Annotated in this window: 53 protein-coding genes, 1 tRNA gene and 1 other RNA gene (1 of these 55 running past the window's edge); 18 read left to right on the top strand and 37 right to left on the bottom strand. The window is 58.9% G+C overall.

Features of this window, described 5'->3' with window-relative positions; translation table 11 throughout:
- Positions 1–62: 62 nt before the first annotated feature.
- From ftsL to RCJ00_RS14350, 10 genes are all read right to left on the bottom strand, one after another.
- Positions 63–512, bottom strand: a complete 450-nt coding sequence (ftsL, locus tag RCJ00_RS14395; protein WP_316222779.1) for a cell division protein FtsL — start codon at positions 510–512, stop codon at positions 63–65.
- Positions 509–1,489, bottom strand: coding sequence for a 16S rRNA (cytosine(1402)-N(4))-methyltransferase RsmH (gene rsmH / locus RCJ00_RS14390; protein ID WP_316222777.1), 981 nt, complete (start codon positions 1,487–1,489; stop codon positions 509–511). Before rsmH ends, ftsL begins: the two co-directional genes overlap by 4 nt.
- On the bottom strand, positions 1,486–1,944 hold the full coding sequence (locus RCJ00_RS14385) for a division/cell wall cluster transcriptional repressor MraZ (protein WP_316222775.1): 459 nt from the start codon (positions 1,942–1,944) through the stop codon (positions 1,486–1,488). The genes rsmH and RCJ00_RS14385 overlap by 4 nt, the downstream gene beginning before the upstream one ends.
- 351 nt (positions 1,945–2,295) lie before the next feature.
- The gene (locus tag RCJ00_RS14380; protein ID WP_316222773.1) at positions 2,296–2,907 is read right to left on the bottom strand and encodes a M15 family metallopeptidase; all 612 of its coding nucleotides are present in this window, start codon (positions 2,905–2,907) and stop codon (positions 2,296–2,298) included.
- A gap of 153 nt (positions 2,908–3,060) precedes the next feature.
- An RNA gene (gene rnpB / locus RCJ00_RS14375) (RNase P RNA component class A) lies at positions 3,061–3,458 on the bottom strand.
- Positions 3,459–3,476: 18 nt separating this feature from the next.
- Complete coding sequence (locus tag RCJ00_RS14370; protein WP_316222772.1) at positions 3,477–3,836, bottom strand: DUF423 domain-containing protein; 360 nt, start codon at positions 3,834–3,836, stop codon at positions 3,477–3,479.
- Between the two features lie 9 nt (positions 3,837–3,845).
- The gene (locus tag RCJ00_RS14365) at positions 3,846–4,331 is read right to left on the bottom strand and encodes a L,D-transpeptidase family protein (protein WP_316222771.1); all 486 of its coding nucleotides are present in this window, start codon (positions 4,329–4,331) and stop codon (positions 3,846–3,848) included.
- Positions 4,331–5,080: an N-acetylmuramoyl-L-alanine amidase gene (locus tag RCJ00_RS14360; RefSeq protein ID WP_316222769.1), complete on the bottom strand. Its 750-nt coding sequence runs from the start codon at positions 5,078–5,080 to the stop codon at positions 4,331–4,333. Before RCJ00_RS14360 ends, RCJ00_RS14365 begins: the two co-directional genes overlap by 1 nt.
- Positions 5,081–5,205: 125 nt before the next feature.
- Positions 5,206–5,520 (bottom strand): hypothetical protein, encoded by a 315-nt coding sequence (locus tag RCJ00_RS14355; protein WP_316222768.1) that lies wholly within the window; start codon positions 5,518–5,520, stop codon positions 5,206–5,208.
- Positions 5,521–5,705: 185 nt separating this feature from the next.
- Positions 5,706–6,386 (bottom strand): TerB family tellurite resistance protein, encoded by a 681-nt coding sequence (locus tag RCJ00_RS14350; protein WP_316222767.1) that lies wholly within the window; start codon positions 6,384–6,386, stop codon positions 5,706–5,708.
- A gap of 223 nt (positions 6,387–6,609) precedes the next feature.
- Here RCJ00_RS14350 and RCJ00_RS14345 point away from each other — a divergent pair, with 223 nt between their 5' ends.
- Both RCJ00_RS14345 and RCJ00_RS14340 read left to right on the top strand, forming a co-directional pair.
- Complete coding sequence (locus RCJ00_RS14345) at positions 6,610–7,497, top strand: hypothetical protein (RefSeq protein ID WP_316222766.1); 888 nt, start codon at positions 6,610–6,612, stop codon at positions 7,495–7,497.
- Between the two features lie 137 nt (positions 7,498–7,634).
- Positions 7,635–7,826, top strand: a complete 192-nt coding sequence (locus tag RCJ00_RS14340; protein WP_316222765.1) for a hypothetical protein — start codon at positions 7,635–7,637, stop codon at positions 7,824–7,826.
- Between the two features lie 14 nt (positions 7,827–7,840).
- Here the strand turns inward: RCJ00_RS14340 and metH are convergent, their stop codons facing one another.
- The 7 genes from metH to RCJ00_RS14305 all read right to left on the bottom strand — a co-directional run bounded on the left by metH (position 7,841) and on the right by RCJ00_RS14305 (position 15,855).
- Complete coding sequence (gene metH / locus RCJ00_RS14335; RefSeq protein WP_316222764.1) at positions 7,841–10,516, bottom strand: methionine synthase; 2,676 nt, start codon at positions 10,514–10,516, stop codon at positions 7,841–7,843.
- Positions 10,513–10,911, bottom strand: coding sequence for a DUF4259 domain-containing protein (locus RCJ00_RS14330; protein WP_316222763.1), 399 nt, complete (start codon positions 10,909–10,911; stop codon positions 10,513–10,515). The genes metH and RCJ00_RS14330 overlap by 4 nt, the downstream gene beginning before the upstream one ends.
- Positions 10,912–11,913, bottom strand: coding sequence for a D-alanine--D-alanine ligase family protein (locus RCJ00_RS14325; protein WP_316222762.1), 1,002 nt, complete (start codon positions 11,911–11,913; stop codon positions 10,912–10,914).
- 120 nt (positions 11,914–12,033) lie between these two features.
- Positions 12,034–12,711, bottom strand: a complete 678-nt coding sequence (locus RCJ00_RS14320; protein ID WP_316222761.1) for a type 1 glutamine amidotransferase domain-containing protein — start codon at positions 12,709–12,711, stop codon at positions 12,034–12,036.
- Positions 12,712–12,783: 72 nt separating this feature from the next.
- The gene (locus RCJ00_RS14315) at positions 12,784–13,848 is read right to left on the bottom strand and encodes a homocysteine S-methyltransferase family protein (RefSeq protein WP_316222760.1); all 1,065 of its coding nucleotides are present in this window, start codon (positions 13,846–13,848) and stop codon (positions 12,784–12,786) included.
- A gap of 110 nt (positions 13,849–13,958) precedes the next feature.
- Entirely contained in the window at positions 13,959–14,882 is a 924-nt protein-coding gene (gene metF, locus RCJ00_RS14310) for a methylenetetrahydrofolate reductase [NAD(P)H] (protein WP_316222759.1), read from the bottom strand.
- Positions 14,883–14,898: 16 nt separating this feature from the next.
- Positions 14,899–15,855 (bottom strand): ArsR/SmtB family transcription factor, encoded by a 957-nt coding sequence (locus RCJ00_RS14305; RefSeq protein WP_316222758.1) that lies wholly within the window; start codon positions 15,853–15,855, stop codon positions 14,899–14,901.
- A 147-nt stretch (positions 15,856–16,002) separates the two neighbouring features.
- Between RCJ00_RS14305 and RCJ00_RS14300 the strand changes: the two genes are divergently transcribed.
- Both RCJ00_RS14300 and RCJ00_RS14295 read left to right on the top strand, forming a co-directional pair.
- Complete coding sequence (locus tag RCJ00_RS14300) at positions 16,003–16,365, top strand: DUF983 domain-containing protein (protein WP_316222757.1); 363 nt, start codon at positions 16,003–16,005, stop codon at positions 16,363–16,365.
- Positions 16,366–16,485: 120 nt separating this feature from the next.
- Complete coding sequence (locus RCJ00_RS14295; RefSeq protein ID WP_316222756.1) at positions 16,486–16,665, top strand: YegP family protein; 180 nt, start codon at positions 16,486–16,488, stop codon at positions 16,663–16,665.
- A 72-nt stretch (positions 16,666–16,737) separates the two neighbouring features.
- Here the strand turns inward: RCJ00_RS14295 and RCJ00_RS14290 are convergent, their stop codons facing one another.
- Both RCJ00_RS14290 and ppa read right to left on the bottom strand, forming a co-directional pair.
- Entirely contained in the window at positions 16,738–17,013 is a 276-nt protein-coding gene (locus RCJ00_RS14290; protein WP_023456666.1) for a hypothetical protein, read from the bottom strand.
- Positions 17,014–17,519: 506 nt separating this feature from the next.
- A complete protein-coding gene (gene ppa, locus RCJ00_RS14285; protein WP_023456665.1) occupies positions 17,520–18,056 on the bottom strand; it encodes an inorganic diphosphatase in 537 nt (178 codons plus the stop codon).
- A 217-nt stretch (positions 18,057–18,273) separates the two neighbouring features.
- On the opposite strand from ppa, the gene RCJ00_RS14280 reads away from it, so the two are divergent.
- Entirely contained in the window at positions 18,274–19,095 is an 822-nt protein-coding gene (locus RCJ00_RS14280) for a DUF599 domain-containing protein (RefSeq protein WP_316222753.1), read from the top strand.
- A gap of 330 nt (positions 19,096–19,425) precedes the next feature.
- On the opposite strand, the gene RCJ00_RS14275 is transcribed toward RCJ00_RS14280, so the two are convergent.
- Positions 19,426–20,301, bottom strand: coding sequence for an N-formylglutamate amidohydrolase (locus RCJ00_RS14275; RefSeq protein WP_316222751.1), 876 nt, complete (start codon positions 20,299–20,301; stop codon positions 19,426–19,428).
- A 128-nt stretch (positions 20,302–20,429) separates the two neighbouring features.
- Here RCJ00_RS14275 and RCJ00_RS14270 point away from each other — a divergent pair, with 128 nt between their 5' ends.
- Both RCJ00_RS14270 and RCJ00_RS14265 read left to right on the top strand, forming a co-directional pair.
- Complete coding sequence (locus tag RCJ00_RS14270) at positions 20,430–20,786, top strand: response regulator (protein WP_316222750.1); 357 nt, start codon at positions 20,430–20,432, stop codon at positions 20,784–20,786.
- Between the two features lie 2 nt (positions 20,787–20,788).
- Positions 20,789–21,169 carry a hypothetical protein gene (locus RCJ00_RS14265; protein ID WP_316222749.1) on the top strand — a complete coding sequence of 127 codons (381 nt, stop codon included), beginning with the start codon at positions 20,789–20,791 and terminating at the stop codon, positions 21,167–21,169.
- A gap of 65 nt (positions 21,170–21,234) precedes the next feature.
- Here the strand turns inward: RCJ00_RS14265 and RCJ00_RS14260 are convergent.
- From RCJ00_RS14260 to RCJ00_RS14245, 4 genes are all read right to left on the bottom strand, one after another.
- Positions 21,235–21,309: transfer RNA gene (locus RCJ00_RS14260), tRNA-Val, on the bottom strand.
- Between the two features lie 82 nt (positions 21,310–21,391).
- Positions 21,392–22,333 carry a tetratricopeptide repeat protein gene (locus RCJ00_RS14255; RefSeq protein WP_316222748.1) on the bottom strand — a complete coding sequence of 314 codons (942 nt, stop codon included), beginning with the start codon at positions 22,331–22,333 and terminating at the stop codon, positions 21,392–21,394.
- 136 nt (positions 22,334–22,469) lie between these two features.
- On the bottom strand, positions 22,470–23,642 hold the full coding sequence (locus RCJ00_RS14250) for a patatin-like phospholipase family protein (RefSeq protein ID WP_316222746.1): 1,173 nt from the start codon (positions 23,640–23,642) through the stop codon (positions 22,470–22,472).
- Between the two features lie 62 nt (positions 23,643–23,704).
- On the bottom strand, positions 23,705–24,601 hold the full coding sequence (locus RCJ00_RS14245) for an SIMPL domain-containing protein (RefSeq protein WP_316222745.1): 897 nt from the start codon (positions 24,599–24,601) through the stop codon (positions 23,705–23,707).
- Between the two features lie 153 nt (positions 24,602–24,754).
- Here RCJ00_RS14245 and RCJ00_RS14240 point away from each other — a divergent pair, with 153 nt between their 5' ends.
- Positions 24,755–25,579, top strand: a complete 825-nt coding sequence (locus RCJ00_RS14240; RefSeq protein WP_316222744.1) for a tetratricopeptide repeat protein — start codon at positions 24,755–24,757, stop codon at positions 25,577–25,579.
- 10 nt (positions 25,580–25,589) lie between these two features.
- Here the strand turns inward: RCJ00_RS14240 and RCJ00_RS14235 are convergent, their stop codons facing one another.
- Entirely contained in the window at positions 25,590–26,483 is an 894-nt protein-coding gene (locus RCJ00_RS14235) for a tetratricopeptide repeat protein (RefSeq protein ID WP_316222743.1), read from the bottom strand.
- Positions 26,484–26,514: 31 nt separating this feature from the next.
- Entirely contained in the window at positions 26,515–29,796 is a 3,282-nt protein-coding gene (locus RCJ00_RS14230) for a transglutaminase family protein (protein WP_316222742.1), read from the bottom strand.
- Between the two features lie 172 nt (positions 29,797–29,968).
- Here RCJ00_RS14230 and RCJ00_RS14225 point away from each other — a divergent pair, with 172 nt between their 5' ends.
- The 4 genes from RCJ00_RS14225 (at position 29,969) to RCJ00_RS14210 (ending at position 35,916) form a co-directional block, all read left to right on the top strand.
- Positions 29,969–31,882, top strand: a complete 1,914-nt coding sequence (locus RCJ00_RS14225; protein WP_316222741.1) for a class II glutamine amidotransferase — start codon at positions 29,969–29,971, stop codon at positions 31,880–31,882.
- Between the two features lie 62 nt (positions 31,883–31,944).
- A complete protein-coding gene (locus tag RCJ00_RS14220) occupies positions 31,945–33,402 on the top strand; it encodes a circularly permuted type 2 ATP-grasp protein (protein WP_316222740.1) in 1,458 nt (485 codons plus the stop codon).
- 1 nt (position 33,403) lies between these two features.
- Positions 33,404–34,339: an alpha-E domain-containing protein gene (locus RCJ00_RS14215; RefSeq protein WP_316222739.1), complete on the top strand. Its 936-nt coding sequence runs from the start codon at positions 33,404–33,406 to the stop codon at positions 34,337–34,339.
- Positions 34,340–34,677: 338 nt separating this feature from the next.
- A complete protein-coding gene (locus RCJ00_RS14210; protein WP_316222738.1) occupies positions 34,678–35,916 on the top strand; it encodes an ROK family transcriptional regulator in 1,239 nt (412 codons plus the stop codon).
- A gap of 140 nt (positions 35,917–36,056) precedes the next feature.
- Here RCJ00_RS14210 and ruvB read toward each other — a convergent pair whose 3' ends face one another.
- Genes ruvB through ruvC form a run of 3 tightly spaced genes read right to left on the bottom strand, consistent with a single transcriptional unit; the run spans position 36,057 to position 38,222 of the window.
- A complete protein-coding gene (ruvB, locus tag RCJ00_RS14205; protein WP_316222737.1) occupies positions 36,057–37,091 on the bottom strand; it encodes a Holliday junction branch migration DNA helicase RuvB in 1,035 nt (344 codons plus the stop codon).
- 16 nt (positions 37,092–37,107) lie between these two features.
- A complete protein-coding gene (gene ruvA / locus RCJ00_RS14200) occupies positions 37,108–37,716 on the bottom strand; it encodes a Holliday junction branch migration protein RuvA (RefSeq protein ID WP_316222736.1) in 609 nt (202 codons plus the stop codon).
- The gene (ruvC, locus tag RCJ00_RS14195) at positions 37,713–38,222 is read right to left on the bottom strand and encodes a crossover junction endodeoxyribonuclease RuvC (RefSeq protein ID WP_316222735.1); all 510 of its coding nucleotides are present in this window, start codon (positions 38,220–38,222) and stop codon (positions 37,713–37,715) included. Before ruvC ends, ruvA begins: the two co-directional genes overlap by 4 nt.
- Before the next feature lie 197 nt (positions 38,223–38,419).
- Here ruvC and RCJ00_RS14190 point away from each other — a divergent pair, with 197 nt between their 5' ends.
- From RCJ00_RS14190 to RCJ00_RS14175, 4 genes are all read left to right on the top strand, one after another.
- Positions 38,420–40,231: a hypothetical protein gene (locus RCJ00_RS14190; protein WP_316222734.1), complete on the top strand. Its 1,812-nt coding sequence runs from the start codon at positions 38,420–38,422 to the stop codon at positions 40,229–40,231.
- Between the two features lie 269 nt (positions 40,232–40,500).
- Entirely contained in the window at positions 40,501–40,857 is a 357-nt protein-coding gene (locus RCJ00_RS14185) for a PadR family transcriptional regulator (RefSeq protein WP_316222733.1), read from the top strand.
- A 3-nt stretch (positions 40,858–40,860) separates the two neighbouring features.
- The gene (locus RCJ00_RS14180; protein WP_316222732.1) at positions 40,861–41,421 is read left to right on the top strand and encodes a DUF1700 domain-containing protein; all 561 of its coding nucleotides are present in this window, start codon (positions 40,861–40,863) and stop codon (positions 41,419–41,421) included.
- Between the two features lie 10 nt (positions 41,422–41,431).
- Positions 41,432–42,220 carry a GIN domain-containing protein gene (locus RCJ00_RS14175; protein WP_316222730.1) on the top strand — a complete coding sequence of 263 codons (789 nt, stop codon included), beginning with the start codon at positions 41,432–41,434 and terminating at the stop codon, positions 42,218–42,220.
- A 637-nt stretch (positions 42,221–42,857) separates the two neighbouring features.
- Here RCJ00_RS14175 and ettA read toward each other — a convergent pair.
- Together ettA and msrC are read right to left on the bottom strand one after the other, a co-directional pair.
- A complete protein-coding gene (ettA, locus tag RCJ00_RS14170) occupies positions 42,858–44,525 on the bottom strand; it encodes an energy-dependent translational throttle protein EttA (RefSeq protein ID WP_316222728.1) in 1,668 nt (555 codons plus the stop codon).
- Between the two features lie 155 nt (positions 44,526–44,680).
- On the bottom strand, positions 44,681–45,181 hold the full coding sequence (gene msrC, locus RCJ00_RS14165) for a free L-methionine (R)-S-oxide reductase MsrC (RefSeq protein WP_316222804.1): 501 nt from the start codon (positions 45,179–45,181) through the stop codon (positions 44,681–44,683).
- Positions 45,182–45,539: 358 nt separating this feature from the next.
- On the opposite strand from msrC, the gene RCJ00_RS14160 reads away from it, so the two are divergent.
- Together RCJ00_RS14160 and RCJ00_RS14155 are read left to right on the top strand one after the other, a co-directional pair.
- Positions 45,540–47,012, top strand: a complete 1,473-nt coding sequence (locus RCJ00_RS14160) for a tetratricopeptide repeat protein (RefSeq protein WP_316222727.1) — start codon at positions 45,540–45,542, stop codon at positions 47,010–47,012.
- A gap of 150 nt (positions 47,013–47,162) precedes the next feature.
- Positions 47,163–48,545 carry a right-handed parallel beta-helix repeat-containing protein gene (locus RCJ00_RS14155; RefSeq protein ID WP_316222726.1) on the top strand — a complete coding sequence of 461 codons (1,383 nt, stop codon included), beginning with the start codon at positions 47,163–47,165 and terminating at the stop codon, positions 48,543–48,545.
- 123 nt (positions 48,546–48,668) lie between these two features.
- Here RCJ00_RS14155 and RCJ00_RS14150 read toward each other — a convergent pair whose 3' ends face one another.
- The 6 genes from RCJ00_RS14150 to RCJ00_RS14125 form a co-directional block, all read right to left on the bottom strand.
- Positions 48,669–49,061 carry a hypothetical protein gene (locus RCJ00_RS14150; RefSeq protein ID WP_316222724.1) on the bottom strand — a complete coding sequence of 131 codons (393 nt, stop codon included), beginning with the start codon at positions 49,059–49,061 and terminating at the stop codon, positions 48,669–48,671.
- A gap of 148 nt (positions 49,062–49,209) precedes the next feature.
- Positions 49,210–49,614: a TM2 domain-containing protein gene (locus RCJ00_RS14145; RefSeq protein ID WP_316222723.1), complete on the bottom strand. Its 405-nt coding sequence runs from the start codon at positions 49,612–49,614 to the stop codon at positions 49,210–49,212.
- 74 nt (positions 49,615–49,688) lie between these two features.
- On the bottom strand, positions 49,689–50,444 hold the full coding sequence (locus RCJ00_RS14140; RefSeq protein WP_316222722.1) for a YebC/PmpR family DNA-binding transcriptional regulator: 756 nt from the start codon (positions 50,442–50,444) through the stop codon (positions 49,689–49,691).
- A gap of 115 nt (positions 50,445–50,559) precedes the next feature.
- Positions 50,560–51,408: a TIGR00282 family metallophosphoesterase gene (locus RCJ00_RS14135; RefSeq protein ID WP_316222721.1), complete on the bottom strand. Its 849-nt coding sequence runs from the start codon at positions 51,406–51,408 to the stop codon at positions 50,560–50,562.
- A gap of 36 nt (positions 51,409–51,444) precedes the next feature.
- On the bottom strand, positions 51,445–52,047 hold the full coding sequence (locus tag RCJ00_RS14130) for a 5-formyltetrahydrofolate cyclo-ligase (protein WP_316222720.1): 603 nt from the start codon (positions 52,045–52,047) through the stop codon (positions 51,445–51,447).
- A gap of 387 nt (positions 52,048–52,434) precedes the next feature.
- Positions 52,435–52,919: the 3' end of a hypothetical protein gene (locus RCJ00_RS14125; protein ID WP_316222719.1), read on the bottom strand. The gene runs 685 nt beyond the window's last position; the window shows 485 of its 1,170 coding nt (coding positions 686–1,170); its start codon lies off the right edge, out of view; its stop codon occupies positions 52,435–52,437.

Genomic DNA, 52,919 nt, shown 5'->3' with positions numbered 1-52,919 from the left:
CCAAACACGGTCGGCCACCCATTGGAAGCCGGATTGGGTCAAATCGAAGAACCGAATGCTCATCAATGCGCTCCCGCCTTGGTGGTTACGGCAATCAGGTCACTGTGCGGCTCACTGACGGGGGCGGGAACCGCAATCGGCGCTGCGGGCGCGGGTGTCGTCTGTGTCGGCGGGGCGACGGGCTTAGACGTAGCGCGGGAAATTTCGCCGAGCGATTCCAGGCGCGCTTCGTGATTGGGCTCAACCGCCTTCATGCCGAGGTACTGTTTGGCCAGGGCCTCCAGGCGGCCGGGGCGCTCCAGTTGCGCCACCTGGATTTTGAGATCGTTGACGGCTCCCTGCTCTGCCGCGATCTGACGATCGAGATCGTTCATGCGGCGAACGTCTTCGCCTTCCTTCGCCTTCGACAGACAGACCCAAAAAATCAGACCGAAAACCAGTACCAGGCCGATTAGCTCGATCAGCCGGATGCCGCGGACGCGTTGTTCGAAAAGTCGCATAAAGCCGTTCATGAGCGAACCTTTTGCTGACGGGGCGGAGTGGAGGATTGCGAAAGCGGTACGGAGGTCCGGCGCACAGCGCGCAGCTTGGCCGAACGGGCGCGCGGATTGGCCGCGATTTCCAAGTCGGACGCCTGCACGGCCTTGGCCGTAACCAAAGTATAGATGGTGGGCTTGGTTTCGATCTTTTGCGGGGCGTAGCGCGAACCGGCCGATACCTTGCCCGCCTTTTCATTGAAGACGGTCTTTACGATACGGTCTTCCAGCGAATGGAACGTCACCACCGCCAGCACGCCGCCCGGCCGAAGCAGGGTCTCGGCGACATCCAGCGCGCGCTCCAACTCACCCAGTTCGTCGTTGACAGCAATACGCAGAGCCTGGAAGGTCCGCGTGGCCGGGTGGACGGCGGCGCCGCGGCGACCGCCCAGGGCCCGCTCAACCACTTCAGCCAGATCCAGCGTACGCTCAAAGGGCCGCTCATCCCGACGTTTGACAATGGCGGCGGCAATACCGCGCGACTTGTGCTCCTCGCCGTACAGCCAAATAATGTGCGCGATGTCGTCCTTGGCATCGAAATTGACGATATCGGCGGCCGATTTGCCGGTCACGCTCATGCGCATATCCAGCGGGCCGTCGCGCATAAAGGAAAAGCCGCGATCGGCTTCATCAAGCTGCATGGACGAGACGCCGATATCGAGCACAATAGCGTCGCACGCATCGTGACCCAAGTCCGCCAAGCCTTCCCGCATTTCCGAAAAGCAGCGATTGACCCATTGGAAGCGACCCGGAAAATCAGCGACAAGGGCATCGACATAAGGCTTGACGCGGGCGTCGCGATCGAACGCGATGACAGTCGCGCCTTTTTCAAGGATGGCGCGCGAATAGCCGCCGGCGCCGAAGGTGCCATCCACCACCAGCTTGCCGTTCACGTCACCCAGCGCGTCCAGCACTTCGGGGAGCAGAACGGAAATGTGCGCCTGGTCGCTCATATCATTGCCTCGCGCTTGGCAAAGGCAGCGGCGACCATGGCATCCTGTTCGGCCAGGTATTTGGCGTAGGCGACCGGCTCCCAGATCTGGAAGCTTTCGCCCATACCCGCAATCACGACATCGCCGGTCAGGCCGAACGTCTGACACAGCTTTTCCGGCAAGGTGATGCGACCGGCTGTGTCGAAGCCGAGCTTATGCATCGAGGCATAAAAGCGAGTCTGCATGGCGGCGCGGGTTGCGGTCATTGGCGGGTATGAATTGATCACGTCACGTTGCATGGCGAAAAACGCCGCTCCACCGCATTCGATGCATCCGGCACTGATCGCGGGAAAACAGTACACCCCCTCGAACGGCTCGATGCCGGGAACCGCCGCCAAGGCTGTGGCGCGGAAATCCGACGGCACCAACAGGCGCCGCTTCGCATCCAGCTGTTTCTCGTGGGTCGAGAGAAACACGTCCCCGTTCAGGCCATTTTGGCCTGCTCCCTGATATCCCTCGAAGCGTCCAACCGGCCCTCCCGGCCAGATCATCTTCGGGACCAGATAGGGTTAACATGGGATTAAATGGGATGCAATGACTCTGGCTGACACCAAATAGGGATTCTGCGCATAAACCGGCCCAATAGTGGATAAGTATAGAACGAACGTGGAACATTTATACTTACGCCTGTACGCTAATCGAACCTGACTTAAACAAGGAAGATCGGCGCCATGGCCCGGATCCGGGGCGCCAGCCAATATTGGCCCGCCCGACGCTTTTGCGATACCAGGGGTTGTACGCGTAAGTATTTAATACAGACTTAATGGTTAACGGCCACGGGCGAGTCGCGCCGCTTCGAAATGCATGCCGTCCGGGCGCAGCCAGCCGCCGCCCCAGCGCCAGCCTTCCGTGCGGAAAGCATTTACGACATAGCGATTTTCAGCCAAGGCGAAATTGGGAGCCCCGTCCCCCAAGGCATTGCGGTTCGGGTCGAAATCGACGGCGCAGCCATAGGCGTGTGTCGACAGCCGGCCACCGTCTCGGACAGGACGGAAATTATAGCCACCACCAATCGCGGACAGGCCGACACGATCGATTTCCGCCTGGCTTTTGCCGGCCTGAAGCCAGAGTGTCGCCACAATACGTGTCAGCGAAGGCGCCGCCAAGCGATGGACCTGAAGGCCTGTAATTGCCAGTTTCGAATTCCATGCGGCGTGGGCGTGCCAAGGCAGCCGGACCGTGACCAGATTATCCGCCTCCCATTCCGCGCTGGCCTTGGACGCGCCCCCTACAGCGCCGGTCGGATCGCCATAGGCGGACCGGCAATCGTCGACATGCGGCCATGAACTCGGCATCATTGGCGGTACGGAAAGAACCAGATCCTGCGTGCGGTTCAACGAACAGGCAATCAGCGGCGTGACTATGGTCAGAGCGACCATATGACGTATTAAATTTGAAAAGCGGGATGCGGTCATGGGCTCCGGTGAAATACGCCACCGAACGGATATATGGCACGAAACAGAGGATATGCCGGGGCCGACCGCCGCTGCCCGACACCGCATATATAGGCCACGATTGTGGCAAAAACGGGAAGGGCCAGATGACCTGTAAGCCGGGTTCTGTCCAGCGGAGTTGCCTCCGCATGGGCGATCATTCCTCTTGGCCGGCCATTGCTGGACGGCTCACGCAACCTACCCGAACGGTCTGGGGCGGTAATGCCCTGTCGCCGGTTGTCCGGTACGACGCGCCGTTCCTATTTGGTCTTGCTCCTGACGGGGCTTGCCATGCCGTGTCCGTTACCGGAAACGCGGTGCGCTCTTACCGCACCCTTTCACCCTTGCCGAACCGGAGTTCGGCGGTCTGCTCTCTGTGGCGCTATCCCTGGGGTCACCCCCGGCGGGAGTTACCCGCCGCCATATTACCGTGGAGCCCGGACTTTCCTCTGCTTCGTGAGAGACCTCACATCCACAGCGACCGCCCAGTCATCTGGCCCAGAGGCGCTTGTAGTTCAGTTGCGCGGCTCGATCAAGGCACCGATCACGAGAAGCAGCCAGCCCAATATCGTCAAGCCACCACCGATGGGCGCCAGCATGGCCAACGCAGTTAAGCCGGTGGAGACATGAAGCAGAATTTCAAGCGCGAAGAGACCGCTACCCGTCAGCATGAGCGCGATGGGTAAGGCGCGGCGCCAGTTGCTGACAAGCTGCGTATTGACCAGGGCTAGGCAGGCGGCCGCATGGAACAACAGGAACTGGCCCCCGACAGCCAGCAGGCCGACCTGCGGGGGATGGGACCCGGACGCCAGCATGACAACGCCGGCAAGACCCCACAGAGCGGCAATGGCGAGGATAATACGTTGTCCGGTCATGCGTTGTCCTCAAGGCTTGATGTCTATGGGCGTACCGTCCGCGACGCTCGCCCACAGATCGTCTATGTCGTTATTACTGACTGCGATACAGCCCGCCGTCCAGTCATAAGGGATTTTAAGGCCACCCGACAAGGTGCCGTTCGGCTGGCCGTGGATAAAGATATCCCCGCCAGGCGAAACGCCGCGAGCCTTTGCCTGAGCCCGGTCGGTCGCATTGGGATAGGAGATTTTGAGGGACCGGTGATAGCCGCTGCCGCGATTGCGGCCTGAAATCGCGTAGGTGCCCTCCGGCGTGCGTCCATCGCCCTCTTCCATCTTATGACCGGCCGGGTGAGGCCCCAGCGCGATGTGATAGGTTTTCAGGACATTGCCTGCCGCGTCCAGGGTCGATAGACGACGTGACGCCTTCCACACTACAATGCGCGCGACCCGCGCGGCCGAAACACCGGCCAATGCCAGCGCCAGCGGAACACAGACCAGGTCACGGCGCCGCATCAGGCATCCGTCAGGCTGATATGGCGCAGCAATGCCATCAAGGTAACGCGTAGTTTCGCATCGGCGCGACCTTCCAGATCACCGCCGATCTGATCCGGCAGCCAGTGACGCTGGAACGCGGTGACAACTGTGGCCGTTTCCGTGTCATACGGCCCGCCCGCCAGGATATTGTACCCCAGCTTACCGAGCGCGGATTGCAGGGAAAATACACCAAGCCCTTCATCGCCCATGCCTAACGGCGGCCCCATCGCCCCTTCGGGCGGCATGTCGGGCTGGACCCAGAGCCCGTGACCGTGCGCCGCCAGTTCCTGCCAGGGGAAGCGTTCGCCCGGATCGGTCTTGCGCCCCGGCGCGACGTCGGAATGACCAAGTATGCGATGATCGGGAATATCCCAGCGCTCCCGGATGTGGTCGAGTAAGCCGATGACGGCGTCGATCTGCGCCGGCGAAAAGTCGGTGTAACCGAATTCGTGACCCGGATTGACGATTTCTATGCCGATAGATGCACCGTTGATGTCGGTTTCGCCCTTCCAGAAGCTCACACCGGAATGCCAGGCACGGCGTTCCTCAGCGACCAGGTGAAACACGCGCCCATCCTCTTCAACCAGATAGTGCGCAGACACCTGACTTGCGGGATCGCACAGGCGCTCCAACGCGGCCTGACCGGTCATCATGCCTGTGTAATGCAGCACCACCATGTCAGGCGGGCCTTTGCGTTCATTAAAATTTGGGGACGGCGTTTCGATCATGGCTGCTTTCTTACCGGCATCCTCGGTTCCCACCAAATAAAAATATGCCAATCAAGGACATCACCAAACAAAAACGCCGCCATCATACGACGGCGGCGTTCGAAATCTTATTGGAGAAAAGACTCCTAGTAGACGGTCCAGGTAGACCCCTGCTTGCGGGCCTCATAGACACCCTTGCCATCATCGGCACGCAGGTGAACCTTGGCCGGCTTGCGGGTGACAAACGCCATAAGCGCCATGCCGCCGACAACCACAGCGCCGACAACAGCGACCGAAGCCGCGAACACGACCAGCAAGGCCAGAGCGGCCATGACGGCCACGCCCGCGAGAACCATAGCCAAGCCAGTCACCACACGCGCAATCAGATTTTTGCGGCGGACCTGGCCCCACGGCTGATAGCTGCGGGTAAAACGGGCAAACGACGTTTCACGCTGGTTCATGAACTCAAGCCTCTTACAAAGAAAGACAATAGATGTCTCTTATATCAACAGATTGGCACGATTAAGACCTACGTCAACCTCTTGCAGTGCAAAAGGCATCAATTTTAGGCCTCTTCCGTGTCAAACGACCGGCTATTTCAGGCAAACTAACTGTAAATGCCTAAAAATCCTGTAAAAATTCGCGCCTATGCTGCGGCGCCACGTTCCTTCACAATTTGGTCATATGCCGAGTTGATCAGGGCCGTTTTCTGAGTATAGAGCGCCTCGAAGTCGTCAGGCAGACCGCGCGCCCGTATGCGATCAGGATGGAAATCGTTGAGGCGCGAACGCCGCGCCAAACGAATATCGTCGTCGCTGGCATCGGGCGTCAGGCCCAGAATATAATAAGGATCTTCCTCGCTCAGCGGCACGTAACCCGCACGCACGCGGCGGTACGCCGCCTTGCTGACGCCAAACAGCTCGGCCACGGTTTCCAGGTAATTTTCTTCCTGGTGGCTAAGGTGTCCGTCGGATACCGCGATATGAAAAAGGCCTTCCAGCACATCTTCGAGAATCTGCGGGCAGTTGCTGTAGCGTTTGGCCAGACGGCGGGCATAAGATTCGAACCCGAGCGAGGTCTGGCGCGCCAAGTCGTAGAGGCGCATGACGTCGCGCATCGCCTTCTGGTCTGGCTGAAACACATGCAGGAAAGCCGTCTGTTCAACGTCATGGGCCAGACCGTCGGCCATGGCCAGCTTGGCACCTAAAGCCGTCACCGCCGTCGCGAAGGCAGGATCGGCGCCCGGCGGCCCTTTCGGGCATTCCGTGCACTCGGCGGCATCGAACTTGCGTACCGCCAACTGGGCCAGGTTTTTCCAGAATGACATCTTCACTCGCAGACTTATGAACCCTGATCTTAGCCGAAATGCGGCGGGATGTGTGCTTAACTTTTCTTAATTGGATGAATTTCCCGGTAAAAAACTTTACTAATGGCGATTTTATGCCTTGTTTTCTGTATAAGGAAGCCATTCGGCCAAAACGCCTGTGCGCTTTTGCCGCAATCTTCTATAGGGTCGGTGGCGGCCCCAAATCGAACGTCCGGAGTGTCATTTGCGCCTGTTGAAGTCGTCCCTGCTGTGTTTGAGCGCTTGCGCCCTCGCCCTGTCCGCCATATCGGCGGAGGCAAAACCCAAGGCGCAGCCCGCAACGGCAAAAAAGGCCGCCTCCGCTCAGGTCGTACCGGCGGCGAACAGTCCCGCCGTTACCGGACGGAATACCGACGGCTCGTTACGCACGCCCATTCTCGACGACGCGCCGTCGGACGATTTCCTGAAAGTTGCCTGGTGCCATGGCATCCTGTCCGGCAACATGGAAATCGCCGAAATGATCGACTCGGTCGCGCCCGTCGACGATCAGATCCAGAAGATCGGCATGTCCTACCTGCGCTCCTACGAAGCCGCCCTGACGCTTTCGGGACGCGGCAAGGACGAAGCCCAGCACAAGAAGGCCGAGCAGGTGCGCGACTATGGCTACAACCAATGGAGTGCCACCCGCGCCGCGCCGCCTAAGGAGGCCGCTTTCGCCTATGCCAACTGGCAGTTGCCGGGAGAATGCGAACACGCCGCCGTACGCCTGTCCGGCCACCCCAACCTGTTCGCTGAAATGGCGACGGACGAGGAAGCTAGCGCCATCGCCGCAGCCCTAAGTTCAGGCGGGCCGCACAATTACGAAGAACTGCCAAAGCCGATTCTGACGGCGCAATCCGCGCCTGTCGACGGCGACGCGCCTGTGTCCAGCAACACCCTGGCCCGCCGCGTCACGGCCTCCAGCACCCTGCCCTCCGTATCCGACGTGAAATCGCAGGGCGATGGCACGGCGGAGACCACCCTGCCGACCCAGACGGTCAACGACCCTAACCACGTTGAAAAACGTAAGTGGTCGGATGGCCTGGGTTACCGCCTGGGGTGGAGCAATACGCCAAAGAAGAAGATCAATTAACGGTATTTTTGACCGCAATCGGCGATTGCTGCAACGCGAACACCGTTAACCGCGCCTTAACCTGCTGTGGATAGTCTGTATCCTGTACGTGTAAAAGTTCAGGAGTATAACAGTCCACGGTAGAAAGCCGGTCCCAAATGAGCTCGATTGAATCGTTAAGCGCCTGTGTCTCGCCCCTCCAGACCGCGAAGGTCTTCAATCCAATGCGGCCGGAATATTACCGCGCCGATGAGATGAAGGCGACAAAGCCGAAAGACACGTCGACACGCGACGGTCCGGCCGTGAAAATCACTCTTTCGGACGAAGCCAAGGCCGCCATAAAAGGCTGAAGCCTTGGACCGGACTAAGGCACGTAGTTGAGAATCGGCGACAGCCAGCGCTCGGCTTCGTCGACCGTCCAGCCCTTTCGGCGGGCATAGTCTTCCACCTGATCCTTCTCGATCTTACCGACGCCGAAATAGTGCGCCTTCGGATGGGCAAAATACATGCCCGACACCGAGGCCGGCGGCGTCATGGCCAGCGATTCCGTCAGTTCCATTCCCGTCCGGTCGCGCGCATCGAGCAGGTCGAACAGCGTCCATTTCTCCGTATGGTCCGGCTGGGCCGGATAGCCCGGCGCAGGACGAATACCGCTATATTTTTCGGAGATCAGCTCTTCAATCGACAAGGCTTCATCGGACGCATAGCCCCAAAGCTCACGGCGGACGCGGGCATGTAAGGCCTCGGCAAACGCTTCGGCCAGACGATCGGCCAGAGCGGTCGCCAAAATGGCGTTATAGTCATCGCCCTTGGCCTTGAACGCCTTGGCGATTTCCATCTCGCCATGGCCCGCGGTGACGGCGAAGCCGCCGATCCAGTCCGGCATGCCCCCAGGACGCGAAGGATGGGGCGCTATGAAGTCCGACAAGGCCGTGTTGCTTTGACCTTCCCGCGTCTTTTTCATCTGCTGGCGCAGAGTCTGGAAGCGCGCAATCACCGTCTCACGGCTTTCGTCGCCATAGACTTCGATATCGTCGTCCGGCGTGGCGTTGGCCGGCCAGAAGCCGACGACGCCGCGCGCTTCAAACCACTTTTCGTCCAGAATCTGTTTCAACATGGCCCGTGCATCGGCATAGAGGCTGCGGGCCGCTTCGCCGACAATGTCGTCTTCCAGAATGGCCGGGAACTTGCCCGCCAGTTCCCAGGTCGAGAAGAACGGCGTCCAGTCGATATGGTCGGCCAGGTCATGCAGATCATAGGGCGAGAACGTCTTCAAACCGAGGAAAGACGGCGCAACCGGCGGCTCCGCGGCGAAGTCGATCTTGAACCTGTTGGCCCGCGCCTCAACCAAGGACGACCGTGGCTGGGAATTGCCCTTGCCATAGGCCAGACGAACCTTTTCGTAATCGGCCTTGGTGTCGGCGACAAAACCGTCGCGTTCCGTTTCCGACAACAGGTTGGACACGACGCCGACCGCGCGTGAGGCGTCGAGCACATAGACTACCTGATTATTGACATAGCCTGGCTCGATCTTGACCGCTGTGTGCGTCTTCGACGTCGTCGCCCCGCCGATCAGCAGCGGGATATCGAAGCCCTGACGCTGCATTTCGCGCGCCACGAAAACCATTTCGTCTAGGCTGGGCGTAATCAGGCCGGACAGGCCGATCATATCCACCTTCTGCGCCTTTGCCTCGGCCAGAATACGATCGGCCGGCACCATGACCCCCAGATCGATGACCTCGTAATTATTGCATTGCAGGACCACGCCGACAATGTTCTTGCCGATGTCGTGGACGTCGCCCTTGACCGTCGCCATCAGGACCTTGCCCGCCGCCTGATAGGTGCCGCCAGCGGCGACGTGCGCCTCTTTTTCCGCTTCCATGAATGGCATCAGATAGGCCACCGACTGCTTCATGACGCGGGCGGACTTGACCACCTGGGGCAGAAACATCTTGCCGGCGCCGAACAGGTCACCAACCACGTTCATCCCGGCCATCAACGGACCTTCGATGACGTGTAGCGGACGGTCGGCCTGCTGGCGCGCCTCTTCCGTGTCCGCCTCGATAAATTCAGTAATGCCGTGGACCAGGGCGTGTTTCAGGCGCTCAGCCACGGAACCCTCACGCCAGACCAGATTGGCCACCTGCACCTGACCTTTTTCGCCCTTGTACTTTGGCGCCAACTCGACCAGATATTCGGTATTGGAGATGTTGTGACGCTGCGGCCGGTTGAGAATGACATCCTCGACCGCCTGACGCAGTTCGGCATCGATATCGTCGTAAACGGGCAGATCGCCCGCATTGACGATGCCCATGTCCATACCGGCCTGGATAGCGTGGTAAAGGAAGACGCTGTGGATCGCACGGCGCACCGGTTCGTTGCCGCGGAAAGAGAAGGAAACGTTCGACACGCCTCCGGACACCCGCGCATAGGGCAGTGTTCTTTTGATGGCGCGAGTGCCTTCGATGAAGTCCACGGCATAGTTGTTGTGCTCGTCGATACCGGTGGCGACCGCGAAGATATTCGGATCGAAGATGATGTCTTCCGGCGGGAACCCGACTTCGTCCACCAGCACACGATAGGCCTTGGTGCAGATCTCGATCTTGCGTTCGGCCGTATCGGCCTGTCCCACCTCATCGAAGGCCATGACCACCACGGCGGCGCCATATTTCAGGCAGGCGCGCGCCTGTTCCTTGAACTTTTCGATCCCTTCCTTCATCGAGATCGAGTTGACGATGGCCTTGCCCTGAACGCACTTAAGGCCCGCTTCGATAACCTCCCATTTGGAGCTGTCGATCATCACCGGCACGCGGGCGATATCAGGCTCGGCTGCCATCAGGTTCAGGAAGGTGCGCATGGCCACTTCCGAATCCAGGAGGCCTTCGTCCATATTGACGTCGATAATCTGAGCCCCGGCCTCGACCTGCTGACGCGCCACGGCCAGGGCTTCGGTATAGTTGCCCTCGACGATCAGCTTCTTGAACTTGGCAGAGCCGGTGACGTTGGTGCGTTCGCCGATATTGATAAATGTAGGGGTCATTCTGTCTTCAGTGCTTGATCGACGGATGCGACAATGCCGATCCATTCATTGTAATTACCGCTGTCGAGATACAGCTCACGCAGTTCGGAATCGCCCGTCGTCAGGCGCTTGAGGACTGCCCGGGCCATCGGGATCAGATCATCCGGCGGTGAGCCCATGGCCTCCAGTGTCATATAGTAGTCCTGGGCCGAAATGTCGCTCTTTCCGGTCGCTACCGTAATCAGGGCAGCGCCCGCATAGGCCCGCGCCCCTTCGGCCAACTCGACATATTCGCTGTTGGCACGCACGTCGTCGAACGCCAGCCGCACCATGTCCCAGGACGGCGTCGCCTCCAGCTCCATCATGAAGTCTGCGGCATCGTCATTGTCGAAGGGTCCGTTGGACCAGGCACCCATCTATTTTCCCGCCCGCTTTACAGCCAGGTCAATCTGGCCATTGAGGAAGTCAACAAAATCGATCCCTTGCGCCTTGAGCGACTTCGGATAGAGCGACGCCTTGGTCAGTCCGGGCAAGGTGTTGGTTTCGAGATAGACCGGCCCACCATTTGTTTTAGCGTCCGAAATAATGAAGTCGGACCGCGAATACCCCCGACAACTCATCGCCTTGTGCGCCTTGATGGCCAGCCGTTGCAACTCGGCATTGACCTCCGGCGCGAAGCGGGCGGGACAGATTTCCTGGGTCGTCGATTTCAGATATTTGCCTGCATAGTCGAACGCGCCGTCGCCGGGGACGATTTCGACCGGCGGCAGGGCGATGACCGATCCATCGGCCTGTTCCAGAACGCCGCACGTCGCCTCCGGACCAGTGATGAAGGGTTCGATCAGGTAAGCCATGCTGGCTGATTCGCGCCGAACGGCGGCGATATCCTGCGAGGCATTGACGTAGATCAGGCCATAGGACGACCCTTCCTGGGCCGGCTTTGCGATCAGGCGGCCGTAATGGGATAGGGCTTCGTCGGCTTCGTCCAGTGATATGGTCGAAGGCGAATAGACCCCCGCCAGACCGGCGAACAGCTTGGCCGCCGTCTTGTCGAACGCCAGGTGCGATGCGGCCGAGCCGGAGCCAGTAAAGGGCACATTGCGCGCTTCGGCCAGCACTTGAAACTGACCGTTTTCCGCCGTACCGCCATGCAAGCCAAGCACCAGAACCCGATCTTCGGCCGCCGCCTTGTCGAGCGCTTCGGCCATTTGACCCAGCTTCGCGCCGTCGGCCTTGAAAGCAACCTCGAACGGCTTCTCATGACCGAGCAGACGACCTTGCGATGTTTCAAATACCGTGCCGTCGAGGTCCCAGAACCACAGGTCGGCCTCAGGCAGCGCCTGGGTCAAGGCCTGCGCCGACGCTACAGAGACAAGGCGTTCGCGGCTTGTGCCGCCAAAGAGTATGGTTGTTCGCATCCGTCAGGTCTCAAAAAAAAACAGTTTCAATCTTCGCCGCTTACACGCTCAATGCCGCTAAAGGCCGCCGCACGCAACACCCTTTCGGTGCGGCAGGCCCGCCCACCGCACCGAAAATCTTTACGCCTTAAGAAGCCCCAGCAAAGCCTTGGCCCCGCCTTCGGACGAAGCCGGATTTTGGCCAGTGACCAAATGCCCGTCCGTTATGACATAGGCGCCCCAATCCGCGCCCTTTTCATAAAGTCCGCCCTTACCTTTAAGCTCATCCTCAACGAGGAACGGCACCACGTCGGTCAGGCCGACAGCCGCTTCTTCCGAATTGGTAAACCCGGTAACGCGCTTGCCCTTGACCAGGTATTCGCCGCCAATTTTGACGTGGCGCAAGACCCCCGGCGCGTGACACACGGCACCAACCGGCTTACCGGCCGTATAAAAGGCTTCGATCAGGGCGATGGAGGTCTTGTCTTCGGCCAGGTCCCACAGGGGACCATGCCCGCCGGGATAGAAAACGGCGTCGAAGTCTTCCGCCTTAACCTCTGACAGTTTCGCCGTCTGAGCCAGTACGGCCTGCGCGGCATCGTCGGCTTTGAACCGCAATGTGGCTTCCGTTTGCCCCGACGGCTCGTCGCTCTTCGGATCGAGCGGCGGCTGTCCGCCGTTCGGCGAGGCGACCGTAACCTGCGCGCCCGCATCCAGGAACACATAGTAGGGTGCGGCGAATTCTTCGAGCCAGAAACCGGTCTTTTTGCCAGTGTCGCCCAATTGATCGTGCGAGGTCAGAACCATAAGAATTTTCATGAAGGTCTTCCTTTGAAAGCCCCGCCCGCCCCTAAGATGGGCATGTCGGCAGCCAGCGCAACCTGAATAGCTCTAGCTAAGTTCGAACGGTTCCAGTCCGGCTAAACGCAAAGCCTTTGGGCGCTCGGGAATCTGGCGCGGCGTAACACCGGCCACTTCGTCGGCCACGTGCTTGATGTGATCGGGCGTGGTACCGCAACAGCCGCCCAGGATATTGACGATGCCGTCCTTGGCCCATTCGTGCAATTCGTGCGCCGTCTCATGCGGCTGTTCGTCGTACTGCCCCATCGCATTCGGCAGGCCGGCATTGGGATAGGCGGCAACCAGACAGTCGGCGACGCGCGCCATTTCGGCGATGTGGGGCCGCATCAGATCGGCTCCCAGGGCACAGTTGAAGCCGACCGCGAACGGCTTGGCGTGCTTGACCGAATTCCAGAACGCTTCGGCGGTTTGGCCCGACAGGGTGCGCCCGGACCGATCGGTGATCGTGCCGGAAATCCAGATCGGCAGCGCCTCCTGCCCCTCGTCTTCCAGGTCCAGGATCGCCTTGATCGCCGCCTTGCAGTTTAGCGTGTCGGTGATGGTTTCGATCAGGTAGAGGTCGACACCGCCCTCGTACAGCGCCGCCACCTGCTGGCGATAGGCCTGATAGACCTGATCGAAGGTGACGAGGCGGGCGCCGGGGTCGTTGACGTCCGACGACATGCTCAACATCTTGTTCAGCGGCCCGATCGAGCCGGCGACAAAGCGCGGCTTGTGTGGTTCGCGGGCGGTCCATTCGTCCGCCTTGGCGCGGGCGATCTTGGCGCCTTCGCGATTGATGTCGATACAGGCTTGCAGGTCGAGGTGATAGTCGTCCTGAGCGATGGTCGTGGCCGAAAAGGTGTTGGTTTCGGAAATGTCCGCACCGGCGGCATAGTATTGGTCGTGCAGGTCCGAAATGATGTCCGGCCGGGTCAGGCACAGGATATCGTTATTGCCCTTCATCTGGCCGACGTGATCCCTGAAGCGTTCACCACGAAAATCGGCTTCGTCCAGTTCGCGCCGCTGGATCATGACGCCCCAAGATCCGTCGAGGATCAGGATGCGTTCCCGGGCGGCCTGTTTCAGGGCGGCGATACGGTCTGTACGGGTCATGGTCTTTTTTCCTGAGCATCCCGCCGAAACGGGAGGTGGCGCTGGTACGCCTGGGGTTTAGTCTTCAGTTCAGCCGCGAAAGCGGCTTCTGGGCATTTGGCGAAGGCGGATCATTGCGCAGCCACCGTAATACCGAGGATACGGCAGATCGCGAATACAAGATCGGCCCGATTGAGCGTATAGAAGTGGAAATTTTCCACTCCTTCGCGTTCGAGACCCAGACACAGCTCAACGGCCACCGCCGACGCCAGCAGCTTGCGCGTTTCGGCATCGTCGTCCAACCCGTCGAACAGGGCCGCCAGCCACGCTGGAATTTGGGCGTCGCAGGCCGCAGCCATGCGGCGCAAGCCCTTGAAATTCGTCACCGGCATGATGCCCGGCGTCAGGTCGATCTGGATGCCCGCGTCGGCCACGGCGTCACGGAAACGCAAAAAGGTGGCCGGCTCGAAAAAGAACTGGCTGATACCGCGCGTCGCCCCGCTATCGACCTTCTGGCGCAACACGTCGAGATCAAAGGCCAGTGATGGTGATTGCGGATGCTTTTCCGGATAGACGCCGACGCTGACCTCGAAATCGCCGATACGGCGGATGGCGGCCGTCAATTCCGTGGCATTCTGATACCCATCGGCACGGGGAACATAGTCACCGAAACCAGAGGGCGGATCGCCACGCAGAGCCACGATATGGCGCACACCTGCGTCCCAGTAACCGCGGATCACCTCATCGACCTCATCGCGGGATGCATCGACACAAGTCAGGTGCGCGGCAGGTTTCAGCTCGGTCTGGTCAAGCATGCGCTTGACCGTCCGGTGCGTCCGTTCGCGTGTAGACCCACCGGCGCCATAGGTGACGGATACGAAGTCCGGATTAAGCGGCGCCAGGCGACGAATGGACTCCCATAGGGTCGTTTCCATCTCCTCCGTCTTGGGCGGAAAGAATTCGAAGGAGACCTTCAGATTCTGGCCGCCGGCAGCCAGCGAACGGGCGATGGGGGCAAGCTCTGGCTTAAGCGCGGGATTTAAGGTGGGGCTCATAATACTCTCTTGCCGTTCAGGCTTTCTGGACTAGCCAGATTTTTACGGTCAGGCCGGCGTCGGCCTTGGGCGGCAGCTGGGTGACGTTGACCTGAGTCAGGCCGGCAGCGTCAAACCAGTGGCCCATGTCTTCGTCCAGCATGCCCAGCCGGCGATGCTGATATTGCTCGCGCATAATTTCCAGGGTGTGATGATCGAAATCGACGATAAGCAGACGACCGCCGGACCTAAGCAGGCGCGCAGCCTCAGCGATCGCGCGGCCCGGGTCGGCCAGGAAATGAAGCACCTGATGGATGATAACAAGATCGGCGGCACTCGCGGGCAGGCGGGTGTCATAGATATCGCCATGGCGGAAATCGGCGCCGTCAATTCCGGCGTCGAACGCCTTGGACCGTGCGATGTTGAGCATGTGCTGCGACAAATCTATACCAATCGCGGTTCTGGTATCGCGCGCCAGCAGTTCCAGCATCCGGCCCGATCCGGTGCCCAGATCGACAACCCGGTCATAGGCAAACCCCGACAGAGCCTTCAGGATCGCCTGCTCGACGTCGCTTTCCGACACATAGTGGCTGCGAATTTCATCCCATTTCGGCGCGATCGTTTCGAAGTAACCTTCCGCCGACTTGCGTCGTGACAGGCGCACGGCTTCCAATTGCCGTAAGTCTTCGGCATAGGACTCATCAAGCGCATTCAGAATGGCGTCGAGCAGCGGGCGAATGGCAGGCGCAGACGCCAGGCGATAAAAGACCCAGGCCCCGTCCGGAAAACGCTCAATCAAACCGGCTTCCGTCATCAGCTTGAGGTGACGCGAGACGCGCGGCTGGCTTTGATCGAGAATGGAGACAAGCTCCATCACCGACAACTCTTCCCGCGCTAGCAAACGCAGGAGGCGCAGGCGTGTCGGTTCGCCCGCTGCCTTTAAGGCCTCAAGGAGGGTATTGAAATCCGTTTTTATGGGCTGCGAGCTACTCATATAATCATATAAAGATATCTTTATATGGCTGGCAAGCAAAATCTGCACCTGATCTGCAGCCGCGTAGAATTCATGCGTCAGCATGGCACATGGTAATTTTAGACGATATACCCCATTCTATAGACTCAGAACAGTGAGGTTATGGCTATGAGAGACGGTGTCGACTTGGGAACGGCCTTGATGCGCGGCATTACGCGTAAATGCCCGTGCTGCGGCCAGGCTCCGGCATTCCGCGGCTATCTGAAGGTTGTCGATGCCTGTCGCAACTGCCAGACGCCCCTCAGCGTCTATCCGACCGATGACGGTCCGGCCTACATCACCATGATCCTGATCGGGCATCTGGTCATTGCGCCGGCGTTCATGTTCGGCATCTTCTATACCTATCCAATGCAAGTCCTTGTGCCTGTGATGGTCGGCGCGATCGGCTTACTGACCTTGGCGGCGCTACCTTTCGTCAAGGGCGCCTTTCTTAGCCTGATGTGGTATCTCGGCCTGAAACAGGCTCGATAGATAAAGGCGCGGCATATCGCGCAATCAGGTCGCACAATCGCGCCGCACAATCGGGCTTGACAGCGGTTCGCCTTCAGCGCGAAATGACCATCCGGTTTACGCTGGCAAGGAGACACGCCAATGGCTCACAAGTTTGAAATCCGCAAGAACAAGGCGGGCGAATTCGTCGCTTACTTCACCTACAATGGGGAAAGCATCTTCTGGACCGAAGGGTACAGTTCCAAGGCATCCGCCAAGCACGCGATTGAATCGATCAAAAAAAACGGCCCTCCGGCAGAAATCGACGACCAGACGGATTAAAATAGGTAAGGCGGCCTGCCAAGCAGACCGCCTTACCTTATTCTACCAGTGTTTAGCCTGTCCAAATACCGGTCAGGCCATTGTCAGAGCATCCTGAATAAGCGCGATAGATCCTTGCGCTTCTTCGGTGCACTCCATCGATAGGCGGTCTATTTCTTCCTGTGCAAAACTGCGCATCAACAAGGCTGCCTGAGGGGATAAGGCCATCAGTGTACGAGTCGATGCGCGCGCCAGCGCCAGGGCAGCGTCCACGTCAACCAAATTGGCCGTGTCGCGAGCGACAGCCAAGGCATAGAGACGTGAAGCCACATTCGGGGAGGAATTAGGCATCATTTTCTTTTTGGACATGGGGTGAATACAAACTCTTGGAACTGGGCCCGAAACCAGAGGATGCAAAACACACACGACACATCCGGGCCATAGGCAAGGCATACGCTTTATTGCCCTTTATAATAGTCATGAATGTGACAAAAACCAGACAATACGCCCATACCGCATTGCGCGCAAAAGTTGCCATCTAATTGTAATAATGAAAATATTTCAGGACGCCATCGGATAAAATTTCGAAATTATCCGATATAAGCAACATTATCCACTGAGAGCGGTCCCATTTAATAAATTATACGGTTCTGCGGGATTTTTTTTCTAGGCCCTAACACCGTTCGGGGAGATTATGGCCAAATTAGGGCAGCATTTGTCCAGAAAGGTGGCGTGCGGAGAGGATAGCGTGTCATACGCCCTTTCGCAGGGAAAAATCGCTCAGAAACCAAAACGCCGGCCGCAAATGCGGACCGGCGTTCGATGCAGAATGGCAAAAACCTGTTAACCCGTTTTCTGATTAACCAAGGTTCTGGCTAGCCAACTTTTTGTGCCAGGCGCTCCTGACCGTCTCGGATCAGTTGCGCAGCCGCTTCCGGCTCGACCCACCCCAGAACATTGGTCATCTTGTTCTTTTCCAGATCCTTGTAGTGCGCGAAGAAGTGCGTGATCTGGTCGATCAGGATCGACGGCATCTGACGATAGCTCTGGATATTGGTGTAATAGGGGTGCAGCTTGTCAACGGGCACGGCCAGGATCTTTTCGTCGCGGCCGGCCTCATCTTCCATAACCAAGGCGCCGATCGGACGGCACCGGATGACAACGCCCGGATAGACAGGCGTCGGACCGACCACCATAATATCGCAGGGGTCACCGTCATCGGCCAGGGTATGCGGAATGAAGCCGTAATTGCCCGGATAGAACATGGAGGTGTACAGGAAGCGGTCAACGAACAGGGCACCTGAGTCCTTGTCCATCTCGTACTTCACCGGCATACCGCCCTGGGGGATTTCAATGACGGCGTGGACATCCCACGGCGCGTTTGGACCAACGGAAATTTTGTCGATATTCATTGTTTGTCTTTGGGCTTATCTTTGGGTTTGTCTTTGGAAAGCTGTGGTTTAGGTCGTAAAGGTGCGCTTTCATAGGCTCTGCTCTTCTTTCGCACAAGCGAGGAAACTATAAAAAGGCGAGGTTTCGGACAAAATTCCATGACGAAGTCCATCGAAGCCTCCTATACAGGTCGCATAATACGCCACCCTTGCCCTGAAGAAGCCGTCGGGAAACCTCATGTCTTTCCTCTCCAACCTGATAGATGCCGCCAAAGACAGCCCGCTCGACATCGTCGGTCTCGCCATCTTCATGTTCTGCTGGCTCGGTTATGAGCCGTTTCTAAAACGTATTTCGAAGAGCCGGGGCCTGATCACCAAGGACCTCAGCGTCGTACGCCGCGCCTGGATGAAGGAAATGATCGTACGCGAGGTCAAGCTGTTCGATTCGAACCTCATGGCGCACGCGGTCAATTCCGCCACAAATTTTTCGTCAGCCAACCTGTTGCTGATCGCCGCGGTTGCCGGCGTCCTGTTCGGCGGCCATCTGCCGATAAAATCGATGTCGGCGCTTGGATTCGACGTCTCATCGGTCGTTTTGTTCCAGATTAAGCTGGCCCTGGTCGTCGTCTGCCTGTCACGGGGCTTGCTCGACTTCATCTGGTCCCTGCGCCAGATGAACTACTGCGCCGCCGCTATGGGCTCCCTGCCCGAAAATATGGACGAGGACACGGCGGCCAAATTCACCAATGCCTTGACCAATATACTGGAACCGGCCATGTCCAGCTTTTCGCAAGGGGTGCGCGCCTATTACTTTTCGCTCGCCGCGGCGGCCTGGTTGATGGGTCCGATTTACCTGGCGGTCGCCAGCATCGGCGCGGTTCTTCTATTGGGCTGGCGCCAGTCCCGGTCGCAATCTGCGCGGGGTCTGAAACAATTGCGTGAACTTCTGGAAGAGCATCCCTATCCGACGCCGCCCCGTCCTATCAATATCCCCACCTCCGCAGATGCGGAAAAAACAAGTGAAAATATTGCGCCGCACAATGCCAAAGGTGGCTATTAAAAGAGCCTACCTCTCAGGACGCAGTCCCCACCTGAGCCTGTAATGATACGTGATCATATTATGTTACATTTTGGCTTGATATTTTTTGCACCGCAAACTAAATTTACCTCGTTCGGCGCTTTTCAGCGCTGATGCCCTTCCTGGGCGTTTCCTCCCTGTAGACTTAGCCGCGCTCGAGCAGCGCGGCTTTTTTTTGCCCGCATGCCGGCTTAGAGCGCTTTCCGAAAAGTGTGCCGCACTTTTCGGATATAAAAGCGCGTAAAAGCAAGGAAGTACAGCGCCGATCCGATTCAGCCAGATCGGAATAAGCTCTAGCGCCAGGATTGCCCATCATGCGCGCGTAAGCTCTGCCGTCAGATCCTTAAAAACGCCCTTAAGCCGCAGCCCACCCCCCAGCGGTTCAACGCGCACCTCGTCCATGTAGATCGCGCGATTGATCTCAATCTGCAGCGCCTCCACGCCCCCTGCGGGGCGGCCATAGGTTTCAACAATATACCCCCCGGCGAACGGCTTGTTAAGCCCGACCCGCAGACCTGCGCCCTCCAGCACGCCCCTTACCCGCCGCACCAGGTCCGGCGAACAGGTTTCGCTATGCCGGTTGCCCAGCACAATATCGGGCCGCGGTTCGCCGGCTTTGAAATGACTTAGCGCCGCGCTGGGCATGGAATGCCAGTCGATCAGGATGGCAGGTGATCCTGCCCGTTTTGCCTCCGCCAGCAGCCGTTTAAGCGCAGTGTGATAGGGCCGGTGAATAAGATCGAGGCGGCGGTTGACCTCGACCATATCCAGGGGGTGACTATATATGTCCTGGTCAGCGTTCAGTCGTCGGGCAATCACCCCGAACCCGGCCTTGACGCGGGCGCTGAGCGACAAAGCCGCCTTGGGCAATTCCCCGCGGATCAGGCGAGCGTCGAGTTCAAGCGGACTGCGGTTGACGTCGCAAAAGGCGCGGGCATAGCGGCAGGCGATGCCGTGCACCCCCAATTCCGGTCGCAAGTCCACAAGCTCATCGACAAACGCGTCTTCGCTGGCGCGCAGGCCGAGCGGGCTCTGACGGGCTTCGGCGACGAAGCTGTCGGGATAATAGCGCCCACTGTGCGGCAGGCTGTAGACAACCCGACTGGCGCCACCGGCCGGAGCAACCATATGGCAGGCCAGATCGGCGGTGTGGACAAGGTGCCAGGGCGGAGGGGACAGGTCGGTCATATTAGCACTTTAGTAGGACATTCCTGTCACGTCTTCACCTCTAATTTACGCCGCCGCTGCAAAGATAGTGACATCTGCGAAGAGCGGGATATGATGAGTCAGCGTTTGGGGATTTTATGACTGAACCGATGAAAAAGATTCTGCTCGCCGAAGACGAAGATTCCGTACGCAGCTTTCTGTCGCGCGCCTTGCAACGCGCCGGCTATGAGGTGGTCAGTTGTCCCGACGGCGACACCGCCATCCTGGCGCTGGATCAAGGGCCATATGACCTGCTCCTTACCGATATCGTCATGCCCGGCGCGGACGGCATCGAGGTCGCAAAGCGTGCCGCGCAAATCCAGCCTGACCTGAAAATCATGTTCATCACCGGATTCGCCGCCGTCGCGCTCAATGCTCAAAAGGCGTCACCGAACGCCAAGGTGCTCGAAAAGCCGGTACACCTGCGCGAGATCGTCACCGAAGTCGAACGGCTGATCGCGGCCTGATCATGAAGCAGGCGGTCATCATATCTGCCGCCTTGCTGCTCCTATCCGCCAGCGGCGCCCAGGCAAACACAAAGGCGCAATTTTCCGCCGAACGAAAGTACAGCGCCGCCGAAGCGGTTGTCGTCGGCCGTGTTATCAAGCTCGTCCATAACGATTTCGATGGTAGCGAACACGCCGTCGTCAGCGTCAACGCCGCCCTGAAAGGCTTTGTCGGCCTGAAAATCAATGTTCTGGTCAAGGGGAGCCACGAATACAAAATTCCCGACCTGGCGGTGGGCGCCGACTATACCTTTTACCTGACTCAAACGCCCAATGGCGACTATCAGTCGGTCAACGGCCGGTATGGCGTGGTGCGGCAGGACCCTAAATATCCGGCCATGTAGGTCATAAGGAAAGCAGATAAACAAAAAGCGCCGGAGACGATCCGGCGCTTTTTCGTTAGTGAAGATGGTGGGCGCTACAGGGATTGAACCTGTGACCCCTACCATGTCAAGGTAGTGCTCTCCCGCTGAGCTAAGCGCCCATCTTCACTAGAGGAGCGGCTGTATAGCGACCGGTTTCGGGCTTGGCAAGCGCCTGAACAACTTTTTTCGGGGAAAAGAAAATTATTGCCGTAAAGCGTAGCTGTTGGCCAGTTCCGTCGCCTGGCGCACGCCCGCTTCGTCAAGCACGTGCTGGCTGTCCATGCTGGCCAGCATGTCAGCGGCGACGCGATCGCCGCCATTGGCCGCCAGAAGCGCCCAACTGTAGGCCTTCACCAAGTCGCGCGGCAGGATGTCGCCATCATAATAAAGTCCGGCCAGTCGGCTTTGCGCCAAGGCAAAGCCTGTATCTGCCGCTTCGCGGATCAGGGCCAGGCCCCGCGACCTGTCCGTCTTGACCCCGGTACCGGTCAGATAGAGGTTGCCGAGATTGTATTTGGACGGCGCATGGCCCTGCGCCGCGGCCTTTTCGTACCACATAACCGCCAAGTCGTAGTTCTGAGCAACGCCATCACCGGCTTCGTACAAGGTGGCGACATTGAATTGCGCGATATCGTAACCTTGCTCAGCGGCTTTCTTGTACCAGCCGAAGGCCTGGGTCAGATCCGCCTTGACCCCAAAACCGTTGTCATAGGCCAGGCCCATATAGTACTGCGCGCCAACATAACCCTGGTCCGCTGCCTTGCGCACCCAATAGATCGCCTTATCATAATCGACGGCGACACCGTAGCCTTTGTAATAGGCGACACCCAGCTCGGTCTGCGCCTCTGCACTCCCCTGCTCTGCCGCCTTCTGGTACCAATGCAAGGCCTGCGTATAGTCCTGGCCGATGCCATTGCCGACAAAATAGTCGTCGGCCAGCCGCAATTGCGAGGCGACGTCTCCGGCTTCGGCCTGACGCTTAAGGACATTCATATCCATGGTTTCAGCCACACGTTGCTGATCGGCCAAGGCCTCTGCAGACGACATGCCAGTCTGGGCGCCGGCAGGGGCGCCAAGGGCCATAAACACAAAGGCCATAAAGATGGCGGTCAGAGGCATACGAGCCGAACGATACGATTTCACGACATGCCTCCCGGCCATCATAATCAATCCACTACGGATGAATGTTGCCGAGTATATGGGCTTATGTGTCAATTTTCGCCAGTAGTCGGCGGACGACATTATTGCGATGCAGCACATTTGCACCAGATATGCGGCATCAGAGCCACAGTTTTTCCGACAGTTTGTGCGGACTTGGTCGGATATAGTCATAAACCGCAAGACCAGCATCCGGATCGCTGAAGGTCCGCCAACTGGTTTCGGCGACGGCCACGTGCGCATCGTTCCTGCCGTCGCGCCAATGCTCGTCGATAGAAACGCGCCAGAACTCGTAATCCTTGGACTGAATCTCGCGCCGGTTCTGACGGTTGATGATGTGGACAAGACTCACGCGGCCGTCGAATATATCCGCCGGCTCCTTACCGCCACAGATATCGGCAAGAACATTCGCTGGAACATGTTCCGCCAGCTTGCGAATGGCGTGACGCAGCCGATATTTTTCCAGGAAGGCATCTGTGTTCAGACGGGTACGGCTGGAATAGGTGATGTCCTTCATCCGTTCCTGCACTTCGTCCATTGTCGCGGGGTCCGGCCCTTCGGCGCTGAACAGGTCGATCTGAAAGATCAGCGTATCCTTGGCCACGCCCGTATCCAGGATGTAGGACAAGGGCGTGTTGGAAACGAGACCGCCGTCCCAATAGGGCTCACCGTCGACGTATACCGCCGGAAAACCAGGCGGCAGGGCGGCGCTGGCCATGACATGCTCAGGCCCTATCCGGCGATCCCGGCTGTCGAAATAGACGAAATTGCCGGATTTGACATGGACCGCACCGAGGCTGAGCCGCATACCGCCTGCGTTGATGCGGTCGAAATCGACGTGACGCAACAAGGTTTCGCGCAATGGCGCCGTGTCGTAGAAACTGGTGGCCTCAGGCGTGCCGGAACTATTGAACCAGGGCAGGAGGAACCACGGCCGGAAAAAACCCTTCACGCCGGCAACAATCGCCCACAGGCCGCTGAACTGGCGGAAGTTGAAATCGCTGACATCATGTCGGGCTGCAACCTGTCCCCCAGGCACATCGGTGCTGATTTCGTCCCAGAAGGCCCGCAAGTGCGCCACCCGGTCTTCCGGCGCATTTCCGGCGATAATGGCCGCGTTGATGGCGCCGATCGAAATGCCGGCGATCCAGTCGGGCTCGACCTTGTTTTCGTGCAGGACCTCATACGCGCCCGCCTGATAGGCCCCCAGTGCCCCGCCGCCCTGCAGCACCAGACAGGTCTGATCATAGGCGGCGGTAATGGAAGCAGCAGATGGCGAGGTTTCAAACGACATGGTCTATAATCCCGGTGACGAAACCGGGACTATATTGCACCGCAATATGGCTTTTTTCAAGCCTACTGCACGCCGTAAACGACGCAGGCCTTCGCTTCCAAACGCTGCAGGGGCGGCGTCTGAATGAACGGGTTCTGCAAGGCCTTGGCTTCAAGATATTCGGCAGAACCGACAGCCCCCGCGATTGCCACAACGGGCGCCGGAGGCGGTGGTGGCGCATAGGCCATTTCGGCATTGCGAAACTGGACTTCCTGAGGGGTGGTCGGATTTCCGTTGCCATCCGGGGCGCGCGCCAGAATATCGGTTTCGCAGGCGCGTCCCGTCGGATCAATCACCTTGATCCCGCCAAGCTTCCCCCCGGCGGATGTGGCGGCATTGCCCGCACGCACGCGCGCATCCTTTATGGCTTCGTTATAGAGCCAGGTATTGGTGGCGTTGTCGGCCTGCAGGCTGAAATTGACCGGCGTAGACGAGGTCGGCGCGGCCGCCAGAACCAAGGCATAGGCCCGTTCAAGCACGGCCACATCACGAACTTCGATATTGATGTTCAGGGACACCTGATAGTTTTCAATCTTGTCGCCGCGCTGGTCTTCGATGCGGTTGCCGTTCTTGTCCTTGTACTGCTCGTAAAGCGCCCGCATCGAAAAGCCAGTGGTCACACGCACCTTGTCATTGCCGAGCTTGGTCAGCGCCTGGTTGAGGCCGCGGGTTTGTTCGATTGCCTTGGCCTGAGCCTTTTCCGCTGTCGGGGCGACGGTTAGGAAGGTGGCGGAGAAGTAGGCACGGTTGGCGGGGACTTCCGTAAACACGAAGCCGGTCTGGGTGATGACGCTTTCCTTCATCCACCACGGCGCCCGGTCATAGGGTGACGGATTAACCGGAACAGCTTGGGCGAAGGCGGAGCCGGCGGTGGAAACCAGCAAGCCCGCAGCCAAAATGCCTGATAAAATGGTACGCATGTGTCCCTCCTCTGTTGTGTTGGGCAATATCACCATCGCCATAAGGCAAAACTTAGACCTTTCTTATTCTCTGGAACATCTGTCCCATCGTTTTTTGCAGACGCCAGTGCACATCTTGGCCCCATGGTCGGCTCGCTAGACATCCCCCCTTCCTTGATCGCACTCGCTATCGTTAGCGCGATATTTGTCGTCATGAGCGTGTTCTGTCTGCGCGATATCTGGCCGAAGCGGTATCAGCATTCGCACCCCCTGACCCCGTTTCAGTGGACGCGCCGGCTGGCCAGACGCGGCGACGCCAAGGCCTGGGCCGATTGTGCGACGATGCTGGAAAAGGGTATAGGCGGCGCGCCGCGCAACCCGCACCTCGCCAAAACCTATCGCGAACGGGCGCTGGACATATACCGCCCGAAGGCGCGCAATGGCGACGGGCTGGCGTGGCTGAAAATGGCGGAAATCTATAATAGCACGCATAAGGGACCGGGCTTCGACGACAAAGCCGACCGTTGCTATCACCGCGCCTGGAAAATCCACGTCCAGCAGGCGGAGGACGGCGATCCAAAAGGCATGGCCTATGCCGGTTATCAGTACCGTTTCGGCCTGGGCACTATCGCCGATCTGGAAAGGGCGGCGCACTATCTCGAAGGCGCGGCACGGGCGGGGCACGCCCCATCGATCAAAAGCCTGGCCGATCTATATGCGATGGGTTTCAAATCCAAGCCGGATCCGATCAAGGCCGCCCAGCTCTACCGTCTGGCCGCGATGAAGGGCGATGTCGAATCGCTGGAACGCGTAGGCGACAACTACTTCGGCAATCTCGGCGAAAACACCAGCCGGGAACTGGCTTATTTCTGGTATTCCCACGCCCTGCGCAAGGGGCGCGAAGCGGCGCGCGACAAATTGCGCTGGCTGGAGGAACAGTGGACGCCCAAACAATTGCGCGATGTTCAAGATCGGCTGCGCGACTGGGCGCCAAGTTAGACGGCTGAGCTTAGCGCGCCGCAGGGTGCGATGCGCGCCAAGCGGCGGCACGTTTGTCGCCCTCCGCCACGGCATCGGCCGAAATCTTGTCTTTCAAAAATTCCCGCGCGATCTTCACCTTGTCCTGATCGCCATCGGCTATGGCCAGCCATTTCCAGGCCTCAGCATCGTCCTTTTCGACGCCGCGACCGGAATAGTACATGTAGCTGTAGTTGAGCTGGGACTGGGTATCGCCCTCAACGGCCGCCTTGGCATACCACTGACGCGCCTTTTCATAGTCCTTCACATCGCTGCGCCAATCGTAATAAAGATTGCCGAGCGCGGCGCTGGTTCCCGGAACATTCTGCGCCGCCGCCTTGAGCAACCACGGTTCGGCGGCCTTCGCCTGCCCGGCACCGGCCAGGTTGCGGCCATAGATCAATTGTGCCTTGCCGTCACCGGCAGCGGCCGCTTCCCCCATCAGCTTGTCCGCTTCCGCGATGTCGGGCTCGCGGCTGCCGCGTCCCATGCCGATGGCCGCCGCCAGCTTGCGCTTGGCTTCGACATTGCCGGCATCCGACGCCTTCTTGTACCACTCGACGGCCTTGTCGCCGTCCGACTCGGTCTTGGATTTGTTGTAGATATCGCCCAGCGCCAGCATGGCCCGCGCATCGCCCTGAGCCGCTGCTTTTTCAAACAGGGGAATGGCGGTTTCGTCGCTGTCGGCCTTAACGGCCCGCTCGTAGGGTGTACCCCCACCGCCGAGTTTGGCCCCGCCCTGTTCTAACAGACTCCGCAGATCCGCCACGGCATCATCGCCCGTTCGCCAGTGGCGGCTAAGCCCAAACGCGATCGCAGCCGCCACCGCGACGATCAGAAGGATCATCAGGAACGGATTGCCGGATTTCTTTTTCTGCTTGACCATCTAAGCCCCCACTTACAGCGGGGCAGTCATATCAAGGTTTCCAGCGCAGGTCGAGGGTGTGCGGATAGTCCGGATTTATGATGACGGGCGGTATCTTCACCCGGCCGGCCGTATGGGTGGGCGCTTCAAATCGCGACAACCGGCGCCCTTCCGCCTCATTGGCGTTGAGCGGCAAGGTGTCGTAATTGCGTCCGCCGGGATGGATGACATGATATTTGCATCCGCCGAGGCTGCGTTCCAGCCGGGTGTCGAGCACGTCGAATTTCAACGGCGTGTTGATCGGCAGGTTAGGATGCAGGCTCGACCACGGGTTCCAAGCCTTGTAGCGCACGCCCGCGACCTGGACATTGGCGTCACGCGTCGGCGTCAGCGGCAGGCGCAGGCCATTGCAGGTAACGACGTGCTGCGACCCCACCGCGCCGGACAGGCGGATTTCCATACGTTCAACCGATGAATCGACGCCGCGCGAGGTCCCGCCCGCCGATGGCTCTTCGCCCATGACCGGCCATGGCTCCAGCGCATTTTTCAGTTCCAGGCCAATACCGCCGATCTGGACCGTGCCGACGGTGGGAAAGCGGAAATCAAAGAAAGGAATGAACCAGTCCGGTGAGAACGCAAATCCGCGCACACGCAAATATTCCAAAACTTCAGAAATGTCTTCCTGAACGAAATGGCCCAGCATGAAGCGATCGTGCAACTGCGTGCCCCACCGCACCAGGGGCGCCGTGTATGGGGTTTTCCAAAAGCTGGCGACCAGGGCGCGCAGCAAAAGCGCCTGGATCAGGTTCATCTGCGGATGCGGCGACATTTCAAATCCGCGCATTTCCAGCAAGCCGAGACGCCCCCGATCGCTGTCGGGCGAATAGAGCTTGTCGATGCAAAATTCGGCGCGGTGGGTGTTACCGGTCAGATCGACCAACAGATTACGCAGCAAACGATCGACCAGCCACGGCGCCGCCTCTTCACCACCCGCCGGCAGGTTCTTAAGAGCGATTTCCAACTCGTACAGGCTTTCGTGCCGCGCCTCGTCTATCCGCGGCGCCTGGCTTGTCGGCCCGATATAGAGGCCCGAAAACAGGTAGCTGAGCGATGGATGGTTCTGCCAGAAGCGGATCATGGACCCCAGCACATCCGGCCGGCGCAGGAATGGGCTGTCCTCCGGCTTTTGCGCGCCCATGACAATGTGGTTGCCCCCGCCGGTGCCGATACGCTTGCCGTCGATCATGAACTTGTCGGCAACAAGACGGGCCTGGGTGGCTTCCTCATAAACGGTGCTGATGATCGATTTGAGTTCAGGCCACGATTTGGCGGGCTGGATATTCACCTCGATCACGCCGGGATCCGGGGTAACCGACAGGCTTTCGATGCGATGATCGCGCGGTGGCGAATAGCCTTCGATCACCACCGCGATTTTCAGGGTTTGGGCCACGGCTTCGACGGCGTGGATCAGGTCGAGATAGTGCTCGATATAGGTGAGCGGCGGCAGGAACAGGAATAGCCGACCGTGACGAACCTCGGCGCAGAGGGCGGAGCGGATCAGACCATTTGGCGTGTCCGGCGCAGCGGCCTTCGCCTGCGAGGTGAGCTGGGTTTTAAAAAATTCCACTTTTTGGGAACTATTTGCCAAGGGCTCCGTCTCGGCAAACGGAGAGCGCGGCGGCCAGTAATGTTCGTCCGCCATGTCCTGGTCGATAACCGGAAGGGCATTGAGCGGCAGACGAAGCCCAACGGGGGAGTCACCGGGGATCAGCATCATCTTGTCAGTGCGGAATTTCCAGGCGTTGGACACCCACCCGCCGGTCTTGGCGGAAAAGGCCAACGGCAGAACATAGCCCGTCGGGTAGCCGACATTGTCATCGAGTTTGGCCTGCAACCGCTTGCGTTCCGTCGCCTCGAAAATATCCGCCTTCAGCATCTCGCCTTCCAACGGAATGCGCTGCTCCTTCCAGAGCAGGTAGGGGATATCTTCATAGGCCGATAGGACGCACGGCGCCCCGACACCCAACGCGTCGGCCAGCTTGCCGAGAAAATCGGCCGCAGCCTTAGGAGACAGTGTCGCCTTCGCTTCCGGATCTGCCAAGAGCGATGATTCCAGCCAGATCGGCTGACCGTCGTTGCGCCAGAACATGTTCATCGCCCAGCGCGGCAGGATTTCGCCCGGATACCATTTGCCCTGGGCATGCTGCGCCAGAGCGCCCGTCGCGAACCGTGCCGACAGACGCTGGAACAGATCGTAGCCCAAACACTTCTTATTTTCCGACAATGCCGAAAAATGCCATTCGTCGCCCGTCCGGTCATCCAGGCTGACAAAGGTCGGTTCGCCGCCCATGGTCAGGCGCACATCCTGTTCCAAAAGACGTTGGTCGACTGTGTCACCCAATGAATCGATGGCCCGCCATTCGCTGTCCGAATAAGGCCGGGTCACGCGACGACTTTCGTAGATCCGCGTTACCGACATGTCGTGTTCAAACGTCGATTCGCAGGGCTCGTGTGCACCGGTAATCGGCGCGGCCGAGGTCGGGTTCGGGGCGCAACACAACGGAATATGCCCTTCGCCCGTGAACATACCCGAGGTTGGGTCAAGCCCGATCCAGCCGGCGCCCGGCAGATAGACTTCGTACCAGGCATGCAGGTCGGTGACGTCCTGAGCGACACCGGAAGGGCCATCCAGTGCTTCGACATCGGCCTTCAACTGGATCGAATAGCCGGAAACGAATCGCGTCGCCAAGCCTTTGTGGCGCAGGACCTGGCAAGCCAGCCACGCCATGTCGCGACATGAGCCTTGTAGCAGATTCAGCGTCTCGGCGGAGGTTTGCACCCCGGCTTCCATGCGCAGAGTGTAACCCAGATCGCGATTGACCTTCTGATTGAAGGCGACCAGGAAATCGACGGTGGGCGTGGGCGCATCCGGTATCGATGCAACATAGTCCATAAGAACCGGATCGCTTTCCTTGATCTCCAGATAGGGGGCCAGTTCCTCCTTCAGAGCCGCGTCATAGACGAAAGGAAACGTTGCCGCCGAATCTTCCAGGAAGAAGTCGAAGGGATTGAAGACCCGGATTTCCAGCACGAGGTCGACCTCGACCCTGAAATGCGCGGTCTTTTCAGGGAAGACGATTCGCGCCAGATAGTTGCCGAAGGGGTCCTGCTGCCAATTGATGAAATGGTTGGCTGGTTCGATTTTCAGGGCATAGGACTGTACGTGCGCCTTGGTGTGTGGCGCGGGCCGCAGGCGGATGACCTGGGGGCCCAAACTGATGGGCCGGGCGTATGTATAGTCGGAAACGTGGTGCAGGGCCGCCAAAATGCTCATTATAAACGCCTTAAACCTCTTCTAGTCCGCAACTATGCATTTACGGAATCGCAAAAAAAGTGTCATCGTTACCCCTTGGGACTAGACAACCGCATTTTTAAAAAGTCTAGTTGCATCGCAACATTCCGTGAAAAGAGTTTGTTCACGGAGGGCAGCATGGGAAGCATTATCTTTGAGCGCGATTTCGAGTGATATCCTGGCGTTTAGTTTCGACGGCTTGAGTTCGCCGGCGATCGACCTCAAATTCCGCAAGGCCTCCGTCAAGGGGGAGCATACGCTGGGCTGGGGCCTGACCTGGTATCCGGGCGACAGCAAGGCCGCCGTGGTGGCCAAGGACCCGTCCGCGCGTGACACCAAATCCCTTCATGGCGTCATGGGCGACTGGGATACCTTCCGCTCAACCGTCTTCATGTGCAAGGTGCGCGGCGCCGCGTCCGGCTATACCCATCTCGAAACCCAACCGTTTTCGCGCAGCTTCGCCGGCCATGACTGGGTCTTCATGCATAATGGTGATCTCGACAAGACCGCCATGCAGCGCCTGCATTTCAACAAGTCGATCTTCCTGGAGCCGCTTGGCCGGACTGATTCGGAACTGGCCTTCTGCTTCGTGCTCGGCAAGGTGCAGGATTATGGCGCACGCACATTGGCCGACGTTGACCATCAGGTCTTGTTGAGCTGGTTCCTGCAGCTTGACGACATGGGCAGCGCCGACATGATCATATCGGACGGCACCACGGTTGCTGCCTTTTACGGATCCCAGTCAGAAACACGGCTATACTATTCCCGCCTAAAGCCGCCGCATGGCGAAGCCGGCTATCATTCCGCCCCAGCGTCTTTTGCGCTCAACAACCCGCGCGACACCTTCCGTACCGCCCTTGTCTTTTGTTCCGCGCCGTTCAAGGAAGGCGACTGGAAGCCCATGCAAAAGGGCCAGCTGGTCGTTGCCCGACGCGGCGCGCTGGTCTGGAGCAACAAGCGGGACGAGAAGCGCCCGCCGGCGCAGCAGCCCCTGCATGAACAGGACGGCCACCTTCAGGGCATGGTCGTTCCGCCAGGCAGCGGTCGCACAGCACCGGGGCGCGCCTTCGCTGATCAGCAGGCCCAGGCCCAGCAGCTCAGCATCCTGCAATCGCTCCAGCAGATGAAATCGGTCCAGCACAATATTCTCAATGTGCGCTCCCTGACCCATACGCCGGACGGCTCTCCCCTGACCTATCGTCTGTACGACGTCGTCCATTCGACAGAATATGCCTACGAGAACGAGGTTGAGCATTCGACCCACAGTTTCCGGCTGATGCCGCTGGAAGACGCCACGCAGGAGGTGCTCAATTCGACCTTGAGCATTTCGGCCGAGGGCGAGGATATGCGCTTTGAGGATGTGTTCGGCAATCAAACCATTCATTACAGTATCAACAAGCCGTACAAGCGATTGACCGTGTCCTGTCGGTCCCTGGTCAAGATTTATGGCCGCGCGCCTGACGACATGGCGCCGGACAAGCGCCACCATTTCATTCCGCTGGCGCTGATGCCGTGGCAACAGGTGATGATGGAGCCCTATCTGCGTTCTCCGGAATTGCCTGAGACACAAATTCAGGAATTGCTGGTCTATGCGATGAGCTTCGCCGAACGCAATGGCCGCCACCTGATGGACACGCTCAACGACATCAACCAGACCATCTATCGCGACTTCCGTTACGTGCCGGGCTCGACCTCGCTGAAGACCACGCCGTTCGACGTTTATGCCTCGCGCGAAGGGGTCTGCCAGGACTTCTCGAACCTCTTCATCTGCCTGGCGCGCCTGCTCGGCGTGCCGGCGCGCTACCGGGTGGGTTACGTTTTCACCGGCGCGAATTACGAGAACAAGATGCAGTCCGACGCCAGCCACGCCTGGGTGGAAATCTACATTCCCTACCTGGGCTGGCGCGGTTTCGACCCGACCAACGGCATATTGGTGACGCAAGACCATGTCCGTGTCGCTTGCGGCCGCAACTACCTGGATGCGACGCCCACGTCCGGTACGATCTACAGGGGCGGGGGCAAGGAAACACTACGGGTTCAGGTCACCATGAACGAGGTATTCAACTGATATTTTGAGCCTCGTGTCCGCGTTTCAGGCCATGGGGCAACTACTGAATTGGACACACCACATTGACGCTTGAGACCTATAAGACCGACGGATTTTACGACGAGCTTTTTGCCGATGACGGTGTCGCACACCCCAGCGCCCGGCCTCTGGTCGAACAGATCGATACGCTCAGCCGCCCCGAGCTGAAACGGCGGCAGAAGCTGGCCGAAGACATCCTGTACCAGTCGGGCAATACGTTCAACGTCTATGGCGACAAGAAGGGTACGGAAAAAATCCTCCCCTTCGACATCATTCCACGCATGGTCTCGGCGGCCGATTGGGCTAAGCTGGAGCGCGGCATCGCCCAGCGCATCACCGCGCTCAACCTGTTCATCCAGGATATCTACAACGACCAGAAGATTCTCAAGGACAAGGTCATTCCGTCCGAACTGATCTTTTCGTCGGCCTGCTATCTGAAGCCCTGCGAGGGTTTGTCACCACCCAAGGGCGTATGGACCCATATTTCCGGCACCGATTTCGTGCGCGACGGCGACGGTGAGTTCTACGTTCTGGAAGACAATCTGCGCTGCCCGTCGGGCATTTCCTACGTCCTGGAAAATCGCGCCGTCCTCAAGCGCATCTTGCCCGCCGCCTTTCATACCATGAAGGTCCGGCCCGTTTCCGATTACGGCGATCACCTGTATCGCACCTTGAAACACATCGCGCCAGCCGGTCGGGAAGATCCCAACATCATTGTGCTGACGCCCGGCATCTACAATTCCGCCTATTTCGAGCACGCCTACCTGGCTCAGCAGATGGGCGTGCCCCTGGCCCAGGGCAGCGACCTGGTGGTCGAGGACGACATCGTCTACATGCGCACGACCGAAGGCCTGCAACGGGTCGACGTCATATACCGCCGCATCGACGACGAATTCATCGATCCCGAAGTCTTCCGCAAGGAATCGCTACTCGGCATTCCCGGTATCATGCGGGCGTACAAGACCGGCAATGTCGCCCTGGCCAATGCCCCCGGCACCGGCATAGCCGACGACAAGGCGATCTATGCCTACGTGCCGCGCATCATCAAATACTATCTGGGCGAAGAGGCCATATCCAACAATGTGCCGACCTATATCTGCGAGGACGATTCGGACCGCGCCTATGTCCTGGAAAATCTCGACAAGCTGGTGATCAAGGCTGTGAACCTGTCCGGTGGCTACGGCATGCTGATCGGCCCCAAGAGCACCAAGGCCGAGCAAAGGGAATTCGCTCAGTTGATCCAGGCCAAGCCGCGCGAGTACATCGCCCAGCCGACGCTCAGCCTGTCGCGCGCCCCAACCCTCATCGGCGGTGGCATCGAAGGCCGCCACGTCGATTTCCGCCCCTACTCTCTCTACGGCGAAGAGATTTTCACCTTGCCCGGTGGCCTGACACGCGTCGCCATCAAGAAGGGGTCGCTGGTCGTGAATTCCAGCCAGGGCGGCGGCTCCAAGGACACCTGGGTGCTGGAAGACGAATACAATGCGGCGGAGGGCAACTAACATGCTGAGCCGTGTTGCCAATTCCATCTACTGGATGGCCCGTTACCTGGAGCGCGCCGATTGCGTGGCCCGCTTCATCGACGTCAATACGCACCTGATGCTCGACCTGTCGCTCGATCAGTATTCGGCGCAATGGTACCCGTTGATCGCCACTTCCGGCGACGATGAAGACTTCAACAAGCGCTATACGCAAGCCGATGAGCGCGCTGTCATCAAGTTCATGACCTTCGACGAGAAGAATCCGAACTCGATCCTGTCGTCCATCTTCCGAGCGCGGGAAAATGCTCGCACGGTGCGCGAGGTTATCCCCGTCGAGATGTGGGAAAAGATCAATGAGCTCTATCACCTGACGCAAGGCCATAGCCGCAAACGGTCGGTCGCCGACCTTCAGGACTATTACAAGGAGGTCCGTCAGATGGGCCACCTGTTCACCGGCCTGATGCACAACACAATGAGCCGTGACATGGGCTGGCAATTCGCCCATCTGGGCCAGATGCTGGAGCGGGCCGATAAAACCGCGCGCCTGCTGGACGTTAAATACTTTCTGTTGCTACCGCGTGCCGACGATGTCGACAGCGCCTATGACGCGGTTCAGTGGGGCGCCGTGCTGAAATCGGTCAATGCCCTGGAAATGTATCGACAGCAGTTCCACACCATCAACTATAAGGATGTCACGCAGTTCCTGTTGTTTTCCAAAGCCTTTCCGCGCAGCGTGCTGTTCTGTCTCGAGGACGCCTCCGCCGCGCTGGACATGCTGACCTATGATCGCACCGTAGAAAACAAGGCGACGGCCGAGATGGCTATTCTGTGCAAGACTATTCACAGTTCGGACGCCTCGCACATCATTTCGGCCGGGCTGCATGAATTCATCGATATCTTCCAGGCCAATCTGAACCTGGTCGACGAAGCCATCTACGACACCTACTTCAAGACATAAGGACGCTCCATATCCGTCAGGAACTTGCAATATAAATCTTACAATCGCGTGAAATCCGACCTATACATGAGGGGTGCGGCGCGCTTCCGTCCATGGCAGGGAATGGCCTGAAAAGAACGCGCGCATACCCAAGCAAGCAACCGCTTGTTTTAAAATAAGAAAATAATGCCATCCTCATATGCGCCACCACACGCCCAGACTTAGCCCCCTTGCCGAAACCTGTGAGTATCGCTCCAGCGGTCCGGCTTTCGGACATCGAACTGCGGTAAATCAAGCCCTCAGTTCCCTCCCCCCCTTCAACAGGGTACGGAAATACACTCGCCCCAAGGGGGTGACTTATGGCTGCTGACGAACGCACAGGGGCCAGTCGGCCCGAAGCGCGGGTCCATGCCCTGGGCGACTCGTTGTCCGGTACCAATCTGGAACGCGCCGGCGATCATAATCAACGCGTCACCTTGCAAGCCGTGCGCGCAGCGGGCGCGCCCATAACGCGTGCCGATATCGCCGACCTGACGGGCCTCACCGCCCCGGCCATAGCCAATATCACCAAACGCCTGCTCAATGACGGCATGATCCTCAAAGCCGGCCGTCAATTGGGCGGACGGGGCCAGCCGGCGACCAAGTTGGTGGTCAATCCGGACGGCGCGTTTTCGATCGGCCTGAATATCGACCGCGACCACATCGCCATCGTTGCCCTGGATTTTCTCGGCAATGTGCGCGCCAGATCCTGCCGCGAAGTGCACTTCGCCATGCCTGACGAAGTCGTCGCCTTCTTCAAGGCCGAGGTGAGCAAAATCATAGCTGAAAAGGCGATCAATCTCGACCGACTGATCGGCATAGGCATCGGTATTCCTGACGATCTCGGCCGGGTACCGGTGGCCAACCGCCCCGATGCCTATCGGGTCTGGTCAGAAGTGGATGTGGCGTCGCTGTTCGCCGATATCCTGCCCATAGCCGTACCGGTCTATGTCGAAAACGACGCGGCGGCGGCGGCTATAGGGGAGATGCAGTTCGGCCACGGCCTGCGCCATCGCAGCTTCATATACACGATTATCAGCGCCGGGCTGGGCGGCGGCCTCGTCATCGACGGACACTATTACCGCGGGGCCGATGGACGTTCCGGCGAAATCGGCTTTCTGCCGGTCAGGGACGAGACCGGCCACGCGCAGTCACTCGAAGACATGGTGTCGCTCTATTCGCTCTACGATTACCTGCGTAAGGCCGGGTTCGAGGTATCGACGCCCGAAGACCTGGAAACCCTGCCGCCTCCGGCCCAGGCCACGGTCGAAGCCTGGCTGGACCGTGCCGCCGAACACCTGTTCGAGCCGTTTCTCGTCATGAGTTGCGCTATTAACCCGGAAGCGCATTTCATCGGCGGACGACTGCCTGCGACCTATATCGAAGAACTCTGCGCGCGTCTGAACGCGAAATTCGATGCCTTCAAACATCGTATTAGGACCATATCCCCAGTGAAGCGAGCCGAACTCGCCGTGGATGCGGCGGCGCGCGGCGCCGGCATCCTGCCGTTTAACGACCGCTTCCTGCCGATCCGCGAAGCGCTCATGAAGACGGGTTAAGGATGACGCGCTCATGAAGAAAAGCGGCTATACGCGACTTATCGCGTTTATTCTGCTGGTAATTGTGCTTTTCATCGCCTGGTTCGTGTTCAAAGGCGACGGAACAGACATGCTACCTCATTAGCATCTTGCTACGCGTCCTAGCTGTCGAACAGGTCCGGCGACGCAGGTGGTTGCGCCGGTGGCGTCAGGCCCAGATGCAGATAGGCCCGTGCACAGGCCGTCCGGCCCCGTTGCGTGCGCTGGATAAAGCCCTGCTGGAGCAAATACGGCTCGATCATATCCTCGACCGCGTCCTTGGCTTCCGCAATCGCGGCCGACAGAGTTTCCAAGCCGACCGGACCACCGCCGTAGTTTTCGATCAGCGCAGTCAGATAGCGACGATCGGAATGATCGAGGCCGACCGCATCGACTTCCAGCCGGGCCAGCGCCTTGGCCGCCGCCTTCCGGTCAATAATCTCAGCGCCTTCCGCGTGGGCGAAATCGCGCACCCGACGCAGTAACCGACCCGCCACGCGCGGCGTACCACGCGACCGCGACGCAATTTCCAGCGCGCCATCTTCGGAAACAACGGCCCCCATCTTGCGGCCCGTGCCCATAACGACACGCACCAATTCTTCCGGGGTGTAGAATTCCAGCCTAAGCGGAATGCCGAAGCGATCCCGCAAGGGCGTAGACAACAGGCCTGCCCGCGTCGTCGCACCCACCAGGGTGAAGGGCGCCAGGTCGATGCGCACGGTGCGTGCCGCCGGACCGTCGCCAATGATCAGGTCAAGGACATAGTCCTCCATCGCCGGATACAGGATTTCCTCCACCGCCGGGTTGAGGCGGTGAATTTCGTCGATGAACAGGACGTCATTGGGTTCCAGGTTCGACAGAATCGCCGCCAGGTCACCCGCCTTTGCCAGGACCGGCCCGGACGTGGCGCGAAATCCGACGCCCAGTTCCCGGGCGACGATCTGAGCCAGGGTGGTCTTGCCCAGGCCCGGCGGGCCGTAGAACAGGACGTGATCGAGCGCCTCCTTGCGCGTCGCCGCTGCCGCGACGAACACCTTCAGATTGGCCTTGAGCGGCGCTTGGCCAACGAAATCGTCGAAGGTCTGCGGCCGCAGGGCGCGGTCCTGGGCACGCTCTTCGAAATCGTTGTCGGATTCGCCTGAAATCAATCGCGCCATGCTATTTGCCCGCCAACTACTTGCCCAAAGCCTTCAGCGAGGCGCGAATAACAGCCGCCAATTCCGCTTCCGGCCCCAATTGCTTCACCGCCGATTCGACGGCGATGCGTGATTGCTGTTCCGAAACGCCGAGCCCCATGAGGCCCGCCACGGCTTCGCCGTTGACGGTCGTCCTGACGGCCACACCCGCTGGCGCCGTCACGATCGGGCCGAATTCGGCGCTCATCAGCACCTTGCCCTTGAGTTCGATAACGATGCGCTGCGCCAGCTTGGGTCCGACACCTGACGCGCGCGATACGGCAGTCTTGTCTTCATGCGCGACGGCCTGGGCGAGTTGGTGAGGGGTGAGCACATCAAGCACGGCCAGGGCCGCCTTCGGCCCGACGCCCTGCACGCTTTGCAAGGCCTCGAACGCCTTGCGCTCGTCCTTGTTGAGGAAACCATAAAGACGGGTGCCGTCCTCGCGCGTCTGGCTATCTATGTGGACGATAACTTCGGCCCCCAGTTCCGGCAGGGCCGCGATGGTGCGCACACCGCATCGCACGATATAACCGACGCCGGCGCATTCGATTAGTACGTCTTCGTCCGTGGTTTCAAGCAATACGCCACGTAGTCTGCCTATCACGCCAAGGCCCTCTTTAAGCTATTCATTTTTCGTTTGTGCGCATGGGTGATGGCGCAGGCCAGGGCATCCGCCGCGTCTGCCTTCATGACACCGCCCGCCTTGGGCAGCAAGCGCTTGATCATGAAAAGAATTTGATCTTTATCGGCCCGTCCCGCGCCGACCACGGACTTCTTGATGTCGAGCGCCGCGTATTCGGCCACGGACAGGCCGGATTTTGCCGCAGCCAGCATGGCGGCTGCTCGCGCATGACCCAGTTTCAGCGTAGAGGACGGGTTCATGTTGACAAAAGTTTCTTCGATCGCCGTTTCGTCCGGCGTCCATTCGGCGATGACGGCCGTCAATTCGTCAAAGAGATGGAGCAAACGCACCGACAGATCGAGGTCGGTCGGCGGCTCTATCACGCCATGCGCCACCCATGATAGGCGCGCGCCTTCGACGTCGATCAGCCCCCATCCCAGCCGCCTCAGGCCGGGATCGAGCCCCAATATGCGCACTACGTTCTTCATATGTTCGCTTGTATCCGCAACCCCTCGCTCGTGCAAGCCTTTCACGCAGCCGCGGAACCGGGCTTGGCCGAAAAGTTGCACAACCGCCGCTGTAGCGCTCAAATTTCGCCTTTCTGGCACAGGTCCGCCAGTAAAGATTTGCCATAAGGCGAAAGCTGAGGTTAATGTTTTATCAATATTAGCGTTGCGGGGGCCGTATGAGCAGTTCGACTACGTCTTATGGAGAGGGTGTTGTGGAGCGGCGTAAACCCGGCCCGGCCGGTTTCCTGATGTTGACCGTTCTGGCGATGGGCGTAGCCGCGTTTGCCCTCTATAAGGGTGACGCGCCCTTGTACGACCCGCATATCGAGGACTGGATCGACCAGGCGCGCATTTCGCCCGTTTGGGCCGCCTTGTTCGCCGCGGGTATTTTCCTGTTCGTCATCGGCCTGATCGGCGTGTTCCGCAGCCTGTTTTCCGCCGGTGAGCCCAAGCCGCGCAGGCTCCAGCCCTCCCTAACGGACGACATCGAACTGGAAGCGGCGCCGGCCATCGACATCCAGACCGCTACACGCGCCAGCGACGGCCGTGGCAATCTGCGCTTCACCGCCGAAACGATCGGCATGCAATCCTATGGCGCGGAATCCCGCCCCATGGCCGTGGAACCCCCGTCTGTCGAAACCAATTCTGTGGTCGAAGCTCCGGTACAGCCGGTTCAGGATCATGCCGGTCGGGGCCACGATATCCAATCTCTGGAACCTGCCATTTTCACCGATCACGCTGCGTTTTCCGACAACGCCTCTGACACCTTCATGACCCGTCAGCCTGAAACAGCGGCGCCGGGCGAGGTGCCCCGGTTCGATGAAGTGCCAATGTTCGATTCCGCCGCCGCGCTTTCCGAAACGCATGGCCTGCAGATAACCTCCCCGACGGCGCAAATCATCCCGCTGCGCCCCGAGACAGTCGTCGAAACCACTCACGACCCGCTTGAAGCCGCCTTGCTGCGTGAAACGCCGGACGTGGTCACCCAGGCGCCACCGGGCGACATAAATGCCGTAATCAATTCCGCCATGCGCTTTGCGCCGCAAAGCGATATCGCCGGCCACCCGGCAGTCACCGACATTCCCGCCGTTGCACCGGAAGTCGTCACCGACGTCATCCCGGCGGCTGTTTCCCCTGTGCCGACTCTCGCTGAGCCAGTCCCCACCGAGACCCTTATTGCTCAGCCCGTGATAGCCGAACCGGCCGTCATCGACGACGAAGCCGAAATCCGTCAGGCCGTCCAAACAGCCCTGTCCGTCTGGCCAGACGCCACGCGCGCTATCGCCGCCGATGAGTTGAGCACGCGCATATCGCATCTCTATTATGACAAGTCGCCCCAGGCCGTCCGCGCTTTTCAGTTGATCGCGTCGGGCGATCTGTCTGCTGCCTCAACAGCCCTGGCTAATCACGCCGACGCCCTCGCCGTTGCCGGCAACCATGCGGGCGCCGCTGAGCTGTGGCGGATTGCCGGCGCGTTGCATATGGGCCGCGACGACACCAAGGCGATGGCTGCCTATGAGCATGTGTCGGAACTCGATCCGTTGGATGCCAACATCCACCTTTATCTCGCCCGCCGCTATCAGATGGCCGGCGACACGGTAAAGCAGCCCCCTGTCATCAGCCGGGCACTGGGCGTTATCAGCGATCCGGCTACACGCGCCGAATTGCTGGCGCCCTACGCCGACCTCAAGCTGAAGGCCGGGGACGCCAAGGCGGCCGGCGATGCTCTGGAAGAATTGAGCCGTTTGCACGAAACCAACGCCAATCTTCGGCCCGACGATGTCGGCGTCCGATCGACCTACGCCCTTACCCTGGCGCGCTTCGCCCAAGCCCGCGAAATGCAAGGGGCTTATGATCAGGCCGGCCCGCTCTACAAGAAGGCCCAGCAGGTCTTCGCCGACCTGTCTGCCATGAAGCCGGAGCATCCGGGCCTGCGCGCCATGGCAGAAAACGCCCTGAAAGACGCCCAACGCTTCAATATGGCCTAAAAGGCTTATTGCGCGGCGACTGCGCCGTCTACATCGCCTAACCGCGCAGCCCCCTACAAAGACCGAATGACGCGACCGCGACGCCACAGACTCGATGTCTGGCGATGGCGTCGCCATGCCTTTGACTCCTTTATGACAAAAGGCCTTGCCGCAACCTTACTACTATTTAATGATATATACCTTGCATAGAAAGGTAGCTTGCCATATTCAATAAGCAAGCGGTCTCCTCCCCTACCGCGACACATTCGAAGCGCGTCAAAGGAAACGAGATGCCTGAAACCATTGATATTCAACTCAAAAAAGGCGTTCTCGGCCTATGTGTGCTGGCGGTGCTGGCACGCAACGAAAGCTACGCCTATGAGATCGCCAGCCATCTGTCCGAAGCCATCGGCATGGGTGAGGGCACCATTTATCCGCTGATGCGCCGCATGCAGTCGGATGGCCTGGTTGCCACCTATATGGTGGAATCCCCGGCCGGCCCCAGCCGCAAATATTACAAACTGACCGACGCGGGTCGCACCGCACTGGCGGCCCAGGCCAGTGAATGGCGTGGCTTCGCCGGCGCGGTGGACGCCCTGCTCGACGCCCTACCCCAAACCCAGCCCACAACCGTTGAAGAGGCCTGATCCATGACCCGCATCGAATTTCTCGACAAGCTGTGCCAGGGCCTGAGAGGCCTGCCGCCAGCGACCCTTAAGGAAATCATGTCCGACTACGAGGCGCACTTCAAGGATGCCGCCGCAGCCGGACGTAACGAATCCGAAGTGGCCGAAGCCCTGGGCGACCCGACCCGCCTGGCCCGCGAATTGCGCGCCGAAGCGGGCGTGAAAAGCTGGGACGAGGCCAAGACACCATCGTCCGCTGCCACGGCCATTATCGGCATACTGGGCCTGGGCGCTCTCGATATCCTGGTGCTGCTGCCGCTGGCCGGCGGCGTATTCGGCACCCTGATTGGCATCTTCGCCGCTGCAATCGGCGCCTTTATCGCCGGTGGCACCCTCTTCGCCGCGGGTCCGTTCATGGGTCTGCCCGGCGGCGTATTTGCCTCGCTTCTGGCCGGCTGCGGCGTGATGCTGGGGTCTGCCGCCATTGGCGCCCTCACCCTGGCCCTGACCATCTGGCTGGTAAACGGCCTGGTCTGGTTCGCCCGCCTACACTACCGCGTGCTCAAACCCGCCCTCGAGTCTTAAGGAACCGATCATGATCCGCAAACTCTTCCTCTTCTCCGGCGTGGCACTCATTGCATCGCTGGTCTGCATCGCCGGCGCTGCCGCCCTCATCCGCCATCAGGTCGACACCACCGGTTGGACCTGGGCCATGATCAAGGATGGCCATCATATGCGCTATACCAATGGCGCCGACGCCAAGGTCGAACCGACAGTGACACGTGACCTGCAATGGACCGGCGGCGATCTTCTGGCCGTCGATTTTCCCGCCGAGGTCGTCTATACCCAAGGCGTCACCGCTTCCGTCAGTATTTCCGGTCCGCAGTCCCTGATCGATCGCATCAAGCTGGAAAATGGCCGACTGACTCGCCTAGACAAGGGCAACAAGGAAGTCGTGCGCGTCAGTTGGACCCGTGATGGCTGGGATACTCAATCCAATGACCAGGAGGCGCGTATCACCATCACGACACCATCGGTCAAGCGGTTCGAACTGACCAGCGACGCCAACCTGCGCATCCGTGGATACGACCAGCCCACCTTGGACGTAATCCTCTCCGGCAGCGGCTCGGTCGATGCCGTAGGCAAGACGCAGGCCCTGAAGGTTAATTTGTCGGGCTATGGCAATGCCGACCTGGCCGCTTTGCAGGCCAAGGATGCAACGGTCACGGTCAGTGGCTCGGGCAATGCCGACATTTTCGCCACCGGCAACGCCAAGATAGATATATCCGGCTCAGGCAATGTCGATCTGGCAACCAAGCCGGCCAAGCTGGATACGACCATTTCCGGCTCGGGATCGGTCGATCAGGATGGCGAAGACAATTAAGGAGAGATCCAGACACAGGCGCCGGCTTTTCCGCCGGCGCTTTTTTTTGCCAAATCCAAGTGATTTTGAAGACAATGATGAGAACATCGCCTGAAAATGAAACTTTAAAGAACGTTGTTACCAAACATAAGGATGCAATATAAAACGATGGCCGCATATCGTTGGCCTGCGTAATTCGCCGTCCTGACCCCATTCTTACCTATCGACCGAAAATGCGGACGGCGCCCTTGCAACACTTTCGCTACCTTATCGCCAACTTCCACAGCACAGAGAGAAGCGAAATGGTAACGATTAACAACACGACCCCGCCACCCGCAGGTAAAAAACAACAATACCGGCCTGATTGTCCTGGCGCTGGCCATTCTGGCCGCCGTAATTATCGGTGCTGTCTACTTCATGAACGGCGGTGAACTCAGCACTTCGTCAACCACCAATACAGTGGACCGCACTATCACTCGCGTTGAAAAGGTTCCGGCCGAAGTTGGTAATGCCGTCACAAATAACAACCCTGCAAATACGACGCCGCCGGCTGCTGCAGAACCCGCTCCGGCGCCGGCTCAGTAACCGCAGCACTCAATACAAAAATATAGCCGGACCATTTGCATGGCCCGGCTATATTTTTGTCGATTTGCAGCGATCAGCGCGCGAACTTCTGGAACTTGATCCGATGTGGGATCAGGCTGTCCGTACCGAGACGGCGCTTCTTGTCTTCTTCGTACATTTCGAAGTTGCCTTCGAACCATTCGACGTGGCTGTCGCCTTCGAAGGCCAGGATGTGCGTGGCCAGACGATCAAGGAACCAGCGGTCGTGGGAAATAACGACGGCGCAGCCGGCGAATTCTTCCAACGCTTCTTCCAGGGCCTGCAGCGTTTCAATATCCAGGTCGTTGGTCGGTTCGTCGAGCAGGATGACATTGCCGCCAGCGGCCAGGGTCTTCGCCAAGTGAACGCGGTTGCGCTCACCGCCGGACAGCAGCCCCACCTTCTTCTGTTGGTCGCCGCCTTTAAAGTTGAAACCGCCGACATAGGCGCGTGAATTGATTTCCTTCTTGCCGACAATCATGATGTCGGTGCCGCCGGAAATGGCCTGCCAGACCGTATCGGTCGGGTTCAGATCGTCGCGCGATTGGTCGACATAGGCCAGCTTCACCGTTTCACCGAGCTTGATCGTGCCGGCGTCGGGCTGTTCCTGGCCCGTGATCAGCTTGAAAAGGGTCGACTTGCCGGCGCCGTTGGGCCCGATGACGCCGACGATGCCGTTGGGCGGCAGGCGGAAGCTCAAATCCTTGAACAGAAGCTTGTCGCCGAATTCCTTTTCCAACCCAGTCACTTCCATGACCACGTTGCCGAGGCGCGGCCCAGGCGGAATCTGGATGGTGGCGAAGCTTTGCGCCGCACGCGAATTTTCCTGTTCGCGCACCATGTCATCATACGCCGCCAGACGGGCCTTCGATTTGGCCTGACGCGCCTTGGCACCAGAACGGACCCATTCGAGTTCCTTGGTAAGGGCACGTTGGCGCGCTTCGGATTCGGATTGTTCCTGAACCACGCGCTTTTGCTTCTGCTCCAGCCAGCCGGAATAGTTGCCCTCGTAGGGTACGCCCTTGCCGCGATCGAGTTCCAGGGTCCACTTGGTGACCTGATCGAGGAAGTAACGATCGTGGGTAACGAGGATGACGCAGCCCGGGAAATTTTCCAGGTGGTGCTGAAGCCAGGCAACGGATTCCGCATCCAGGTGGTTGGTCGGTTCGTCGAGCAGCAACATGTCAGGTTTGGACAGCAGCAGACGGGCCAGCGCGACGCGACGCTTTTCACCGCCGGACAGCTTGGTCACGCCTGCATCATTGGGCGGACAACGCAGGGCGTCCATTGCCATTTCGATGCGGCTATCAATATCCCACAAATCACCCGCATCGATCTTTTCCTGCAGGGTATTCATTTCTTCCATGAGCTCGTCGGAATATTCCTCGCCCATCAGTTCGGCCACCTTGTTGAAGCGGTCGAACGTCTTTTTCTCCTCGCACCAGGCGATGACGTTTTCCCACACCGTCAGGCTGTCGTCGAGGTGCGGCTCCTGCTCCAGATAGCCCATCTTGGTGCCTTCGGCGGCCTTGGCCTCACCCGAAAACTCCTTGTCGATGCCGGCCATGATCTTTAGCAGGGTGGACTTACCCGAGCCGTTGACGCCGACGACGCCGATCTTGGCGTCGGAATAGAAGCTGAGCCAGATGTTTTCAAAGACCTTCTTACCGCCCGGGTAATGCTTGGTCAGGCCCTGCATCTGGAAAATGTACTGTTGCGCCATGGAGAGGTGCGCCCTTCATAAAATGCAATGTCTTGAGGTCGCAGGGGTTTAGCCGTTAAGCCGGAAAAGCTCAAGACGAAACGGCTTTGCGCCACGATTGTTTTACCTGCCCTAAACAACGGGTCCAATAGATAGGTAAAGAACCCGCAGAAAACTCAAATGGAGAAAACGGCCGCCATCAGCTTTTCGAGATGGGTAGCGTCTTCATCGTCATAGGTGCCGAAGCTTTCGGAATCGGAATCGAACACAGCGATCAACTCCCCCGCCTTGTCGAATACCGGCACGACAATTTCGGAGTTGGACCGCGAATCGCAGGCAATATGGTCGCTGAATTGATGAACGTCGGGCACAACTTGCGTTGTCCGCGTCGCAGCCGCAGCACCGCAAACGCCGCGCCCAAAAGCGATGCGCAGGCACCCGAGCGTTCCATTATAAGGTCCAACAACCAGTTCGTCCGTGCCGGCTGCTTTCTTAACCTTGTCCACAACGTAAAATCCCGTCCAGAACCAGGCTTCGAAGGCTTGGTTGAGCAGACTGACGCACGTGGCCATGCGGGCGGTCACATCCGGCTCACCATCCAGAACCGCCAGAACGTCCCTTATAACTTCTTGATATTTTTCGCCTTTGGACAGCATTGTCGAGGGTGAATTAACCATATAGCTCACTATTGTCTCCTGATATTCGCCCGACAGGCGTATTCGTCCGGCGATGGTGCGCGCTTTGGCACGCATGGCGGGAAACGGGCGCGAAAGCGACGGCAAGGGCGGCTTTATTAACACTTTTCTCTGGCCAAGCCACTGCTTTTGACGCATGATACAAACGTGCGCGTTCGATTGGCACGGGGTATGGGTTACGAGGGGCTTTCGCGTTTATTCAACGCGACAATCTGGCAACGCTTATCGAGATTTAGTTCTGCATGCAGGTGTTCGGGGGGCCAAAGCTTGACAGTCTTCATAATCCTTAACAGTAATCGTATTAACCATATTTTTGCCGACATTGTCGGAGCGATACCTGATGTCAGAATGTGATCAGACCGGATCCGCCTGGCGCACCCTTGGGGGGGCTGTTGGGAAGGTCTTTAAAAGCCAGAAGGCGCCCATGCGATCATGGGCGGCGATGGCGGCTGGTCTCTGCGCCGCAGTCTCCCTGTCGGGTTGCGATGTCCGCGACTTGCCTTGGCTGAACGGCCGAAAAGCGGGTATTGACGGCAATTACGCCTGCCCTCGCCCGCCTGCGCCCTTCCAGACGCAGGGCTTCAATGGCCAGGAACGCGAAGTCCGCTATTACCGCCACCTCGCCTTTGCCAACGATTTCTTCGCCCAGCTCGAACTGGCCAATCGCTACGCCGCGACAGACGCCAGCGATAAAAACCTGGAAGACCACATCGAATCTTCGGTCTGGCTGGTCATGGCGCTCGCCAACCAGCAGGGCTACGCCCCCATGAGCCGCGCCATGGACCCGCGCGGCGGTGTACTGGCGTCGCGTTACGACAAATGCCGCGCCTTCGAACGCGAACGCGCTTACCGTATGCTCGACAATGAGCTATCTATGATGGATTCCGGCGAACGCGACAAGGTGCGCGACCGGGTGATCTATATCCAATCGACGCTGGGCGCCGACGGCTTCCGCACGCTGGGCCGTCTGTACGACGATCAGTACGGCCCGATGGGCGAACCGGCCGACAATCCTCAGGCCATACGGGCCATGATGCGCGGTCAGCGCTACGGCGCCTCCAATGTCCGCACCCTGTTCGAACGGTCGGATGTCGATGCCTATCTCTATAATTACAAGGCTTCGGAGACCGGCGATGTCGGCGCCTATGTGTTGCTGAAGGATTTCGAAAAGTCGGCGCCGTCGCGCGCCCGTTATGCCTCCTTCGTCGAAACCAAGGCCCGCCGGTGGGTGTCGCCGTATGAATTCTATCCGCCCGAGGCGCCTGGCGGCGGCGTGCCGCATTCGGATGAAAGCCGTCCAGACGATGGCGCTTCCTACGCCTTGTCACGGCTGCGCGAACTGCCGTTCATTCATGTCGTGCGCGCCCTCGATTACCTCAATCTGTTGCACGAGGCGTGTCTGTCACCCGACGAAGTGCCGAAGCAGACCATTGCCGGCTTGCGTAACATGACGGGTCGTCCTGGCGGTGAACGCTTTACTGACACCGATGCCCTGCGCGCCATTCAAATGGCAGCGGTCAACGGCGATTCGCGCTCGCAACTAGTCCTTGCCGTCATGTATTCCGAAGGCGTCGGCGTCGAAGTCGATTATGCCCGCGCCTTCTATTGGTATCAGCAGGCCGAAAAGCAGGGATCGCCCGAAGCCCGCTACGCCATGTCCACCTATTTCGACCTCGGCCTTAAAGGCGTGGCCGATCAGGACAAGGCGGAAGCCGTCGTGATGCAGCTTGACGCGGCTTTGGCCGGCTTCAAGCCGTCGGCCGGTCGCCTCCAGGCCGTTCTGGCCCAGGTTTCGCGTACGCCTGAAAGCTAAAGCGTTTTTACGGAAGGCGCGACGCGCTTTCCGGCAAACGCGTAAAACAAAAGTCTAAAGCGTTCTTCCGATTGAAGTGGTGGGGAATGTTCTGGAAGCAGAGTTTGTCGGGCCGTCCTGAGGGCTGTCCGGGATCCAAGGAAAACAAGCATGTGGATGCGTAAAGACCGTCAAGACAATTCAAGGGGTGAGGCCCTCGGTCTCGGCCTCGCGGCATTATTGCTGACCGTCGCCCTGCCGCAAACCGCAGCCGCCGACGGCTATCAGAGCAATAATGCCGCCCGGGTCAACGCCACCATTCGTCCGTGCTTCGGCATGCTGCTTGACGCGCAACTCCGGTCCTGTGGCGGTCAACGCCACTATCGCAACGATGGCCGGTATTATGGCTATCGCGGCAATCGCTATGATGCCGTGATCGATTGCGACCGCGCCAGCGCGGGCTATGTCGAACGCGTGGCCGACAGCATCCGGTCCGGCGGCGTGCTGTATTTGAAGGCCAAGAACCGCTCCTGTGTCGCCAGCCTCGATATTAAGCGCTCTATCACAATTGTGGGCCAAGGGTATGGCCCTCAACAAATTCCGGTCTTGGTCGCACCGACCGGCCAGAACTGCCTGCGCATTTCGCCCCAGGCCGACAAGGTCATTCTGAAAGACGTCTATTTCTCCAGTCCACGCGGCGAAGAAGCCGCGTGCGTCGAAGGTGCGGGCGGTGAACTGACTATTCAGAACTCGCAAATCCGCTATCAGGGTAATAATGCCGCCGTGCATCAGTCCGGCGGGCGTCTGAACCTGATCGAGGCGACCCATGTCATCGCCAAGACGCGTTCGGTCGCCGTCGCGGTCAATAATGCGGCCCTCTATGCCGAGAATTCGGAAATCGCTACGACGGCTGGCGGTCTATACGCCGTTCTGGCGGGCGATTCCTCCATTCTGGGCGTCAGCGTTCAACAACTCGCCGACTGGCATGGCTTTGAACGGGGTGACGGCGCCATCGGCCTCGATATTCGCCTGGACAGCGCCGGGTCGATCCTAACCATGAATGATATGAAGGTGTTGTACTTCGCCGAAGGCATCCACCTTGACGGCGCAGGTGAGGCGCTGCTGTCTCACACCCTGATTTCCCGCAGCGATCATGGCGTCCAGTCATCACTAAATCGTACGCGGATCATCGAAAACACCATCATTTCGCGTGAAATCGGCATCAATGTCGATCGCGGCACCGCGTTTATCGGCCGAAACAAGATCGCGAATGTTCGCACGGCCGGTATTCTGGCCTCAAGCCGCGGTGACGTTCGTGCCGTCGATAATCAGGTCGATCCGAATGGTGCCGGGTGCCCCACATTAAAATGGGGCGCTATCGACCCGTCGGAGAGGACCTGTACGCCTTGGTACAAAGGTTCAGAATTCGATGTGCCCGGCGATGCCGAAGATCAATACCTGTTCGATCAATACTGGCCACGCGTCAATGTCGCATCCGCCGACGGGCCTAAAGCTTATACGGCGCTCAATTCCGGCAACCCCGCGAAACCGTGAAAAAGATTTGCTTTGATTAAAGCCCCGGCCGGTAAACCGTTCGGGGCTTTTTGTTATGCGCGGTGAAACCAAAAAACCCGGATGTCGCCATCCGGGTTTCTAACGTTTTGGTTCGAAAACCTTTTACTTATGATCCCAGCTCTGACGCTGGTTGGGACGCTTGCGAATGGCCGGCAGCGGATTGGGATCGGCATCGGTGCAGGCATCTGGAATTCTGCCGCCGACCTTGCCGCCCATGCCGAGCGAGGTATTGTCCTGGGCATTCTGAGCGGTAACATCGACGCGACGGCCATCCTGATTGACGTGAACTTCCGTCTTGGTGTTGGAATCATAGGTCATGACCTGCGGCGCCTTGCCATCCGGTTCAAACGCGGCAACGCACTGGTCGGCCTTTTCCTTTTGGGTCCGCACATCGACATAGCTGGTGCGATAGCGCTGATCATAATAGCTTTCGCAACCGCTTAGGCTCACGCCAATGACGCCGAGTCCCGCCAAAATAACGATCGACCGTTTCATCTAGTCCCCCACCTTCCAGGTGCTAATACATGGTTAACGGCGATAATCGCACAGTCCCGTGAATAAGCAAAGTCTTGAATCCGTTCGCGCGAGCAATGTCGGACCACACGTTACCGATCCGACACGCTCATAACAGACAACAGACTGATCAGGCGTTGTTGTATTTCGCGTCGAACGCTGCGTCGCTGCTGAACACCAGGATAAGGAATTCAATGAAAGCGACAAACGCCGGAACGCAGGTCCAGAAGAACAGCAGGTAGATAATACCCCAAACCGTCTGGCCGAGATAGAATTTGTGCGCGCCCACGCCCCCGAGGAAGAAAGCCAGCAGAAGCGCGGTAACGCGGGATTTATTGCCCGACCGCGCCGCCTTCATGACGATGATTTGCTTGGCGCTCTTGTCGTCGATCTCGAAATCGACCACCATCCCTTCGCGCGGCGCCTTGTCGCGCGACTGCCACTCAATCAGGCTGAACGTATAGCGTTCACCGTTATGGCCGCTGATCAACCCTGTATTGGTCTCCGATTGAAACGTAAGTACGGTACCTTGCATGTCGTGCCCCCAATAATAAAAAAATACCCTGACTGCGTACACAATCAGGATATTTTTCGCAACTTTTTATAGAACTATCCTAAGGCTTCCAGATCTTCGTCCGAGATGTCGAAATTGCCATAAACGTTCTGGACGTCGTCATCGTCGTTCAGCGCGTCGATGAGCTTCATCAAGGTGCGAACCGGGTCGCCGGTGATCGGCGTCAGAGCTTGCGGCTTCCACACGAAACCGGTGGATTTCGGATCGCCCAGAGACTTGGTCAGGCTTTCCGCCACCTCATTGAGGTCTTCGAAGGCCGTATAGATGGTATGACCGCCATCTTCCGGATCGTCATCGGTCTCCACATCCTGCGCGCCCGCCTCGATGGCTGCTTCCATGATGGTGTCGGCATCGCCAGCCTTCAGCGGATACTTGATTTCACCCAGGCGATCGAACATGAAGCTGACCGAACCGGTATCCGACAGTTGTCCGCCGAACTTGGTGAAAAAGGAACGGACATTACCAGCGGTCCGGTTGCGGTTGTCGGTCAAGGTTTCGACGATCAGGCCAATACCGCCGGGGCCGCGACCTTCATAGCGGATTTCTTCCATGTTGTCGGCTTCGCCGGACGCCCCCTTCTTGATGGCGCGTTCGATATTATCTTTCGGCATGGATTCGGCCTTGGCCATCGATACGGCCAGGCGCAGACGCGAATTCATCGCCGGATCAGGCATGCCCATCTTGGCTGCGATGGTGATGTCACGCGACAGCTTGGAAAACAGCTTGGACCGCGCGGCATCGGCGCGGCCCTTCTTGTGCATGATATTCTTGAATTTACTATGGCCGGCCATGAAAACTCCCTCACAGGTCAGGTCTTCGGCCTGCGGCCACACTACCGTCCTGCATGATCAATAAGACTCGCCGTAAAACAGGCTTACGACAGATGAGCGGCTTTTAACGTGCCGTTCAAAGACTCGTCAAGGCGGCCTCTTGCACAGACCGCGGAATGACCTGGCTCAGCCGTCCCCCGATACGGATCGGTTCGATACGCGTCGCCAATCCCGTGCGGTCGTCGCTCTCGACATAGACACCGCAAATCGTCGCCGGACCGGAGGCTGGCTTGTAGCGTTCCTTGCCGATCCGAGTCGTGAACCGACGCAATGGCTCTTCCTTGTCCATACCGATGACGCTGTCATAGTCGGCGCAAGCGCCGGCATCGGTCTGGTACGCGGTGCCGGCCGGCAGTATTTGGGTGTCAGCGGTCGGTACATGGGTATGGGTGCCGATGACCAGGGTGGCCCGACCGTCGCAGAAATGCCCCATGGCCATCTTTTCCGACGTCGCTTCCGCATGCATGTCGACGACGATGGCGTCGGCGGCGAGCCCAAGCGGACAGGCCTCCAGCTGTTTGTCGACCGCACCGAACGGATCGTCCATGGATGCCATATGAACCAGGCCCAGCACGTTCATAACCAGGATACGCTTGCCCGAGGCAGTTTCGAACAGATTCGCCCCGCGGCCCGGCGCGTCGGCCAGGGGCGGATAGTTGATCGGGCGAATCAGCCGCGGTTCGCGCACGATATAGGTCAGCGCCTCTTTCTGATCCCAGGAATGGTTGCCCAAAGTCAGGCAATCGGCACCGGCGTCGAACAGCTGACGGGCGGAATTTTCCGAAACGCCAAAGCCTGCCGAGGCATTTTCCGCGTTGACGATGACGAATTCGAGGTCAAGCCTACGCTTTAGACCCGGCAGGTGTTCGCTCAGGGCATCGCGCCCAGCGCGGCCCACCACGTCACCAAAAAAAGCAAAACGCATAAAAAATCCAAATCTAAGCCCCGCTCAAGGTGGAGGCTAAACCGTCGAGCATACCTGAATTATGCCCTTTTCGGTGAAAATACCATCGAGTGGCTGATCATGCACTTCAAACGGTATTTCGGCAAGTTGCTGATCGGAAAAGGCGATTCCATAACCCTTGACGGTCTTTTTCGCACGCAACTGCGCCAGGGCACGGTCATAGTAGCCGCCGCCGTAGCCCAAACGCCAGCCCTGAGCATCAAAGGCCAGCAAGGGCAGGAGCACGACATCCGGCAATATCTCGTCGGCACTGTCCACCGGTTGATGAATATCGAATGGACCGGCGACCAGTACGTCTCCCAGCCTGAAGTGGCGGAAGATCATGCTGTAGGCGTCTCCGTCCGGAACCAAACAGGGCAAGGCCAACCCGTAGCCGCGCGACTCATAGGCCTGCATCAAGGGAAACGGATTCATCTCGCTTTGGATAGGCCAATAGCCTGCGACAACCGCGTCGGCATCCGGCCATCCCGCATGGGCATCCAGGGTGTCCGAGGCCATTTCAGCCAAAACATCGCCGGCCAAGGGAGACGCCTGGGCCAAGGCGGCGCGTCGGCGCTTCATTTCATTCCGCAATAACGGCTTCTGTTCGGCTATGAGCATTCAACTCTCCGGGCAGTCGCTCTGACTTAGCAAAGCTGGCGTAAAATTTACATCCGGAATCGCGCAGGCAAAAAACCGGCCGAAGAAACATCCTGGGCGGCAGGGATAGGGTGGCGGCGCCGCAATAGAACCGTGTCGATGCGTTTAAATCCTCTCAGACCTGACTAGTCAGGTGGGAACCATGTAGTTAGGACCACGGTCCAGTCCAGGGACAGTCCCCGTTCTAAGTGATTAAGGTCAGAAGGATTGGTGATCGCCACGCGAGCCGCAGCAAGACCCGCCATTTTCTATAATAGGCCCGCACACTGCCTAACTCAAGGCGTATTCCCTGTTCCGCACATCTATATTCGCCTGCACGGCGCAAAAGGCCGCGGGCCTGGGTAAGATTTAGAGCTGCAACGCGGTCGAAGCGGCCGACGGCAAATCCACATTTATCAGGCTGTCCTCGAAATCGACCAGGATATCGGCAAACTCAGCCGGCGACAGGCGCAGATGCGCCATGCGGGCGCCCATCCGGTAACTCCAGAACGAGCCGATATGCGACAATATGCCGATGCTCTCGCCCAGTTCGAAGAACATGGAGGGACCATTCATCAGGAACTTGCGAAACGGTGCCGCATCGGCGCCCTGCGTCAGGGCGGCATAGGCTTCATCATAGACACGCAAGGTCTTTCGCGTCGAAACGATAGAGGCAATGATCTTTTTGGCCAGACGCGGCCGGACCTCGGCCAGGTATTCACGCGTTCCCGCTTCTGCCGGACCAATAGTCTTATAGCTATGCAGCCCGTCCACAACCTGCTTGATATCCGCTTGAAGCTGGGTCTGCCGCCATTTGAAATACAGGAAGCCGCGCCACGAGAACATGCCTTCGG

The sequence above is a fragment of the Asticcacaulis aquihabitans genome (assembly GCF_032490435.1).
Classification (GTDB): domain Bacteria; phylum Pseudomonadota; class Alphaproteobacteria; order Caulobacterales; family Caulobacteraceae; genus Asticcacaulis.
The sequence above is the reverse complement of the archived record's forward strand: the minus strand, read 5'-3'. Positions and strand labels throughout refer to the sequence as shown.

Bases quoted from the DNA above. Each gene is read 5' to 3' on its own strand.
- RCJ00_RS14370 (WP_316222772.1), bottom strand. From the start codon at position 3,836: ATGACCGGACAACGTATTATCCTCGCCATTGCCGCTCTGTGGGGTCTT.
- RCJ00_RS14180 (WP_316222732.1), top strand. From the start codon at position 40,861: ATGACCCGCATCGAATTTCTCGACAAGCTGTGCCAGGGCCTGAGAGGC.
- RCJ00_RS14320 (WP_316222761.1), bottom strand. From the start codon at position 12,711: ATGAAAATTCTTATGGTTCTGACCTCGCACGATCAATTGGGCGACACT.
- RCJ00_RS14305 (WP_316222758.1), bottom strand. From the start codon at position 15,855: ATGAGTAGCTCGCAGCCCATAAAAACGGATTTCAATACCCTCCTTGAG.
- RCJ00_RS14290 (WP_023456666.1), bottom strand. From the start codon at position 17,013: ATGTCCAAAAAGAAAATGATGCCTAATTCCTCCCCGAATGTGGCTTCA.
- RCJ00_RS14190 (WP_316222734.1), top strand. From the start codon at position 38,420: ATGAGCAGTTCGACTACGTCTTATGGAGAGGGTGTTGTGGAGCGGCGT.
- msrC (WP_316222804.1), bottom strand. From the start codon at position 45,181: ATGGTTAATTCACCCTCGACAATGCTGTCCAAAGGCGAAAAATATCAA.
- RCJ00_RS14140 (WP_316222722.1), bottom strand. From the start codon at position 50,444: ATGGCCGGCCATAGTAAATTCAAGAATATCATGCACAAGAAGGGCCGC.
- RCJ00_RS14380 (WP_316222773.1), bottom strand. From the start codon at position 2,907: ATGGTCGCTCTGACCATAGTCACGCCGCTGATTGCCTGTTCGTTGAAC.
- RCJ00_RS14340 (WP_316222765.1), top strand. From the start codon at position 7,635: ATGAGCTCGATTGAATCGTTAAGCGCCTGTGTCTCGCCCCTCCAGACC.
- RCJ00_RS14250 (WP_316222746.1), bottom strand. From the start codon at position 23,642: ATGTCGTTTGAAACCTCGCCATCTGCTGCTTCCATTACCGCCGCCTAT.
- ppa (WP_023456665.1), bottom strand. From the start codon at position 18,056: ATGAATATCGACAAAATTTCCGTTGGTCCAAACGCGCCGTGGGATGTC.
- RCJ00_RS14230 (WP_316222742.1), bottom strand. From the start codon at position 29,796: ATGAGCATTTTGGCGGCCCTGCACCACGTTTCCGACTATACATACGCC.
- RCJ00_RS14155 (WP_316222726.1), top strand. From the start codon at position 47,163: ATGTGGATGCGTAAAGACCGTCAAGACAATTCAAGGGGTGAGGCCCTC.
- RCJ00_RS14315 (WP_316222760.1), bottom strand. From the start codon at position 13,848: ATGACCCGTACAGACCGTATCGCCGCCCTGAAACAGGCCGCCCGGGAA.
- RCJ00_RS14300 (WP_316222757.1), top strand. From the start codon at position 16,003: ATGAGAGACGGTGTCGACTTGGGAACGGCCTTGATGCGCGGCATTACG.
- RCJ00_RS14145 (WP_316222723.1), bottom strand. From the start codon at position 49,614: ATGCAAGGTACCGTACTTACGTTTCAATCGGAGACCAATACAGGGTTG.
- RCJ00_RS14280 (WP_316222753.1), top strand. From the start codon at position 18,274: ATGTCTTTCCTCTCCAACCTGATAGATGCCGCCAAAGACAGCCCGCTC.
- rsmH (WP_316222777.1), bottom strand. From the start codon at position 1,489: ATGAGCGACCAGGCGCACATTTCCGTTCTGCTCCCCGAAGTGCTGGAC.
- ruvC (WP_316222735.1), bottom strand. From the start codon at position 38,222: ATGAAGAACGTAGTGCGCATATTGGGGCTCGATCCCGGCCTGAGGCGG.
- RCJ00_RS14325 (WP_316222762.1), bottom strand. From the start codon at position 11,913: ATGCGAACAACCATACTCTTTGGCGGCACAAGCCGCGAACGCCTTGTC.
- RCJ00_RS14330 (WP_316222763.1), bottom strand. From the start codon at position 10,911: ATGGGTGCCTGGTCCAACGGACCCTTCGACAATGACGATGCCGCAGAC.
- metF (WP_316222759.1), bottom strand. From the start codon at position 14,882: ATGAGCCCCACCTTAAATCCCGCGCTTAAGCCAGAGCTTGCCCCCATC.
- ruvB (WP_316222737.1), bottom strand. From the start codon at position 37,091: ATGGCGCGATTGATTTCAGGCGAATCCGACAACGATTTCGAAGAGCGT.
- ettA (WP_316222728.1), bottom strand. From the start codon at position 44,525: ATGGCGCAACAGTACATTTTCCAGATGCAGGGCCTGACCAAGCATTAC.
- RCJ00_RS14245 (WP_316222745.1), bottom strand. From the start codon at position 24,601: ATGCGTACCATTTTATCAGGCATTTTGGCTGCGGGCTTGCTGGTTTCC.
- RCJ00_RS14295 (WP_316222756.1), top strand. From the start codon at position 16,486: ATGGCTCACAAGTTTGAAATCCGCAAGAACAAGGCGGGCGAATTCGTC.
- RCJ00_RS14130 (WP_316222720.1), bottom strand. From the start codon at position 52,047: ATGCTCATAGCCGAACAGAAGCCGTTATTGCGGAATGAAATGAAGCGC.
- RCJ00_RS14355 (WP_316222768.1), bottom strand. From the start codon at position 5,520: ATGAACCAGCGTGAAACGTCGTTTGCCCGTTTTACCCGCAGCTATCAG.
- RCJ00_RS14365 (WP_316222771.1), bottom strand. From the start codon at position 4,331: ATGCGGCGCCGTGACCTGGTCTGTGTTCCGCTGGCGCTGGCATTGGCC.
- RCJ00_RS14215 (WP_316222739.1), top strand. From the start codon at position 33,404: ATGCTGAGCCGTGTTGCCAATTCCATCTACTGGATGGCCCGTTACCTG.
- metH (WP_316222764.1), bottom strand. From the start codon at position 10,516: ATGACCCCTACATTTATCAATATCGGCGAACGCACCAACGTCACCGGC.
- RCJ00_RS14360 (WP_316222769.1), bottom strand. From the start codon at position 5,080: ATGATCGAAACGCCGTCCCCAAATTTTAATGAACGCAAAGGCCCGCCT.
- RCJ00_RS14350 (WP_316222767.1), bottom strand. From the start codon at position 6,386: ATGTCATTCTGGAAAAACCTGGCCCAGTTGGCGGTACGCAAGTTCGAT.
- RCJ00_RS14210 (WP_316222738.1), top strand. From the start codon at position 34,678: ATGGCTGCTGACGAACGCACAGGGGCCAGTCGGCCCGAAGCGCGGGTC.
- RCJ00_RS14265 (WP_316222749.1), top strand. From the start codon at position 20,789: ATGAAGCAGGCGGTCATCATATCTGCCGCCTTGCTGCTCCTATCCGCC.
- RCJ00_RS14135 (WP_316222721.1), bottom strand. From the start codon at position 51,408: ATGCGTTTTGCTTTTTTTGGTGACGTGGTGGGCCGCGCTGGGCGCGAT.
- RCJ00_RS14175 (WP_316222730.1), top strand. From the start codon at position 41,432: ATGATCCGCAAACTCTTCCTCTTCTCCGGCGTGGCACTCATTGCATCG.
- ftsL (WP_316222779.1), bottom strand. From the start codon at position 512: ATGAACGGCTTTATGCGACTTTTCGAACAACGCGTCCGCGGCATCCGG.
- RCJ00_RS14275 (WP_316222751.1), bottom strand. From the start codon at position 20,301: ATGACCGACCTGTCCCCTCCGCCCTGGCACCTTGTCCACACCGCCGAT.
- RCJ00_RS14235 (WP_316222743.1), bottom strand. From the start codon at position 26,483: ATGGTCAAGCAGAAAAAGAAATCCGGCAATCCGTTCCTGATGATCCTT.
- RCJ00_RS14160 (WP_316222727.1), top strand. From the start codon at position 45,540: ATGTCAGAATGTGATCAGACCGGATCCGCCTGGCGCACCCTTGGGGGG.
- RCJ00_RS14150 (WP_316222724.1), bottom strand. From the start codon at position 49,061: ATGAAACGGTCGATCGTTATTTTGGCGGGACTCGGCGTCATTGGCGTG.
- RCJ00_RS14185 (WP_316222733.1), top strand. From the start codon at position 40,501: ATGCCTGAAACCATTGATATTCAACTCAAAAAAGGCGTTCTCGGCCTA.
- RCJ00_RS14270 (WP_316222750.1), top strand. From the start codon at position 20,430: ATGAAAAAGATTCTGCTCGCCGAAGACGAAGATTCCGTACGCAGCTTT.